This is a genomic window from Pseudonocardia sp. NPDC049154 (assembly GCF_040648315.1).
In the GTDB taxonomy this organism is placed as follows: Bacteria; Actinomycetota; Actinomycetes; order Mycobacteriales; family Pseudonocardiaceae; genus Pseudonocardia.
Genome location: NZ_JBEZDN010000039.1, coordinates 1 through 56,344, shown reverse-complemented (window position 1 = coordinate 56,344; position 56,344 = coordinate 1). Strand labels below are relative to the sequence as shown.

Genomic DNA, 56,344 nt, shown 5'->3' with positions numbered 1-56,344 from the left:
GACAGCACGGCCAGCCGGTAGGCGTCCGCCCCGGGGAAGACGAACCGGGCCAGCGCGTAGCCGGCGGGGGCGGCGAGGAGCAGGGTGACCACGCCGGTGAGCACCGCGACGATCACGCTGGACAGCAGCGCCTGCGGCACGCCCGCCGAGGTCACGAAGAACCGCATCGACTCCAGTGACCAGTCCGGCCAGGCGGCGAGCGGGTAGCCGTAGACGGCGTCGGCCGTGTTGAACGCCCCGACGACCACGAACCAGATCGGCACGAGGATCCAGCCCGCGAGCAGGACCGCCCCGCCGTAGCCGACGACGCGCCGCGCCGTCACTCGCCGCGCTCCTTCCGGGTGGGTAGCGCGACCAGGACGATCCCGACGGCCACCAGCGAGACGAGCAGGATGACCAGGCCGTACGCCGAGGCGAGGTGCGCGTCCTGGTACTCGGTGTAGGCGCGGTTGGCCTGGGTGGCGAGGACGTCCGTGCCCGTGCCGCCCAGCGCGATCACGGTGGCGAACACCTCGAACGCCAGCACCGTCCGCACGATGAGTGCCGTCCGGATGGTCGGGCGCATCATCGGCAGCACCACGTGCCGCATGCGCTGCCAGGGCCCGGCGTGGAAGACGTCGGCGGCCTCCAGGTAGTCCCGCGGGATGGCGCGCAGCCCGCCGACCAGGATGATCACGATCAGCGAGGTGGAGCGCCACGCCTCGGCGACCACGATCGTGCCGATCACCCGCCACGGCTCGCGGTAGTCCAGCCAGATCACGGGCCGGTCGATCAGCCCGACGGACTGCAGCACGGTGTTGAGCCAGCCCTGCTCGACGAAGATCGAGTACCAGAGGATGCCGGCCCCGAGCTCGCTGACGCCGAGCGGCAGCAGGAACACGTAGAGCCAGAAGCCCGAGGCCCGCAGCCGCGAGGTGATCACCATCGACATCGCCATGGCCAGCGCGAACTGCAGCGGCAGCAGCACCACGAGCAGGATCACGGTGGTCCACACGGCGGGCCAGAAGCGGTCGTCGCCGAGCATCGCCCGGATCGACCCGAGCCCCCCTCCCCCGTCGTGCTGGTGAACGCGAGCCCGAACGCCTGGATCATCGGGGACGCGAAGAAGATCAGCAGGTAGGCGACGCTCGGGGCGAGCAGCAGGTACGGCAGCCGGCGCTGCAGCCCGCCGCGGCGGTCCGCCGCCAGGACCGGTGCCTCGGTCACCGCCTCAGCCAACGCGACACACCCCCTCGCCGACCGGGTCGGGCGCCCAGCACGCGGCCTTCGCGGTGTCGAGCACGCCCTGCAGCGCGGCGGCCTGGGTGGCGAGCGCGCCCCGGACGTCGCCGCCGTCGAGCCCGATCGAGCGGAACGCGTCCGTGAACACCTTGTCGTAGGTCCCGCTCTGCCCGCCGAGCCCGACCGCGAGCGAGGACGCCACCGCCCCGGGGGTGCCGACCATCCGCTGCAGGGTCTCCGCCTCCTGTCCGACGCCCGGCGGCAGCCCGCCCGGGATCGTCGCCAGGTCCTGCGGCGGGAACCACGCCACGGTCCGCAGCGTGGTGGAGACCCGCGCGGGATCGGTGAGGTGCCGGAGAGCAGCGGTTCCTGCATGAAGCCGTAGGTCACGGACTGCGGGTTCGCGGTGCCCCAGACCGCGCGAGCCACTCCCACATGGCGACGGCCTCGGCGCTCGCGAAGGTGGTGTTCACCCCGCCGGTGAAGCTCGGGTAGGCGTAGCCCTGCAGGAACCGCTTGAGCAGACCGTTCTCGCCGGCGGGCAGCCCGAACCGCGGCGAACCGGTGGCCTGCTGGATCGCGCGCGTCCAGTCCAGCAGCTGGCTGTAGGTGAGCACCTGCAGGTCGGCGCCGGCGGGCAGGAACTCCAGCGCCTCGCGGCGAGCGGCCATGATGTAGCTCGCCGAGATCCACGGCACGAACGCGTACCGGCCGTCGATGCGGGCGAGGTCGAGGTACTGGCGGGTGAAGCCGCGGTCGCCGAACTGCTCGACCACGTCCGTCATGTCCCGGAGCAGGCCCTCCTTCGCCAGCGTGGCGAACTCGCCGTGCAGGGCTCCGAGCAGGCCGATGCTCGAGGAGCCGGCGCGGGCGTCGGCCCGGACCCGGTCGAACATCGTGGTGGCCGAGCTGTCGCTGACGAACTGCACCTCCCGCGGGAACCCGGCGAGGATCTGCCGCCGGACGGCCTCGGCCTCCTCGGTGGTCGCCAGCTGTGTCGAGTAGAAGACCAGCCCGTCCGAACCCTGCGAGCCGGGGGCGCCGGTGGTGTCCAGGGCGCACCCACCGAGCAGGCCGGCCGCCGCGGCACCGAGCCCGAATCGCAGCACCTCGCGCCGCGACACCCGCATGCCGGCCTCCCCCTCGTCAGCGGGGGAACACTATCCAGACAGGACCGATCACGCAGAGCGAGCCGCACTACGGAGCCATGACGCGTCGACACGGCCGCCGAGAACGCGTGAGGGAACCATAATGCGTACGAAAGCGGGTCGAGAGCGCTTCATGGTTCCCTGACGCGATCAGACGGCCGTGGCCAGCGACAGCGCGAAGCGGCGGTCGGCGTCGGCCCACCACCGCCCGAGATCGAAACCGGCCTCGGCCAGCATCTCCCGCACGCCGGCGGGCCGGAACTTGGCCGAGATCTCGGTGCGCATCTCCTCGCCCTCGGCGAAGTCGACGTCGAGGTCCAGCTCCTCCACCCGCACCCGCATGTCCTTCTCCGCGCGCAGCCGCATCTCGATCCACTCGTTCCCGGCGTCCCAGGCCGCGACGTGCGCGAACGCCTCGGGGACGAAGTCCGCGCGCAGCTCGCGGTTGAGCACGTGCAGGACGTTGCGGTTGAACTCCGCCGTGACGCCCGCGGAGTCGTCGTAGGCGGCGAGCAGGGTGGGCTCGTCGATCACGAGGCCGGTGCCGAGCAGCAGCTGCTCGCCCGGGTCGAGCACCGAGCGGACGTGCGCGAGGAAGGCCGTGCGCTCCGCGGGCCGCAGGTTGCCGATCGTGCCGCCGAGGAAGGCGATCATGCGACGCCCGCCGGTCGGCAGCGCGGTGAGGTCCTTCGTGAAGTCGCCGACCACGCCGTGCAGCACCAGGTCGGGGTACTCGACGGCCAGCGCGTCGAGCGCCCCGCGCAGCGCGGCCTCGCTGACGTCCTGCGGGACGTACCGGCGCAGGGTGCCGGCCGCGCGGAACGCGTCGAGCAGCAGCCGGGTCTTGGCCGACGAGCCCGACCCGAGCTCGACGACCGTGTCCGCCCCGGAGGCCTCGGCGATCGCCGCGACCGACTCCTCGAGCAGGGCACGCTCGGTGCGCGTCGGGTAGTACTCGGGGAGCTCGGTGATCTCCTCGAAGAGCGCGCTGCCGCGGGCGTCGTAGAAGTACTTGGGCGGGAGCTCCTTGGGGTCGGCGGTGAGCCCGGCGCGGGCGTCGGCCCGGAGCGCGGCCTCGGCGTCGGCCGCGGTGAGATGGACGTCCAGCTCGGTCAGGCGGTTCGGCCGGGTCATGATCGTGCTCCTCGCGGTGCGTCCGGGCGGGCCCGGTCGAGCAGGGGCCTGCTCAGGGGTGGGGGGCGCGGGTCCCGCGGTCCGGGATCCCGGTGTCGGTGGGGAGGTCGGTGCTCGAGGGCCCGATCGGCCGCCGGTCCAGCCGGCCCGGCGCCGCGACGACGAGGTGCCGGTCCGGCACCGGCTCCCAGCCCGGATCGGTGTCGATCGGCTCCGACGCCACGGTGGCGGCCCGGTCCGTGACCCGCACCGACAGCGCGTGGTCCCAGGCGGTGCCCCAGATCGTGGCGCCGTCGGTGAGCAGGAGGTTGAGCCGGGAGGCCGGCGCGGCGGCCTCGACGGCGAGGACGGTGCCGGACAGCACGCGCGCCGGATCCTCCCCGGCCCGCAGCCGGTGCCGGACCAGCGCCCACAGCAGCGCCGCGTCCGTGGGTGCGTCGAGGGTCAGCAGGTCGACGACGGGCAGCCCGGCGGCCAGGTCCGCGACCGCGCCGGGCCAGCCGCGCACCACGCCGTTGTGGCTGAACAGCCAGCGGCCGTCGGCGAACGGGGCGGCCGCGGTGCTGGTGACCGGCATCCCGGTGGTCGCCGAGCGGACCGCCGCGAGCACCGCGGAGCTGCGGGTGGCCGCGGCCAGCGAGGCGAACGCGCCGTCCGACCAGATCGGCTGGTCGGAGCGGTACCGGGCCGGCTCGGGCAGGTGGCCGTTGCCGGCCGGGTCGGCCGGCGGGTACCAACCCGCGCCGAAGCCGTCCGCGTTGACCGTGCCCCCGCCGCGCATGTCGGCGGGGGCATAGGACTGGTGCAGCAGCCCGTGCGGCGGCTCCAGCAGCAGCGCGGACAGCGTCGTCGGCGGGCCCAGGTGGGCCAGGTGGCGGCACACCGGTCAGGGCAGACCGGCGGTGTCGGCCCTGTCGGCCGTGTCGGCCGTGTCGGCCGTGTCGGCCGTGTCGGCCGTGTCGGCCGTGTCGGCGGGGGTGGCGTCCCGCGCGCAGCGGAAGCCGGAGAAGATCTGCCGGCGGATCGGGTGGTCCCAGTTCCGGAAGGTCGCCCGGAGCGCCGACGGGTCCGTGCCGAACGAGCCGCCGCGCAGGACCTTGTAGTCGCCGCCGAAGAAGACCTCGGAGTACTCGCGGTACGGGAACGCCTCGAACCCCGGGTACGGGTGCCACCCCGAGTCGCACCACTCCCAGACGTCGCCGATCAGCTGCTCGACGCCCAGCGGCGACGCGCCCTCCGGCCAGGCGCCGACCGGGGCGGGCCGCAGGTGTCGCTGCCCGAGGTTGGCGTGCCGCTCGGTAGGGGCCTCGTCGCCCCACGGGTAGCGCCGGCTGCGCCCCGTCGCGGGGTCGAAACGGGCGGCCTTCTCCCATTCCGCCTCGGTGGGCAGCCGCTTACCTGCCCACCGGGCGTACGCCGCGGCCTCGTGGAAGCAGACGTGCACCACCGGCTCGTCCGCCGGCACGCGCTCGACCACGCCGAAGCGCCGCCGCCACCACTCCCCCGCGGAGTCCCGCTCCCAGAACTGCGGCGCGACCAGGCCCTCGGCGGTGCGGTGCCGCCAGCCCTCCACGCTCCACCACCGCGGGTCGGTGTACCCGCCGGCCTCGACGAACTCGAGGTACTCGCCGTTGGTCACCGGGTGGGTGTCGATCCAGAAGGCCGGCAGCGACACGGCGTGCGCCGGGCGCTCGTTGTCCAGCGCCCACGGCTCGGTGGACGTGCCCTGGGTGAAGGCGCCCGCGGGCACCAGCACCTCGCGCGCGGTGAGCCGGCGCCCCGCCGGGGGCTCGGTCGCCTGCAGCACCGGCGCCCCGGCCCGCAGCTGGTGGGTGGCCAGCATGGTCTCGTCGTGCTGCTGCTCGTGCTGCACGATCATGCCGAAGGCGAAGCCCTCGTGCTCCAGCCGGCGGCCGCGCAGCGGGCTGCGCTCCAGCGCGTCGAGCGCCTTCTCCCGCACCTCGGCGACGTACTGCCGGGCCTCGGCGGGCGTGAGCAGGGGCAGCTCGATGCGGCTGGCCCGGCTGTGCTGGAACGCGTCGTACAGCCCGTCGATCTCGGGGCGCAGCGGATCCCGGCCCCCGACGTCCCGCACGAGCCAGAGCTCCTCCTGGCTGCCGATGTGCGCGAGGTCCCAGACCAGCGGGGACATCAGCGGCGAGTGCTGCGCGACGAGGTCGCCCTCGTCGACGGCGTCGGTGAGGCCGGTGCTGCGGGTGCGGGACCGCTCGAGCAGCGCCGCGACGTGGCTGCGGAGCTGCTCCGGGGTACAGAAGGGGTCGGTCTCGGGCGTGATCGTCACGGGAGTGCTCCCTCGGTCGGGGACGGGATGATCTCGAGGGTCTCGAGGGGGGCGCCGGCGGGCGGCTCCCCGGGCAGCGGGTCGTCCGCGGGGCAGCGACCGGCGGCGACGCGGCGTTCGGTGACCTCCACCAGCCGGGCCAGCAGGCCCGGCGGCGGGTCGAGCGCGGGCAGCTCCTCGCAGGCCAGCGCGAACACCTCGACGGCGGCCGCGGCGAGGACGCGGTCCTCGAGGCCGTGCCGCGCCGCGGAGGTCCACCGCAGGCGGGCGGGGGCGCAGATCTCACGGACCCGGTCGACGACGGCGGGCCGGGCGGTGAGCGCGGCGAGCACGGCCACCGGGAGCGCCCAGTCCGCGCCCTGCTGCCCGTCGACGTACCGGACCTCGAGGAACCCGCGCGGGCGGACCGGCGGGAACAGCGTGGAGATGTGGTACTCGAGGTCGGCGACGGTCGGCCGCCGGCCGTTCAGCCGGCCCTCGACCCAGTCGGCGAAGGTCACGCCCTCCGGCGTGGTCCACTCGCCCGCGCCGCGCACGCACAGCAGCGGCGTGTCCACGACGCGTTCGGCCCAGGCGCGGGCCGGGTCGCCGTCGACGGACGGGGGCGGCGCGGTGCGGGCGGGGTCGAGCGCCAGCCAGGCGGCCAGCCGGCTGGACTTCCAGCCGGTGCGCCGCCCGTGCAGCAGCGGCGAGTTCGCGAACGCGGCCACCAGGACCGGCCCGAGGTCGTGCAGTGCCGCCCAGCGGGCGGGGAGCTCGGTGCGCTCCCCGGCGTCGAGCGCGACCTGCACCGCGGACGTGGAGCACATGCCGCTGCGACCGTGCGGCCCGAACCGGTCGAAGGCGCGCTCCATGGCGCGGTAGCGCGGGAGCTGCAGGAGCCGCCGCGCGGGCCGCACGGGGTCGCCGGCGCGGGGTTCGGGCGTGAGGCCGCGGGCGGCGAGCCGGCCGTGGAGGGCTGCGGTGTCGCCGTCGACGGCGGCGACGAGGGCGCCGAGCCCGGCAATCGGGGGGCTGGCGAGCTCGACCTGGCCGCCGGGTTCGATCGTGACGACCGAGCCGTGCGGCAGCGGGGCGGCGGGGGAACCGGGGACGAGCGGGGCGGGGGCGTGCGGGCCGAGCGCGCCGAGCAGGTCGGCGAGATCGACGGGGTGGGCGGGCCGGGCGGGGCGCAGGAGCCACTCGAGCTCCACGCCCAGGTAGTGCGGGGGGCCGTGCTTGAAGCAGACCGAGGCGACGTAGGCCTCCGCCTCCACCCGGCTGCGCAGCTCGGCGCCGGCGGCGGGCAGTTCCGACACCTGGCCCACCACGCCCGAGGCCCCGGAGGGCGGTCCGCCCTCCGGCCCCGGGACGGCGGGCACGATCCCCGCGTCTGGAAGCACGGATCGAACGCTACCCGCGGGGTCCGACACTTTCAGGTTTTGCGCGCAACGTTTACCGGGCCCGCGCGGGTCCTGCGCCACAAGACGTACGTACGGGATACTGGGCCGGTGCCCCGTGTGAGTACCGACCAGCTCGCCGCCCGGCGCCAGCACATCCTCGACGGCGCCCGGCGGTGCTTCGCCGCGCACGGGTACGAGGGGGCGACGGTCCGGCGGCTCGAGCAGAGCACCGGGCTCTCCCGCGGCGCGATCTTCCACTACTTCCGCGACAAGGACGCCCTCTTCCTCGCCCTCGCGGAGCAGGACGCCCGCCGGATGGCCGACGTCGTCGCCGAGCAGGGCCTGGTCCAGGTCATGCGGGACCTGCTGGAGACCGCCCGCGACGAGGGGACGGACGGGGTCGTCGAGACGGACGGCGCGAGCGACCGCAGCTGGCTCGGCACCCGGCTTGAGGTGTCCCGCCGGCTGCGCACCGACCCGGACTTCCGGGAGCGGTGGCAGGCGCACTCCGCCGAGCTCACCGCCGCCACCCGGGAGCGGCTCGAGCGGCAGGCCGCGGCTGGGGCCCTGCGCGACGACGTCCCGGTCCCCGTGCTGGCCCAGTACCTGGAGCTGGTCCTGGAGGGGCTGGTCTCGCACCTGGCCATGGGCCTGCCGGCCGACGCGCTCGACGGCGTCCTCGACCTCGTCGAGCAGAGCGTGCGCACCCTCCGCCGCTGAGCCTGCGGACTCGACGACGGCAGGCCCGCCGGCCCCGGAGGGGGTGTGGGGCCGGCGGGCAGGTCGGGAGCGGACGGGTCGGACGGGTCCCCCTCAGGCGGGCTCGACCTCGACGCGGGTGTCGGAGAAGGTCGGGGCGTTGCCGAGGTCGGCGAACTCCGTCGGGTTGACGGCGTTGACGGTGGCCAGCCCCTTGGCCTGCGACCGCCACTGCCCCATGGACGCCAGGACGACGCCGCGGGCCACCTCGTCGGACACCTTGACCTTGACGAGGAACTCGCCGCGCTCGTTGAAGACGCGGATCAGCGAGCCTTCGACGATCCCGCGGGTCTCCGCGTCGGCGGGGTGCACGATCGCCGACGGCTCACCCTGCACCCGCTGCTGGGCGCCGAGGTTCCCGTAGGACGAGTTGAGGAACGCGTGCGCCTTGGGCGAGACCAGGTGCAGCGGGTAGTCGCTGTGGGCGGGCGGGATGTAGTGCGGCAACGGGTCCACCTCGCCGCCGGGCTGGGCCTCGTTGCTGCCCTGCCGGAACAGCGGGAGCACGAAGTTCCCGCCCGCCGCCGCGGCGGACGCGAACTCCTGCTTGCCCGACGGCGTCGGGAAGCCGCCGATGTCGTGCGGGGCGTAGTGGTCGGCGTCGGGCAGGGTCAGCCGCGCCCACCCCGTCTTCGCCAGCGACGTCGGGGTGATCCCCTGCAGCGCGGGCGCGCCCCAGTCGTACGCCTGCTCGATCAGCTCCTCGTCGGTCATCCCGAAGCACTCGTCGTCGAACCCCATCGCGGCGGCCAGCCGCCGGAACAGCTCCGTGTTGGGGACTGCCTCACCCACGGGCGCGATGGAGGGCCGGTTGAGCCCGATGTAGAAGTGCCCCCACGAGAACATGACGTCGAGCTGCTCGAGCTGCGTGGTGGCCGGCAGCACGATGTCCGCGTACTGGGCGGTGTCGGTGAGGAACTGCTCGCTGACCACGGTGAACAGGTCCTCGCGGGACAGCCCGGCGACCATCTTCCCCTGGTCCGGGCACACGATCATCGGGTTGGCGTTGTAGACCATCAGCGCATGGATCCCGGGGTCGAGCCCCAGCTCCCCGGTCAGCGCCTTGCCGAGCAGGTACTGGTTGACCACGCGGGTGCCCTCGGGCCGCAGCTGCGGCTGCGAGAGCGCGTCCCAGTTGACCGGGAACGCCCACAGCGGCAGGGCCAGCAGGCCGCCGCCGGGCTTGCGCCAGGCACCCACCAGGCCGGGCAGGCAGGAGATCGCCCGCACGGTCTGCCCGCCGCCGGAGTGCCGCTCGATCGCGACGCCGATCCGGATCATCGACGGCTGGCCCGCCGCGTACTCGCGGGCGAGCGTCCGGATGTCCTCGGCCGGGATTCCGGTCTCCGCGGAGGCCCACTCCGGCGTGCAGTCGCGGACCCGTTCCTCGAGCTCCTCGACCCCGACGGTGTGCTCGGCGACGTACTCGGCGTCCGTCAGGCCCTCGGCGAGGATGACGTGGATCAGGGCGAGGGCCAGCGCGCCGTCCGTGCCCGGGCGGATCGGGATGTGCCAGTCGGCGCGCTTGGCCGTGCGGTGCTTCACCGGGTCGATGACCACGACCTTGGCGCCCCGCTTCTGCGCCTCGGCCACGAACGGCCACAGGTGCAGGTTGGTCGAGACCATGTTGCAGGCCCAGATCACGATGTACCGCGAGTGGACCAGGCTCTCGGGGTCGACGCCGGCCGTCGGGCCGAGGCTCATGACGTACGCCGTCGACGCACCGGAGTCGCAGAAGGTACGCTCGGCGACGGTCGCGCCCAGCTTGTTGAAGAAGGGGTCGCCGACGTTGAGCCCGTTGAGCGTGCCCTGGGTGCCCAGGTAGCTCACGGGCATGATCGCCTCGGCGCCGTGCTCGGCGATCACCGACCGGAACCGGGAGGTGATCTCCGAGATCGCCTCGTCCCACGAGATCGGCTCGAACCGGCCGGAGCCCTTCGGGCCGCTGCGCCGAAGCGGCGTGGTGACCCGGTCGGGGCTGTAGACCCGGTCGACGTAGTTGTTGACCTTCACGCACAGCCCGCCCCGGGTGAACGGGTGGTCGGGGTCGCCCCGCACCCCGGTCGCCCGCCCGTCCTCGACCGAGACGAGCATCGAGCAGCCGTCGGGGCAGTCGTGCGGGCAGATGGCACGGTGGGTGCCCGTCTCCCCGACGGCGAGGAGGGGCAGGTCGGCGAGAGTCATCGCGGTCGCTCCGGATCGTGGTGGGGTGATCCATCCTGGGTCGCCGCGGCCCGGCCCGGCTTGGCACCGAGCGACCGGAGGTGGGCAGCGAGTGACCGCCGCGCCCGGGCGCCCGGGCGCGACCGCGTTTGACGTGCCCGCAACACACTGCGAACCTGCGTCTGGTTCCCTCCGGAACGGGCCGGCGGGAAGGCCGCCGTCCGCAGGAGGTGACCGTGGTCCTCGCACCAGGATCCGCGCCCGGCGGCACGGACAGACGCGCCACCCGCCGGTTCGACGAGTGGCGGGACACCATCCGGCACGACTTCGTCGCCCTCGACATCGCCGCCGACCGCCGGGTCGGCACGTTCGCCGGCACGGTGCGCAGCGCCACCGTCGCGCACCTGCAGGTCTCGGAGGTCTGCTCGGTCGACCAGGTCTGCCGCCGCACGCCCTCGCTGGCCGCGGCCGACGATCGGGAGTTCCTGCAGATCGGGATGGTCACCCGGGGCACGGGCGTGCTGGAGCAGGACGACCGCCGGGCCGCGCTCGCCGCCGGTGACTTCGCGATCTACGAGACCGGCCGGCCGTTCCGCTGGCGGCTGGGCGGGGACTGGTGCCTCGAGGTCTTCACCTGGCCCCGGGCGTCCGTCGGGCTCGACGCCGGGGAGTCGGCCGGGGCCACCGCGCTGCGGATGGACGGCCGCGAGGGCCTGTCCGGGATCGTCGGCGGGATGTTGCGCGGGCTGCTCGCCGCCCCGCCGCGGCTCACCGCCGCGGGCGCCGCCCGGGTGGCCGACGAGACCGGCGACCTGGTCACCACGCTGGCCGTGGAGCACCTGGCCGGGCCGCTCGCCGTCGACCGGCCGCAGCAGGCGCTGCTGCGGGAGATGCTCACCTACGTCGACGCCCACCTCGCCGACCCGGGGCTGGGCCCGGCCGCCGTGGCGCGGGCGCACTTCGTGTCGGTGCGCCAGCTGCACCGGCTCTTCGCCACCACCGGCGAGACGGTGAACCGGCGGATCCGGCGGCTGCGGCTCGAGCACTGCCGCCGCGAGCTGGCCGACCGGCGGCGGGCGGGCGACCCGGTCACGGACGTCGCGCGGCGCTGGGGCTTCCCCGACCTGGCCACCTTCAGCCGCGCCTTTCGGGGCGCCTACGGCGTCTCCCCCACCACCTACCGGGCGCGCCACCTCGGCGGCTGAGTCCCCGAGGTCAGAGCGCCGCCAGGATCCGGTCGAGCTGCGCGAGGTCCTCGGCCGGCAGGGCGCGCAGGGCCTGGGGCGGGTCCCCCAGGATCGCCCGGGCGGTGGCGGCGGTCCGCAGCCCGTCCGGCGTCACGCTGACGATCTTGCACCGCCGGTCGTCCGGGTGGTGCTCGCGGCGGACCAGGCCGCGTCTCTGCAGCTCGTCGACCACCACCGTGGCGTAGGGCCGGTCGACCGAGAGCCGGTCGGCGAGATCGGAGAGCGTCCCGGGCTCGCGCGCCACCTCGAGCAGCGCCTTGACCCGGACGAAGCTCAACCCGACGGCCTCGCAGGCCTCGCGCCGCCGGTCGTGCTGGTCCACGACCAGCGCCCGCATCCGGCCCCAGGCACGCACGGCCGGATCGGCCGGGTCGAGCTCCCGCGGCGCCCTCACGCCACACCCGCCCTGGTCGGTGCGTCCGCGGTGGCGAACAGCTCGGCCGTGCGCGTCGCGCTCCGCCGCGCCCACGCCGTCGTCGTGACGAGGCCCAGCACGAGGACGACGACGCCGCACGCGATCTGCACCGCCCAGCCGACGTGCGTGGCCTCGGCGAGCCCGGTCGGCAGCGGCCCGACGACGGACGCAGTGACCGCCGACCCGATCACCGCGACGCCGAGCGCGGTGCCGACCTGCCGGCTCGTCGACGCCACCGCGGAGGCGACCCCGGCCTGCGCGGCCGGCATGCCGGACACGGCGGTGTTGGTGATCGGCGGGTTGACCATGCCGAACGCGATCCCGAACAGCACGTACGCCGTGATCGGCACCCACAGCGGCGAGTCCGTGCGCAGCCACAGCAGCACCACGCCGGAGAGCACGATCCCGACCCCGCCGACGACGAGCGGGATCCGCGCGCCGCGCGTGGCGACGAGCCGTCCCGCGACGGTCGGCAGGGCCGCGGCCATCGCGGCCATGGGCAGGGTGAGCAGCCCGGCGTGCAGCGGCGAGTACCCGCGGGCGGTCTGCAGGTACAGCGCGTTGACGAAGAGGAAGCCGGCGAGGCTGGCGAAGACGCACACCGCGATCACCGTGGCACCGGCGAACGGGACGCTGCGGAAGAAGCGCGGGTCGAGCAGCGGCTCACGCCGGCTCCGCTCCCACGGCAGCAGCGCGACCAGCGCGGCGAGGGCCACGGCCGCGCAGGCGAGGACCCCCGGCGAGGTCCAGCCCTGCGCCGGGCCCTCGATGATGGCGAACGTGGCGCCGCCGAGCAGCAGCGCCATCACCAGCTGCCCCACCGGGTCGAGCCGCCGCGGGCGCGCCGCGCGGGACTCCGGCACGAACCGCGTGGCCAGGACGACGGCCGCGGCGACCACCGGCACGTTGACCCAGAACACCGAGCGCCAGCCGACGGCGTCGACCAGCGCGCCGCCGATCACCGGACCGAGCGCCATGCTGAGCCCGACGACACTGCCCCACACCCCGATCGCGCGGGCGCGCTCGCGCGGGTCGGTGAAGACGTTGACGATGATCGACATGGCGACCGGGTTGAGCATCGCGCCGCCCAGCGCCTGCACCACCCGGAAGCCGACGAGCGCGCCGGCCGACGGCGCCAGGCTGCACAGCAGCGAGCCGAGGCCGAACAGCACCAGACCGATCCGGAAGACCCGCTTGCGCCCCACCCGGTCCGCCGTCGACCCGGCCAGCATGAGCAGGCTCGCGAGGGTGAGTGTGTAGGCGTCGATCGTCCACTGCAGGGAGGTGACCGACGCCGACAGGTCGGCCTGGATCGCCGGCAGCGCCAGGTTGACGATGGTCGCGTCCATGCTGACCACGAACAAGCTGGAACAGCAGATCACCAGCACCAGCAGGCGGTGTCTGCGGTCGAGCTCGGGCACGGCCCCTCCGGGGCGGTTGCGACGACACAATCGTTAGCACGGTACAACCGATCGGGCCGCGGCGTCAGCGCATGAGAGGCAGATCGCCCTGGTCGTGGGTGTGGTCGCAGCCCGGGACCAGGCAGCGCGTGTCCGTGGGACTGTCGGGGTCGGCGAACTGGGTGCGGTGCAGCGTGGCGTAGCGCCCCTCGGCCGCCAGCAGCTCGGCGTGCGTGCCCTGCTCGGTCACCCGGCCCGCCTCCACGACCGCGATCCGGTCCGCGGCCCGGACGGTGGACAGCCGGTGTGCGATGACGATCGCGGTGCGCCCCACCAGCGCCTCGGCCAGCGCCTCCTGCACCGCGGCCTCGGACTCCGAGTCGAGGTGGGCCGTGGCCTCGTCGAGCACCACGACCGGAGGGCGGGCGAGCAGCAGGCGCGCGATCGTGAGCCGCTGCCGCTCGCCGCCGGAGAGCCGGTAGCCGCGCTCCCCCACGACCGTCTCCAGCCCGTCCGGCAGCTGGTCGAGCAGCTCGCCGAGCCGGGCGCGGCGCAGGGCCTCGCCGAGCTCGTGGTCGGTGGCCTCGGGGCGGGCGTAGCGCAGGTTGGCCGCGATGGTGTCGTGGAAGAGGTGGCCGTCCTGCGTCACGACGCCGACGGCGCCGCGCAGGGCCTCGAACGTCAGGTCCCGCACGTCGACCCCACCGAGTTCGACGGCCCCGGAGTCCACGTCGTAGAGCCGCGGGAGGAGCGAGGCGATGGTCGACTTCCCGGCCCCGGACGGCCCGACCAGCGCCAGCAGCGAGCCCGCCGGCACCTCCAGGTCGACGCCGTGCAGCACCTCCCCCGGCGCCCGCCGGTCCAGCACGGCGACGTCCTCGAGCGAGGCCAGCGACACCTGCTCGGCCGTCGGGTAGGAGAAGTGCACGTCGCGGAACCGCACCGACACCGGGCCGGGCGGCAACCCGCGGGCACCGGGCCGTTCGGTGATCATCGGCTGCAGGTCGAGGACCTCGAAGACCCGCTCGAAGGCGACGAGCGCGGTCATGACGTCCACCCGGGCGTTGGCCAGCGCGGTCATCGGCGTGTAGAGGCGCGTGAGCAGCAGGGCCAGGGTGACGACGGTGCCCGGCTCGATCTGCCCGGTGACGGCCAGCCATCCGCCGAGGCCGTAGACCAGCGCCTGGGCCAGCGCGGAGACCAGCGACAGGGACGCGACGAAGACCCGGGAGACCATCGCCGTCCGGACCCCGATGTCGCGGACCCGCTCGGCGCGCTCGCCGAACTCCCGCGCCTCCTCCCGCGGCCGCCCGAACAGCTTGACGAGCGTGGCGCCGGCCGCCGAGAACCGCTCGGTCATCTGCGTGCTCATCGAGGCGTTGAGGTCCGCCGAGTCCCGCCGCAGGTCGGCGATCCGCCGGCCCATCCGCCGCGCGGGCAGCACGAAGATCGGCAGCAGGAGCAGCGCGAGCACCGTGACCTGCCACGCCAGCCCGATCATCACGGCGAGCGCGAGGGTCAGCTGGATGACGTTGGACAGGACGCTCGCCAGCGTGGTCGTGATCGCCGACTGCGCGCCGATGACGTCGTTGTTGAGCCGGCTGACCAGGGCGCCGGTGCGGGTGCGCATGAAGAACGCGATCGGCATGCGCTGGACGTGCGTGAACACGGCCGTGCGCAGGTCGACGATCAGGCCCTCGCCGATGCGGGCGGAGAACCACCGGGCACCGAGGCCGATCAGCGCCTCGCCCACCGCCAGTGCGGCGATGGACAGGGCGAGCGTGACCACCTGACGGCCGGCGCCCGCGCCACCCGCCACGATGGCGTTGACCACCCGGCCGGCGAGGATCGGCGTGACGACGCCGATCACCGCCGTGCACGTCGTGAGCAGCAGGAACGACAGCAGCCACCGCTGGTACGGCCGGGCGAAGCGCCAGATCCGTGGGACGGTCCCCGCGGCGACGGAGCGCGGGGCGTCGGCCGCCCGCGTCATTCCGCGCATGATCGTGATCGGCCTGTCCACACACCTCACCCGAACCGCATCATGGGGCCACGACGCGCCGCCGGAGGCCGACCCGAGAGCTTCGGGTCGACCCTAGTGCGAGGGTCGGGGCGGCGCGCGTCACGCGCGGGGTCAGGAGGGTGTGGACACGTCGACCCGCCGCCGTGCGCAGGCGACGGAGGCGGGTGCGTGCCGACGTGGACGGGCCCGGGACGACTCCCGGCGCCCCTACTTCTTCTTGGTGCGGGTCGCGCCGCCGCGGCCGCGGAGCGTCACCCCGGTCTCGCTGAGCACGCGGTGTACGAAGCCGTAGGACCGTCCGGTCTGCTCGGCCAGAGCGCGGATGCTGGCGCCCTTCTCGTACTTCTTCTTCAGATCGGTGGCGAGTTTGTCCCGCTGGGTGCCCGTGATCCGGGCGCCCTTCTTCAGGTCGGCCACGACACTTGACCTCCTCTGCCCCACCGCGGAACCACGTCCCGCGGACCGGAGCCGCCGATCGGCTCGTCGGTGCGAGCCATGATGATCCTTCTGTGGGGATGTGGCCAGCGCAACATCCCGCATGATCGGTGAACGGTTCGCCCGTTCGGATCACGCGGACGGGTGATCGCCGTGGGCCTTCCCGCAACCGGGACGTCATCTCCGCGTCACGGCCGGATGGCCTACGCCAGCTGGACGAGTTCCAGGTAGTCCGCCGACCAGTGGTCCTCGGTACCGTCCGGAAGCACGATCACCTTGTCGGGTTCGAGTGCCTCGACGGCACCCTGGTCGTGGGTGACCAGGACGACGGCCCCCTCGAAGCGGCGCAGTGCGTCGAGCACCTGCTCCCGGCTGGCCGGGTCGAGGTTGTTCGTGGGCTCGTCGAGCAGCAGGACGTTCGCCGCGCTGGAGACCAGCCCGGCCATCGCGAGCCGCGTGCGCTCCCCGCCGGAGAGCGTGCCCGCCGGCTGCTCCAGCTGCTCGCCGGAGAACATGAACGTGCCGAGCACCGTGCGGAGCTGTTGCTCCGGCGCGTCGGGCGAGGCGTGCCGGATGTTGTCCCAGACGCTGGCGTCCATGTCGAGCGTGTCGTGCTCCTGCGCGAAGTAGCCGGTGCGCAGCCCGTGGCCCGGCACGACCCCGCCGGAGTCCGACTTCTCGGTCCCGGCCAGCAGGCGCAGCAGGGTGGTCTTGCCGGCGCCGTTGAGCCCCAGCACCACGACCTTCGTGCCGCGGTCGACGGCCAGGTCGACGCCGGTGAACACCTCCAGCGACCCGTAGGCCTTGGACAGGTTCTCGGCGGTGAGCGGGGTGCGCCCGCACGGGGCCGGCGTGGGGAACCGGATCTTGGCCACCCGGTCCGCCTGCCGCTCGGGCTCGAGCCCGGCCAGCAGCTCGTCCGCCCGGCGCGCCATGTTCTTGGCCGCGACGGCCTTGGTGGCCTTCGCGCCCATCTTCGCGGCCTGGGCGTGCAGCGCCGAGGCCTTCTTCTCGGCGTTGGCCCGCTCGCGGCGGCGGCGCTTCTCGTCCGTGGCGCGCGCCTCGAGGTAGCGCTTCCAGTTCATGTTGTACTGGTCGACCTCGCCGCGGGTGGCGTCGAGGAACCACACCTTGTTCACCACGGCGGCCAGCAGGTCGGTGTCGTGGCTGATCACCACGAGCCCGCCCTCGTGCTGCTGCAGGAACCCGCGCAGCCAGGTGATCGAGTCGGCGTCGAGGTGGTTGGTCGGCTCGTCGAGCAGCAGCGTGGTGGCGCTCTGCGAGCCGCCGTCCGAGGCGGCGAACAGGATCCGGGCCAGCTCGACGCGCCGGCGCTGCCCGCCGGACAGCGTGGCGATCTGCTGGTTCAGCACCCGCTCGGGCAGGCCGAGGTTGGTGCAGATCCGGGCGGCTTCGCTCTCGGCCGCGTACCCGCCGAGCGAGGCGAACCGCTCCTCCAGCCGCCCGTACTCGCGGACCGCATTCTCGTTCTCCGGGCCGTCGACCAGCTCGGCCATCGCGGTCTGGACCTTCTCGAGCTTGCGCAGCAGCTCGTCGAGGCCGCGCGCGGAGAGCACCCGGTCCTTCGCGGTGACGGAGAGGTCGCCCTCGCGCGGGTCCTGCGGGAGGTAGCCGACGGGCGAGTTGCTGGAGACGACGCCGCCGTAGGGCTCGCCCTCCCCCGCCAGCACGCGCATGGAGGTGGTCTTGCCGGCGCCGTTGCGGCCGACGAGGCCGATCCGGTCGCCGGGCTGGACGCGCAGGGTCGCGCCGGACAGCAGGATGCGGGAGCCGGCGCGCAGCTCGAGGTCGGTGGCGGTGATCATGAGGAGGACTCCGGGGACGGGGTCGGACGAGGAGGGCGGCCTGCGGGCAGAGCTGTCCCGCGGCGCGGCGCCTACTCGATCAGGATCACGGCTCCAGGCTACCGGCCCGCGCACCCCGATTTCCCCCGTAGGGTCACCGCCATGACCGAAGTCACCGCCGACGGCACGGGGGACCTCGCCGGTCGCGCCGCGCTCGTCACGGGCGCCAGCCGCGGGATCGGGCTCGCCGTCGCCGCCGAGCTGCTGTCCCGCGGCGCGTCCGTCGCGATCACCGGCCGCAAGCCCCCCGACCTCGAGGCCGCGGCCACCGAGCTCGGCGCGCCGGGGCGCGTGCTGACGATCGCCGGCAACGCGGGCGACGCCGCCCACCGCGCGGAGGCGGTCACCCGGACCGTCGCGGAGTTCGGCAACCTCGCGATCCTGGTGAACAACGCGGGCATCAACCCGCAGTACGGGCCGCTGGTCGACGCCGATCTCGGCGCCGTCTCGAAGATCTTCGACGTCAACGTCGTCGCCCCGCTCGGGTTCGTGCAGCTCGCGTACCGGGCGTGGATGCGGGAGCACGGCGGCGCGATCGTCAACGTCGCGTCGATGGCGGGGATCCGGGCGACCGGCGTCATCGGCGCCTACGGGGCGTCGAAGGGCGCGTTGATCCGGCTCACCGAGGAGCTGGCGGGCCAGCTCGGCCCGGGCATCCGCGTCAACGCCGTGGCCCCCGCCGTCGTCAAGACGCGGTTCGCGGCCGCGCTGTACGAGCGGGACGAGGAGGGTGTGGCCAACCGCTACCCGATGAAGCGGCTCGGCACCCCGGAGGACGTCGCCGCGGCCGTCGGGTTCCTGGTGTCCGACGCGTCGGGCTGGATCACCGGCGAGACCGTCCGGCTCGACGGCGGCGCCCTGGCCGCCGGGGGGAACGGCTGAACGTGCGGGAGCCCGCGGCAGGGGCCGCCCGGCCGGCACACGCCCCGGCCCCACCCCCGGGCGCGGTCGACGTGCTGGTCGCCGGCGGCGGACCGGCGGGGCGTGCCCTCGCCGCCGCCTGCGCGCGGCTCGGTCTCCGCACCGCCCTGGCCGACCCCGCCCCGGACCGCCCGTGGCGCGCGACCTACGCGGCGTGGGCGGGCGAGCTGCCGCCGGACCTGCCGGCGGAGGTGGTCGCCACCCGGGCGAGGGGCCGTGCCGTGGCGGTCACCGAGCACCGGCTCGGCTGGGAGTACACGGTGCTCGACACCGCGGCCCTGCGCGCGCACCTCGACGCCGGGCTGACCGGCGTGATCGTCCACCGGGCGAAGGTGGTGGGCAGCGAGCCGGGGTACGCGCGGCTGGCCGACGGGCGCATCCCGGCGCGGCTGGTCGTCGACGCGACGGGGCACCGCCGCGACCGCCGGCCCGCCGCGGAGCAGACGGCCTACGGGCTGGTCGTCGACGACGCCGTCGCCGCCCCGCTGGTGGCGCCCGGCGAGGCGCTGTTCATGGACTGGCGACAGGACCACGGCCGGCCCGGCGGTGCCTGGCCGACCTTCCTCTACGCCGTCCCGCTCGGCGGCGGCCGCGTGCTGGTCGAGGAGACCTCACTGGCCCGCCGACCCGGCCTGCCCCTGCCCGAGCTGCGCGAGCGGCTGCACGCCCGCCTCGCGCACCGCGGGGTGCACCCGCCCGCCGACGCCGAGGAAGAGCGCGTCCGGTTCCCCGTCGAGGGGCCGATCGGCGCGACCCTGGCCCCCGGGCCCGCGTTCGGCGCCGCGGGCGCGCTGGTCCACCCCGCCACCGGCTTCTCGGTGGCCACTGCACTGCGGCTGGCCCCGCTGCTCGCGGAGGCTCTCGCGGGGTCCGCGCCCCACCGTGCGGCGCGATCGGTCGTGTGGCCGGCGCAGGCGCGCGCGGTGCACGTGCTGCGGCACCGCGGCCTGGAGGCGCTCCTGCGGATGCCGCCGGACCGGGTACCGGCGTTCTTCGAGGTGTTCCTGGGCCTGCCCGCGCACCATCGCTGGGCCTACCTCACCGGCCGCGCCGACCTGCCCGGCACCGCGGCGGCGATGCGGGCGCTCTGGGCGCGGGCGGACTGGCCGTTGCGCGCCCGGCTCGTGGGTCCCGCGCTGCTGCCCCGGGCCCGGCCCACCACCACCGGGTGACGCTCGCGAGTCGGTGCAGGTCAGGGAACTACCCGCCGGTAATCTGCCGTGGTCATCGTGTGACCGATCCCCCGGAGGGCACATGTCCGCCTACACCACCGTCGTCGTCGGCACGGACGGATCCCCGACCTCGTACGTCGCCGTCGAGCGCGCGGCGGCCGTCGCGCGCGACTCCGACGCCGAGCTCGTGCTCGTCTCGGCCTACACGCCGGCCTCCCGCGAGGAGACCCTCGAGGCCGAGGACGCGCTCGGCGCGGAGGCCTACCAGGTGCGCGGCTGGACGCCCGCCGAGGAGGTCCTGCGCACCGCCGAGGACAAGGCCGCCGCGGTCGGCGCCACCAAGATCAGCAAGGTGGCCGAGGACGGCGCCCCCGCCGACGTGCTGCGCAAGGCGGTCCAGGAGCGCAACGCCGACCTGCTCGTGGTGGGCAACAAGGGCCTCAACACCCTCAGCGGGCGCATCCTCGGCTCGGTCCCGTCCGACGTCGCCCGCCGGTCCGGCGTCGACGTCCTGATCGTGCACACCACCTGAGCGGCCCGTGAGCGAGGGCTGGGTCCGGGACCTCGAGGCGTTCCTCGCGGCCGCGGACCGCGGCGAGCGGCGGCGGCTCGACGAGTCCACCGCGCTCGTCACGGCGCTCGAGGAGATCGTCCTGGGCGGCCCGCGGCGGCACACCCGCGCCGAGGTCGTCGAGCTGGCCGGCATCTCCGACGAGGAGGGGAAGCGGCTCTGGCGGGCCCTCGGCTTCCCCGAGGTGCCGGACGAGGCGGTGTTCTTCACCGACCGGGACGTCCAGGCGGCGTCGATGCTGGGCCGCGACCCCGCGGCGGCGGCCATCCCCGCCGACGTCCGCGAGGCGATGCTGCGGGCCGTCGCGCAGTCGGTCTCGCGGCTGGCCGAGTGGCAGATCGGGATGCTGGCCCGGATGCTGGCCGACCGCGCCGGGGAGGTCTCCGCCGAGCAGGCCGTCGAGTTCACCGCCGGGCTGTTGCCGAAGCTCGAGCTGTTGCAGGTCTACATCTGGCGGCGGCACCTCGCCGCCACCATGTCCCGGTTCGTGGTCGGCGGGATCCAGGACGGCCCCGCCGCCGACACCGCCGCCGAGACCCGCACCCTCAGCGTCGGGTTCGCGGACATGGTCGGCTTCACCCGCACCACGCGGCGGCGCTCCCCCGCCGAGCTGTCCGAGATGATCGAGCACTTCGAGGCCAGCACCACGGACGTGATCACCGAGTGCGGCGGGCGGCTGGTCAAGACCGTCGGCGACGAGGTGCTGTTCGTGACCGACGAGCCCGCCGAGGCCGCCTGGCTGGCCCTGCGGCTGCGCGAGCGGGTGCGCCGCGAGCCCTCGCTGCCCCAGCTGCGGATCGGGCTCGCCGCCGGGGACGTGCTGCTGCGCTTCGGCGACGTCTACGGCGAGCCGGTCAACATCGCCGCCCGGCTCACCACCCACGCCCGCCCGGACACGGTGCTGGTCGACCGCGAGGTCGCGCACGGGATCGAGGGCGACGACCGGTTCAGCGTGCGCCGGCTCAAGCCCCTGCAGGTCCGGGGCTACCGGCACCTGCAGCCCTACCTGCTCCGCGAGCGCGGCGACGGCGGCTGAGAACGCAGTGGGGAACCATGATGCGCAATTGACGGCCGCCTGAGCGCAGTATGGAACCATGATGCGCAATTGACGGCTGTCTCAACGCATTATGGTTCCATACTGCGGTCGGTCAGACGCGGAAGCCGAGGGCGCGCAGCTGCTCGCGGCCGTCCTCGGTGATCTTCTCCGGGCCCCACGGCGGCATCCAGACCCAGTTGATCGTGATGTCCTCGACCAGGCCGCCGGTGCTGCCGCCGGTGAGGGCGGAGCGGGCCTGCTCCTCGATCACGTCCGTCAGCGGGCAGGCCGCCGACGTCAGGGTCATGTCGATGATCGCCTTGTTGTCCTCGACCTTCAGGCCGTAGACCAGGCCCAGGTCGACGACGTTGATCCCGAGCTCGGGGTCGACGACGTCCCGCATGGCCTCCTCGATGTCGTCGAGCGAGGGGCCCTCGCCGGCGGCCTGCGCGGCCGGCGGCTCCGGCATGCCGGCCGCCCCCCGGACGACCTCCGGCTCGGTCGTCCCGGCGGTGTTGTCGCTCATGCCTCCTCCTTCACCCGCGCGACCGCGTCCTTGAACGCCATCCAGCCCAGCAGAGCACACTTCACCCGCGCCGGGTACTTGGAGACACCGGCGAACGCGATCCCGTCGCCGATGACCTCCTCGTCGCCCGCGATCTTGCCGCGGCTCTGCGCCATCTCCTGGAAGGACTCGAGGATCCGGAACGCCTCCTCGACGCTCTTGCCGACGACGAGGTCGGTCAGCACCGACGTCGACGCCTGGCTGATCGAGCAGCCGAGGGACTCGTAGGACACGTCCTGCACGGTGCGGTTCGCGCCGTCCCCGTCGAGCTTGACCCGCAGGGTCACCTCGTCCCCGCAGGTCGGGTTGACGTGGTGGGTCTCCGCGTCGAACGGGTCCCGCAGGCCGACCCCGTGGGGCTGGCGGTAGTGGTCCAGGATGATCTCCTGGTACATCTGTTCGAGCTGCATCACGCGACCCCGAAGAACTCCCGGGCGGCCCGCACGCCGTCGGCGAGCTGGGCCACCTCCTCCACCGTGGTGTACACGTGGAAGGACGCTCGGACGGTCGCCGCGATTCCGAAGCGCCGGTGCAGCGGCCAGGCGCAGTGGTGCCCGACCCGCACGGCGATGCCCCGGTCGTCGAGCACCTGCCCGACGTCGTGCGCGTGCACCCCGTCGACCACGAACGACACCGCGCCGCCCCGCTGCTCGAGCGAGTCCGGCCCGATGATCCGCACGCCCTCGACCTCGCGCAGCGTGTCCAGCGCGACCCCGGTCAGCTCCCGCTCGTGCGCGAAGACCGCGTCCATGCCGATCGCGGACAGGTAGTCCACGGCGGCGCCCAGGCCCACGGCCTGCGACGTCATCGGCACGCCGGCCTCGAACCGCTGCGGCGGCGGCGCGTAGGTCGAGCCCTCCATCCGCACCATCTCGATCATCGAGCCGCCGGTGATGAAGGGCGGCATCGCGTCGAGCAGCTCGGTGCGGCCGTGGAGCACGCCGACCCCGGACGGGCCGAGCATCTTGTGCCCGGAGAAGGCCGCGAAGTCGACGCCGAGCTCCGTCAGGTTGACCGGCATGTGCGGCACGGACTGGCACGCGTCGAGCACCGTGAGCGCGCCGACGGCCTGCGCCCGCCGCACCAGCTCCTCGACCGGGGCGATGGAGCCCAGGACGTTCGACTGGTGGGCGAAGGCGACGACCTTGGTGCGCTCGGTGAGCTCCAGCGAGTCGAGGTCGATCCGGCCGTCCTCGGTGACCGAGTACCAGCGCAGGGTCGCGCCGGTGCGCCGGCACAGCTCCTGCCAGGGCACCAGGTTGGCGTGGTGCTCCAGCTCGGTGACGACGATCTCGTCCCCGGGCCCGACCGCGAACCGCTCCGACTCCGGGCCGAGGCCCGTGCGGATCGACGAGTTGCTCATCGCGTACGCGACGAGGTTGATCGCCTCGGTGGCGTTCTTGGTGAACACCAGCTCCTCGGGCTCGGCGCCCGTGAAGACGGCGATCTTCGACCGCGCGGCCTCGTAGTCGTCCGTGGCCTCCTCGGCGAGCTGGTGCGCGCCGCGGTGCACGGCCGCGTTGTGCGTCTCGAGGAAGAGCCGCTCGGCGTCGAGCACCTGGCGCGGGCGCTGCGAGGTGGCGCCCGAGTCCAGGTAGACCAGCGGGCGCCCCTCGCGGACGGTGCGCGACAGGATCGGGAAGTCGTCGCGGATCGTGGCGACGTCCAGACCCGCCGTGGGGGTCTGGAGGGTGGTCACGACGCGACCTTCACGAACCGCTCGTAGCCGTTCTTCTCCAGGTCGTCCGCCAGCTCCGGGCCACCGGACTCGACGACGCGGCCGCCGGCGAAGACGTGCACGAAGTCCGGCGTGATGTGCTGCAGGATCCGCGTGTAGTGCGTGATCAGCAGGACGCCGTTCTCCGGCGAGCGGAAGCGGTTGACGCCCTCGGAGACGACCCGCAGCGCGTCGACGTCGAGGCCGGAGTCGGTCTCGTCGAGGATCGCGATCTTCGGGTTGAGCAGCGCGAGCTGCAGCACCTCGTGGCGCTTCTTCTCGCCGCCGGAGAAGCCCTCGTTGACCGAGCGCTCGGCGAACTCCTCCTTGATGTCGAGGTCGGCCATCGCGCCCTTGACCTCCTTGACCCACGTGCGCAGCTTCGGCGCCTCGCCGCGGATCGCGGTGGCCGCGGACCGCAGGAAGTTCGCCATCGACACGCCGGGCACCTCGACCGGGTACTGCATCGCGAGGAACAGGCCGGCGCGGGCCCGCTCGTCGACGGTCATGTCCAGCACGGACTCGCCGTCGAGCAGCACCTCACCGGAGGTGATCTCGTACTTCGGGTGGCCCGCGATCGCGTAGGCGAGCGTGGACTTGCCGGAGCCGTTCGGCCCCATGATCGCGTGGGTCTCCCCGGCCTTCACGGTCAGGTCGACCCCGCGCAGGATCGGCTTCGGACCGTCGTCGGTGTTGACCGACGCGTGCAGGTCCTTGATCTCCAGGGTGGACATCGCTGTTCGGAACTCCTGTGGTGGGAAGGGCTAGACGCCGGTGACGGCGAGCTCGGCCTCGATGGCCGCGTCGAGCCGCTCACGCAGCGCCGGGAGGGCGCCTGCGCCGTGGGTCGGGATGCGCTGCAGGATCTCGCCGAAGAACGCGCGGACCACCAGGCGCCGGGCCTGGTCGTCGGGGATGCCGCGGCTCTGCAGGTAGAACAGCTGCTCGTCGTCGAACCGGCCGGTCGCGCTGGCGTGACCCGCCGACACGATCTCACCGGTCTCGATCTCCAGGTTCGGCACCGAGTCCGCCCGGGCGTGCTCGGTGAGCACCAGGTTGCGGTTGAACTCGAAGGTCTCGGTGTTCTCCGCGGCCGCCCGGATCAGCACGTCGCCGATCCACACGGTGTGTGCGTCCGGCGTGCCCGCGGTGCCCTGCAGGGCGTTCTTGTAGAGCACGTTCGACTTGCAGTGCGGCACCGCGTGATCGACCAGCAGGCGCTGCTCGAGGTGCTGCCCGGCGTCGGCGTACCCCAGCCCGACCAGCTCGACGTCGCCGCCCGGGGCGCGGTAGGTCACCGTCGGGCTGACGCGGACGAGGTCCCCGCCGAGCGAGACCGAGACGACCTTGAGGGTCGCGTCGCGCCCGATCGACAGGTGCTGCGCCGACACGTGCACCGCGTCGTCCGCCCACTCCTCGGTGACCACCAGGGTCAGCCGCGAGGAGTCCGCGAGCACGACCTCCAGGTTGTCCGCCAGCACGCCGGAGCCGCGGTGCTCGAGCACCACGGTGGCCTCGGCGAACGGCGTGGTGCGCAGCTGCACGTGACCCGCCGCCGTCGACCCGGCGCCGGGACCCTCCACGGTGATCGTGAGGGGCTCCGGGGTGCCGTCGAGCGTGACGACGGTGGCCTCGGCGAACGCGGACCAGGCCTGGGCGGCCACGCGGTCGGCGGGGATGCCGCCCTCGCCGAGCCGGGCGTCGTCGCGGCCGACCGTCTCCACGCTCACGCCCTCGGCGGCGGGCACCGTGACCGGCGCCCGGCCGTCGAGCGGCGCGCTGCCGTCGTGCAGGCCCTTGAGCCGCTTGAGCGGGGTGAACCGCCAGTTCTCCTCGCGCCCGCCGGGGACCTCGAAGGCCTCGACGTCGCGAGAGGTGAAGCGCTCGCCGGCGGAGAGGACGGGCTTCTCGCCCTGCCCCTCCTTCGCACCGGCCAGCTCGGGTGCCAGCCCCGCAACTTCAGGGGTCGTCATCCGACGGAACCCTCCATCTGCAGCTCGATCAGGCGGTTCAGCTCGAGGGCGTACTCCATGGGGAGCTCGCGCGCGATGGGCTCGACGAACCCGCGCACGACCATCGCCATGGCCTCGTCCTCGGTGAGACCGCGGCTCATCAGGTAGAAGAGCTGGTCGTCCGACACCTTGGAGACGGTGGCCTCGTGGCCCATCTGCACGTCGTCCGTGCGGATGTCGACGTACGGGTAGGTGTCGGAGCGGCTGATCGTGTCGACCAGCAGCGCGTCGCACTTCACCGTGCTCTTCGAGTTCTTCGCCCGCGGGTTGACCCGGATCAGGCCGCGGTACGACGTGCGCCCGCCGCCGCGCGCCACCGACTTCGAGATGATCGTCGACGACGTGTTCGGCGCCAGGTGCGTCATCTTCGCGCCCGCGTCCTGGTGCTGGCCCTCGCCGGCGAACGCGATGGACAGGACCTCGCCCTTGGCGTACTCGCCCATCAGCATCACGGCCGGGTACTTCATGGTCACCTTGGAGCCGAGGTTGCCGTCGACCCACTCCATGGTGGCGCCCTCTTCGGCCTTGGCCCGCTTGGTGACCAGGTTGTACACGTTGTTCGACCAGTTCTGGATGGTCGTGTACCGGACCCGGGCGTTCTTCTTGACGACGATCTCGACGACCGCGGAGTGCAGCGAGTCCGACTTGTAGATCGGCGCGGTGCAGCCCTCGACGTAGTGCACGTACGAGCCCTCGTCCGCGATGATCAGCGTCCGCTCGAACTGACCCATGTTCTCCGTGTTGATCCGGAAGTAGGCCTGCAGCGGGATGTCCACGTGCACGCCCGGCGGCACGTAGATGAACGAGCCGCCCGACCACACGGCCGAGTTCAGCGCGGAGAACTTGTTGTCGCCGCTCGGGATGACCGAGCCGAAGTACTCCCGGAACAGCTCCGGGTGCTCGCGCAGCCCCGTGTCGGTGTCCAGGAAGATGACGCCCTGCTGCTCCAGGTCCTCGCGGATCTGGTGGTAGACGACCTCGGACTCGTACTGCGCGGCGACACCGGCGACCAGGCGGGCCTTCTCGGCCTCCGGGATGCCCAGCTTGTCGTAGGTGTTCTTGATGTCCTCGGGCAGGTCCTCCCAGCTGGAGGCCTGCTTCTCCGTGGACCGCACGAAGTACTTGATGTTGTCGAAGTCGATGCCCGACAGGTCGGAACCCCAGCGCGGCATCGGCTTGCGCTCGAAGAGGTCCAGCGCCTTGAGCCGGAAGTCGAGCATCCACTGCGGCTCGTTCTTCAGCTGGGAGATGTCGGCCACCACGTCGGCGGACAAACCGCGACGGGCGGACGCGCCGGCGACGTCCGAGTCGGCCCAACCGAAGTCGTACCGGCCGAGCGTCGCGAGCGTCTCCTCCTGCGTGAGCCCTGGCTTCACCTCAGGAGTGGTCGTCATGAAGTCTGCCTCCCTCTCGGGGACGTGGTGGTCGCTTGCTGCCCCGCCGGTCCCGGGCGCTGCCCGAGCCGGAGGCGTTCGGGAGCCTCCGGCAACACGGTGGGGACGTGGGTGGTGCACGCGGAGTCCCCGCGCGCGATGGTGGCCAAGCGTTGCACGTGCGTGCCCAGGACCTCCGCGAAGGCCGCGGTCTCGGCCTCGCACAACTCCGGGAACTCCGCCGCGACGTGGGCCACCGGGCAGTGGTGCTGGCACAGCTGCACGCCGTGCCCGGCCTCACGGGCCGCCGCGGCGTAACCCCGCGAGGTGAGCACCTTCGCGAGCGCCTCGGCCCGCTCCTCCGGCGTGCCGGCCGCGTGGATCTCGTCCTCGGCGCCGCCGAGGAGCTCGTGCACGCGGGAGCGGGCGAAGTCGCCGACGGCCTGCTCCCCCGCGTGGGCCGCGAGGAACCGCAGCGCCGAGGTGGCCAGGTCGTCGTAGCCGTGCCCGAAGCGGACCCGGCCCGCGTCGGTGAGCAGGAAGTGCTTGGCCGGACGGCCGCGCGAGCGCCGGGTGCGCCGCGGCGCGTCCCGGGTCTCCGCCTCGCCGTCGGCGATCAGGGCATCCAGGTGCCGGCGCACGGCGGCGGCCGAGAGCTCCAGCTCCGCGGCGACCTCCGCGGCCGTGACCGGACCCTGCTCCAGCAGGAGCCGGGCCACGGCGAGCCGCGTGCGGCCCTCGGGGTGGGCGGGGACGGATGCCGCGTGCCCGGCCGGTGCGGGCACGGCGACGGCGGACGCCTGCGGCGCCCGGGTCGTGATGCTCGGTCCGGCTGTTTTCACAACACCAGTGTTGCGTATATGTCCCGGCACGGCAAAGGCGGCCCCCCGCGCAGGTGAGCGGACTCACGATCAGGACGCGTCCGGCACCGTTCGTCGCCCCGTGGCGGGCCGTCCACGGCCCCGGAGCTCGGCTCCGGGCGGTCGTCGCGGGCCGGTCGATACGCTCCGGGCATGGCCGCCCCCGCGCTGGACCCCACCGGGTCACCCCCGGTGGACCGGCCCGTCGTGGCCGATCCGGCCCGGCTCGCGCGGCGGCTCGGGCTCACCGGGGCCCTGCTCATGGCCGTCGGCGCGCTGGGCGCGGGGGCGCTGCCCGTGCCCAACCCGCTCAACGGGCTGCGGCTGATCGGCCTTCCCTCCCGCAACGCCACGCTCGCGATCGCCCTCACCTACGCCGGGATGGGCATGCTCGTGCTCGCCTGGCTGTGGATCGGGCGGATGCTCTCGGCGCGCGGCGCGGTGCCGCCCGCGCCGGACCGGCTCTCCCTCGGCCGGGCGGGGATCCTGTGGGCGCTGCCGCTGGCCGTCGCGCCGCCGATGTTCTCCAAGGACGTCTACAGCTACCTCGCGCAGTCGGCGATCGTGGCCCGCGGGTTCGACCCGTACGTCCTCGGGCCGGCGCAGGCCCTCGGCGTCGACGACCCGCTGACCCGCACGATCCCCACGATCTGGCGGGACACGCCGGCGCCGTACGGGCCGCTGTTCCTCGTCGTCGGGCGCGGGATCACAGCCCTGACCGGCAACGACGTCGTGTTCGGCGTCCTGGCCCACCGCGCGCTGGCGCTGGGCGGCGTGGCCCTGATCCTGTGGGCGCTGCCCAAGCTGGCGCGCCGCTGCGGCGTGGAGCCCGGGCTCGCGCTGTGGCTCGGCGCGGCCAACCCGCTGGTGCTGTTCCACCTGGTCAGCGGCATCCACAACGAGGCCCTGATGCTCGGCCTGCTGCTCGCCGGCCTGCACCTCGCGCTGGGCGAGCGGGACGTGCCGGTCCCCTGGCTCCGCTGGGTCGCGGGCGCGGTGCTCATCACGCTGGGCGCCTCGGTCAAGCTGCCCGCGCTGCTCGCCCTCGGGTTCCTCGGGATGGACCTGGCCCGGCGATGGGGCGGGCGGGTCCGGGACGTCGTGGCCGCGGCCGCGGCCCTCGTCGGGGTGGCCGTGGCGGTCTACGCCGTGATCGGCGTCGGCACCGGGCTGGGCTTCGGCTGGATCACGACGCAGGGCACCGCCAACACCATCCGCAGCTGGATGTCCCTGTCCACGGACCTCGGTCAGCTCTCCGGGCAGATCGGCATCCTCGCGGGGCTCGGCGACCACACCGACACCACGCTGACCATCACCCGCGGTCTCGGCGGGCTCGCGGCGGCTGCGGCGTGCGCCTGGCTGCTGTGGCTGTGCCTCAAGGGCCTGGTCGACCCGGTGACGGGCGTGGGCGTCGGGCTGGGGGCCGTGGTGCTGCTGGGGCCCGTGGTGCACCCCTGGTACCTGCTCTGGGCCGCGATCCCGCTCGCCGCGACCCGAGGAATGCCGCGCTACCGGCGCTTCGCCCTGGCCGCGTCGGCGGTGATCGCGCTGATGGTCCCGCCCACCGGCGCGGACTTCAACTTCCGGGCCTACCAGCTGCCGTTCGGGATCGTGGCGGGCGCCGCGATCCTGCTCGTCGGGTTGCTGCTGGTCCGGCGCGCCCTGCGCCGCGAGGCGGCCCGCGATCCGGGTGCCGCGCCCGCCGCCCGGACCCCTGCCTAGACTCGTCGGCTGTGCAGATCCCCCCGTCGGCCCGGTCGGGCGAGGCCGCTCCGGACCCTGCCGCGCCCTCGGCGGAGTCCGCGGCGGACACCGCCGTGTCCGTGCGCGGCCTGGTCAAGCGGTTCGGCGCGACCACGGCCGTCGCGGGGTTGGACCTCACGCTGCGCCGCGGCTCGGTGCTCGCGCTGCTCGGCCCCAACGGCGCCGGCAAGACGACCACGATCGAGGTCTGCACGGGTTTCCTGCGCGCCGACGTCGGTGAGGTCCGCGTCCTCGGGCTCGACCCGGCCGGCGCGCCCGACGCGCTGCGCGCCCGGATCGGGATCATGCCGCAGGGCGGCGGCGCCTACCCCGGCGTCAAGGCCGGCGAGATGCTGCGCGTGGTGGCGGCCTGCGCCGCGAACCCGCTCGACCCCGCCTGGCTGATCGACGTCCTGGGCCTCTCCGGCGCCACCCGCACCCCGTACAAGCGGCTCTCCGGCGGCCAGCAGCAGCGGCTCGCGCTGGCGTGCGCGGTCGTCGGGCGGCCCGAGCTCGTGGTGCTCGACGAGCCCACCGCGGGCATGGACCCGCAGGCCCGCCGGGTGGTGTGGGAGCTCGTCTCCGCGCTGCGCCGGGACGGGGTCGCGGTCCTGCTGACCACGCACCTCATGGAGGAGGCCGAGGCGCTGGCCGACGAGGTCGTGATCGTCGACCACGGCCGCGTCGTCGCCGCCGGCAGCCCGGCGGAGCTCACCTCGGGCGGGGACGAGCAGGAGCTGCGCTTCCGCGCCCGCACCGGCATGGACGTCGAGGCCCTCACCGCCGCGCTGCCCGCGGGGTACCGCGCGGCCGAGACCGTGGCGGGCCGGTACGTCGTCCGCGGGCGCATCGATCCGCACGTCCTCTCCGCGATCACCGGCTGGTGCGCGGGCCAGGGCGCCCTCGCCGACGACGTCCAGGTCGCCCGGCGCAGCCTCGAGGACGTCTTCCTGGACCTGACCGGACGGGAGCTGCGGTCGTGAGCGAGCTGTTCGCACGCGGGACCTTCACGCCCGCGCCCGGGCGGGGCCGGCTCGGCCGGATGCTGCTGGCCCAGGCGGGTACCGAGACCCGGCTGGCGCTGCGCAACGGCGAGCAGGTGCTGCTCACCCTCCTGATCCCGGTCGTGCTGCTCGTCGGGCTGTCGGTGCTGCGGGTCGTCCCGCTGCCCGAGCCGCGCGTGGACTCCGTGGTGCCGTCCGTCCTGGCGCTCGCGGTGATGTCCACGGCGTTCACCAGCCAGGCCATCGCGCTGGGCTTCGACCGCCGCTACGGCGTGATCCGGCGGCTCGCCGCCACCGCGCTGCCCCGGTGGCTGCTGGTGGCCGGGCGGCTCGCGGCGGTGCTGGCCGTCGTCGTGGTGCAGCTGGTGATCCTCGGGGTGGTCGCGGCCCTGCTCGGGTGGCGGCCCGATGCCGCCGGCCTGGGCTGGGCCCTGCTGATGGTGCTGCTGGGCTGCGCCGCCTTCGGTGCGCTCGGCATCCTGCTCGGCGGCACGCTCCGCGCCGAGATCGTGCTGGCCGTCGCCAACCTCGTGTGGTTCGTGCTGCTGCTCGGCGGCGGCATCGTGATCCCGCTCGACCAGCTGCCCGCCGGGATCGCCGGGGTGGCCGCGGCGCTGCCGTCGGGCGCGTTGGCCGAGGGGCTCCGCGCGCCGCTGGTGGCGGGGACGGCACCCGGGATCGGCCCGGTCGTGGTGCTGGTCGCGTGGGCCGTCGTGGCCGGCGGGGTGGCGGTGAAGGCCGTCCGTCTGCGCTGAGGCGCATCTTCTACCATCTGTAGTCGTGAACCTCCTGCGGCGCGTGCCGGCGACGTCCCCGCTGTGGATGCGGCGGCTGGCGATCCTGTCGCTGATCGGCCAGGCCGGGATCATGGTCACCGGCGCCGTCGTCCGGGTGACCGGCTCCGGCCTCGGCTGCCCGACGTGGCCGAACTGCTTCCCCGGCTCGCTCGTCCCGGAGCCGCACCCCGAGATCGCGCCGCTCACGCAGTGGGTCGAGTTCGGCAACCGCCTGCTGTCGGTGTTCCTCGTGATCGTGGCCGGGCTGACCTTCCTCGCCGCGCTCACCACGCGCCCGCGTCGCCGCCGGCTCACCTGGCTGGCGCTCGCGATGCCCCTCGGGGTGGTCGCGCAGGCCGTGATCGGCGGTTTCACCGTGCTCGCCGGGCTGGTGTGGTGGAGCGTCATGCCGCACTTCCTGGCCTCGACGATCCTGGTGTGGCTGGCCGTCGAGCTCGTCGACGAGGCCACCGGCGGCGGGCCGGTCACGCGCACGGTCCCGCGGCCGGTGCGGATGCTCACCGTGGTCAGCAGCGTGGTGCTCGGTGCCCTCCTGGTCGCCGGCACGCTCGTCACCGCCGCGGGCCCGCACGCCGGCGACGCCGCCACCCCGCGCCTGGACGTCGGCGTGCCCGCGCTGGCCCAGCTGCACGCCGACCTGCTCTTCGCCTACCTCGGGCTCCTCGTCGGCCTCGGCTTCGCGCTCTGGGCGGCGGGTGCCGACGCCCGGCTGAAGCGCCGCTACGGCGTGCTGGTGGTCGTGGTGCTGGCGCAGGGCGCGCTGGGCGGGGTGCAGTACGCGCTCGGGGTGCCGGAGGTGCTGGTCGCCCTGCACGTCCTCGGCGCCGCCCTCACCACCGCCGCCGCCGCGGGGGTCTGGGCGGCAACGAGCCACCGCGCCCCCGCCGCCCCGGTTGCCGAGTCCCCGACCTCGGAACCCACCCTCGCCGCCAGCCGCTGAGGGGCGGCGCGCGGGGATCCGGCCACGCCCCTGGCGGGGGAGCTCACCCGTCCCGGCGACTCGCCCTGACCGTGAGCCCCAACGCCACCAGCGCCAGCACCGCGATGATGGCGGAGAACACCACTCCCGCCGGCACCAGCCCGAAGGCCTGTGCGGCCGCGCCGACCCCGATCACGGGCAGCGAGATGGCGACGTAGAGGACCAGGAAGAAGGTCGCGACCACCGCGCCGCGGACCGCCTGCGGAGCGCGTGCGCCGACCGCGCCCAGCCCGGCCCGGAAGCTCATCCCCTGCCCCAGCCCGGCGATCGCGGCGCCGGTGCAGAACAGGGCGAGCGAGGCCGTCGCGATGCCCGTCCCGATCAGCGCCACGCCGACGGCCAGCCCGGCACAACCGGCCGGCAACGCCACCCGCTCGGGCACCGACGCCGACAGCACCTGCCCCAGCGCCGACGCCCCGAGCATCAGGAACACCACCAGCCCGACGACGACGTGGCTGCTCCGCCCCATCACCTGCACCAGCACGGACGGCGACACGGCCGTGAACAGGCCCAGCACGGCGAAGCCCGCGAACCCGCCGATCGCGGCGCGGACGAACACCCCGCGCACCTCCTCCGGCACCCCGCCGACCCGCAGCGGCTCGATGCGGAAGGGCCGGCGCTGCTCCACGGGCTCGGGCACGAACCACAGCGCCACCGTCGCGGCGATCACGAGCGCCGCGTGCACGAGGTAGGACAGGTCCAGCGGCAGCGGTGCGTACTGGGCGAGGATCCCGGCCAGCACCGGCCCGAGCCCCAGCCCCAGCATGTTGACGGCCGCGGCGACCAGCCCCGCGCGGGCCTTCCGGTCCTCGCGGGCGAGATCGATGATCGTGGCCGTGGCGGTGCCGGTGAAGATGCCGGCCGAGATCCCGGACAGGAAGCGCCCCACGAACAGCGCCGGCTCCACCGGGATCAGGAACACCAGCGAGCTGACCACCGCGGCCGCCAGCCCGGCGAGCAGCACGGGCCGCCGGCCGATCCGGTCGGAGAGGTTCCCGAGCACCACCAGCGCGGCGCCGACGCCCACGGCGTAGGTGGCGAAGACGACGGTGACGACGAGGCCGCCGAACCCGTACCGCTGTTCGTAGAGCGGATAGAGCGGCGTCGGGAGGGTGGTCCCGATCATCGTGACGACGAACGTCACGGCGACGACCGCCGTTCCCGCGCCCCTGCTCATCACCCGCCGTCCGGTCGCCCGCGCTGCGGTCGATGACGTCACCCCGGTCCCCTTCCGTCGTGCCGCGGCCATTCTGCCGTCGCGTCCGACCGCCCCAACGCCGCGTGCCGCCGGAACCGTCCCCTCCCGACGGACGTCACGGTGTAGGTATGGCACGTGTCCGATCCCGTGTCCCCGCCCCCGACCCCGTTCGCCGACCTGCAGTCGTTCGTCGCGCTCCCCCGCCTCGCCGGGCTCGCCCTCTCCCCCGACGGGTCCCGGCTGGTCACGACCGTCGCCGGCCTGGACCGCGACCGGACGGCGTGGCGGCCCGCGCTGTGGGAGGTCGACCCGGCCGGCGAGGCCCCGGCCCATCGGCTCACGCGCGGCCCCAAGGGCGAGTCGTCGCCCGTCTTCACCCCCGAGGGCGATCTCCTCTTCGTCTCCGCCCGCCCCGATCCGGACACGAGCGCCGACGCCCCGGAGACCGCCGCGCTCTGGTCGTTGCCCGCCGGCGGCGGCGAGGCGCACGTCGTCCGGGCCCGGCCGGGCGGGATCTCCGCCCCGCTCGTGGCCCGCGAGGCCGGCACGCTGCTCGTGACCTCGGCGACCCTGCCCGGAGCCGTGACCGGCGACGACGACGCCGCCCGACGCAGGGCCCGCACCGAGAAGAAGGTCTCGGCGATCCTGCACGACGGCTACCCGGTCCGGTTCTGGGACCACGACCTGGGCCCCGACGAGGCCCGGCTGCTGGCCGCGCACCCCGGCGAGCCGTGGACCGACCTCACCCCCGCCCCGGGACGCGCGCTCGTCGACACCAGCGCCGACATCGCGCCGGACGGCCGCACCGCGGTGACCGGCTGGGCCGTGTCGGACGGCCACGGCGTCTCCCGCGCCGTCGTGGTGGCGTTCGACACCACCACCGGGGAGCGCCGCACGGTGCTCGACGACGCGGACCACGACTACGGCACGCCGCGCGTCAGCCCGGACGGGACCACCGTGGCCGCGGTGCGGACGCGCCGCTCCGCTCCCGAGCGGGCGCCGCGGATGACGCTCGTCCTCGTCCCGCTCGCCGGGGGCGAGTCCCGCGAGCTCGCCGCCGACTGGGACCGCTGGCCGGGCGACCTGGCCTGGGCACCCGACTCGTCCGCGCTGGTCGTGACGGCCGACGAGCACGGCCGCGGCCCGCTGTTCCGGGTCGAGGTCGGTTCGGGCGCCGTCACGCGGCTGACGGGTGACCACGGGGCCTACACCGACCCGGTCGTCTCGCCCGACGGCGCGTACGTCTTCGCGCTCCGCTCGGCCGTCGACAGCCCGCCGGCCCCGGTCCGGCTCGACGCGCACACCCCGGACCAGCAGCCCACGCCGTTGCCCGGACCCGCGGAGGCACCGGCCCTGCCGGGCACGCTCACCGAGGTCACGGCCACGGCCGAGGACGGCTCACCGCTGCGCGCCTGGCTCGTGCTGCCGGACACCACCGAGCCCGCCCCGCTGCTGCTCTGGGTGCACGGCGGCCCGCTGAACAGCTGGAACGCCTGGCAGTGGCGCTGGAACCCGTGGCTGATGGCGTCCCGGGGCTACGCCGTGCTGCTCCCGGACCCCGCCCTGTCCACCGGCTACGGCCAGGAGTTCGTCCAACGCGGCTGGGGCGCGTGGGGCGGCCCGCCCTTCACCGACCTGATGGCGGTCACCGACGCGGCCGAGGCCCTCCCCGAGATCGACGCCTCGCGCACCGCGGCCATGGGCGGCTCCTTCGGCGGCTACATGGCCAACTGGATCGCCGGGCACACCGGCCGCTTCCGCGCGATCGTCACGCACGCCAGCCTCTGGGCGCTCGACCAGTTCGGCCCGACCACGGACTTCGCCGACTACTGGCTCACCGAGATGACGCCGGAGATGGCGGCGGCGAACAGCCCGCACCACCACCTCGACGCGATCACCACGCCGATGCTGGTGATCCACGGGGACAAGGACTACCGGGTCCCGATCGGCGAGGGCCTGCGGCTGTGGTGGGACCTGCAGTCGCGCGTGCCGGACCCGGCCGCCAACCCGCACCGGTTCCTGTACTTCCCGGACGAGAACCACTGGGTGCTCACGCCGCAGCACGCCGTGCTCTGGTACGAGACCGTGTACGCCTTCCTCGCCCACCACGTCCTCGGCGAGCCCTGGCAGACCCCGGATCTCCTGCGCTGACGCGCCTGTGCGCGGTAAGTGGTGCTGGAGCACCACTTACCGCGCACAGGCGGCGGAGCCGCAGGTCAGAGAACGGTCGGGAGCCCGATCGCGGCGTCGACGGCGATGGTGAGGAAGAGGCCGCAGAGGTAGAGGTTGGAGAGGTGGAACAGCCGCATCGGCGCCACCTCCCTGCCCGCCTTGACCCCGGCGTGCAGCCGGTGCGCGGAGACCACGAAGTACGCCCCGCCGGCCAGCGCGAACGCGGCGTAGATCCACGAGGTGACCGGCAGCAGCAGGAAGGTCCAGAGCGCCATCACCCAGGAGTAGGCGACGATCCGCACCGACACCTGCCGCGGCGTGGCCACGACCGGGAGCATCGGCACCTCGGCGGCGGCGTAGTCGTCCTTGTACTTCATGGCCAGCGCCCAGAAGTGCGGCGGCGTCCAGAAGAAGATGACGCCGAACATCACCAGGGCTGGCCAGCCCACCGTGCCGGTGACGGCCGACCAGCCGATGACCACCGGCATGCAGCCCGCGGCGCCGCCCCACACGATGTTCTGCGAGGTCCGCCGCTTGAGCACCAGCGTGTAGACGAGCACGTAGAACGCGATCGCGGCGACCGAGAGCAGCGCGGACAGCAGGTTGGTGGTGGCCCAGAGCCACACCGCCGACAGCGCCCCGAGCACCAGGCCGAAGATCAGCGCGTTGCGTCGGGGCACCTCGCCGCGAGCGGTGGGCCGCCGCGCCGTGCGCTTCATCTTGGCGTCGATGTCGGCGTCGGCCACGCAGTTGAGGGCGTGCGCGCTCGCGGCGGCCATGGCGCCGCCGACCAGCGTGGCCAGGATCAGCCACACCGACGGGATGGCGCGCTCGGCGAGGATCATCGCCGGCACCGTGACCACGAGCAGCTGCTCGATGATGCGCGTCTTGGTGAGGCCGAGATAGGCGCGCACCGTGTCCCGGAACCGTGCGAGCCGGCCGCGGGCGGGTGCCGGCGCCGCCTGCCCCGCGGTTCCCCTCCGGTCGGGCCTCTCGGCCGCTCCCCGGTGTGAGACGGGTGCGCTCACCAGTTGCTACCTCGCATGCCGACGGACTGTGGTGGATGCCGCGTCCACCGGCCCGTATCGAACCCTCAGCCCACGGACCGACTTCTACAACGCGTCGATGCTAACCGGTGGAATGCGCGCCGGGGCCCCCGGGTAGTCCGGTCGGTGAGAGCTGGACGGCCGATCGACTCCGGCAGGGGCGGCGGCCGCCCCACGAGGGCTATTGTCCGGGGCGAGCCGGACGCGCCGATCGGGCCACGTCGCGGATGCCGTGGCGGAGCGGGGGCATGGGACGACACCCCGCCGGGTAGATCGGCGTTCCCCACCCACGAGGACAGGAGCTTCAGGCGTGTCTGTGACGGAGCCCGACATCGCTGCGCTGACCACGGCGCACGTTCCGGACGACTGGACCGAGCTGGACAAGCGGGCCGTCGACACGATCCGCGTGCTCGCGGCCGACGCCGTGCAGAAGTGCGGGAGCGGTCACCCCGGTACCGCCATGAGCCTCGCGCCGCTGGCGTACCTGCTCTACCAGCGCGTCATGCGGCACGACCCGAGCGACCCGGGCTGGGTCGGGCGGGACCGGTTCGTGCTCTCCGCCGGCCACTCCAGCCTCACCCTCTACATCCAGCTCTTCCTCGCCGGCTACGGCATGGAGATGGAGGACCTGGAGGCGCTGCGGACCTGGGGCTCCAAGACCCCCGGCCACCCGGAGCTGGAGGCCACCCCCAACGGCGTCGAGATGACGACGGGGCCGCTCGGCCAGGGCCTGTCCTCCGCCGTCGGCATGGCCATCGCCTCGCGCCGCGAGCGCGGCCTGTTCGACCCGGACGCCCCCGAGGGCTCCTCGCCGTTCGACCACTTCATCTACGTCATCGCCTCCGACGGGGACATCGAGGAGGGCGTGACCAGCGAGGCGTCGTCCCTCGCGGGCCGCCAGGAGCTGGGCAACCTCGTCGTCTTCTACGACGACAACAAGATCTCCATCGAGGACGACACCACCATCGCGCTGTCCGAGGACACCGCGAAGCGCTACGAGGCCTACGGCTGGCACGTCCAGGTCGTCGAGGGCGGCGAGAACGTCTCGGGGATCCTCGAGGCGATCGAGAACGCGAAGGCCGAGACCACGCGGCCGTCGTTCATCCTGCTCCGGACGATCATCGGCTTCCCGGCGCCGACCAAGATGAACACCGGCAAGGCGCACGGCGCCGCGCTCGGTGCGGACGAGGTCGCCGAGGTCAAGCGCATCCTGGGCTTCGACCCGGACGAGAGCTTCCAGATCGCCCCCGAGGTGCTCGAGCACACCCGCTCGGTCGGCGAGCGCCAGGGCGGCGCCATCGACCACTGGCGCAACGCCTTCGACGACTGGGCCATGCGCGAGCCGGAGCGCAAGCAGTTGTTCGACCGGCTGCTGGCCAACGCCCTTCCGGACGGCTGGGCCGACGCCCTGCCCACCTGGGAGCCGGACGCGAAGGGCCTCGCCACGCGCAAGGCGTCGGGCGAGGTGCTGAAGGCGCTGGCCCCGGTGCTGCCGGAGCTGTGGGGCGGCTCGGCCGACCTGGCCGAGAGCAACAACACCACGATGGAGGGCGCCGACTCGTTCGGCCCCAAGAGCGCCGCCACCACGATGTGGAACGCGAACCCCTACGGCCGCACGCTGCACTTCGGCGTCCGCGAGCACGCGATGGGCGCGATCCTCAACGGCATCGCCCTGCACGGCCCGACCCGCCCCTACGGCGGCACGTTCCTGCAGTTCAGCGACTACATGCGGCCGGCGGTGCGGATCGGGTCGCTGATGAAGACCGCGGCCATCTTCGTGTGGACGCACGACTCCATCGGCCTCGGCGAGGACGGCCCCACCCACCAGCCGATCGAGCACCTCGCCGCGCTGCGCGCCATCCCGAACCTGTCGGTGCTGCGCCCGGCCGACGCGAACGAGACCGCCGCCGGCTGGCGGGCGACCGTCGAGTGGCAGGACGGCCCCGTCGGCATGGCGCTGACCCGGCAGAACGTGCCCACGCTCGAGGGCACCTCGTACGAGGGCGTCAAGAAGGGCGGCTACGTGCTGGCCGACGCCTCGAACGGCGACCCGCAGGTCGTGATCATCGCCACCGGTTCCGAGGTCCAGCTGGCGGTCGCCGCCCGGAAGACCCTCGAGGCGGACGGCGTTCCCACCCGCGTGGTGTCCATGCCCTGCGTGGAGTGGTTCGACGCGCAGGACGCCGCGTACCGCGACTCGGTGCTCCCGCCGTCGGTGAAGGCCCGCGTCGCGGTCGAGGCCGGCATCGCGATGCCGTGGTACCGGTTCGTCGGCGACGCCGGGCGGATCGTGAGCATCGAGCACTACGGCGCCAGCGCCGACGCGGCCACGCTGTTCGAGAAGTTCGGCTTCACGCCGGAGGCCGTCGTCGACGCCGCCCGCGCGAGCCTCGGCAAGTCCTGAACCCGCCACCTGAAGAAGGAGTACCGGCAATGAGCACCAACGCACGGCTCGCCGCGCTGTCCGAGGCGGGCGTCTCCATCTGGCTCGACGACCTGTCCCGCGAGCGGATCACCTCCGGCAACCTGGTCGAGCTGATCACCGAGCTCTCCGTCGTCGGCGTCACCACCAACCCGACCATCTTCGCCGCCGCGCTGAAGAACGGCGAGGCCTACAACGCGCAGGTCGACGAGCTGGCGAACCGCGGCGCGGACGTCGCGGCCGCGATCCGCGAGATCACCGTGGCCGACGTGCAGCAGGCCTGCGACGTCTTCAGCGGCACCTGGGAGGCCACCCAGGGGATCGACGGGCGCGTGTCGCTCGAGGTCGACCCGACCCTGGCCCGCGACACCGAGGCCACCGTCGCCCAGGCGCTGGACCTGTGGAAGGCCGTCGACCGGCCGAACCTGCTGGTCAAGATCCCGGCCACCGAGCCCGGCCTGCCGGCCATCACCCGCGCGCTGTCCGAGGGCGTGAGCGTGAACGTCACGCTGATCTTCTCGGTCGAGCGTTACGAGGCGGTCATGGAGGCGTTCCTCACCGGCCTCGAGCAGGCCGCCGAGAACGGCCAGGAGCTCTCCCGGATCGCGTCGGTCGCCTCGTTCTTCGTGTCCCGGGTGGACACCGAGATCGACGCGCGGCTGGACGAGATCGGCACGGACGAGGCGAAGGCGCTCAAGGGCAAGGCGGGCGTCGCCAACTCGCGGCTGGCCTTCGCCGCCTACGAGCAGGTCTTCGGCTCCGAGCGTTGGGCCGCGCTGGAGGCCAAGGGCGCCCGGCGGCAGCGGCCGTTGTGGGCCTCGACCGGTGTGAAGAACCCCGAGTACCCGGACACGCTGTACATCACCGAGCTCGTGGTCCCGAACGTCGTCAACACCATGCCGGAGAAGACCCTGCAGGCCTTCGCCGACCACGGCGAGGTGGAGGGTGACAAGGTCACCGGCACCGCCGCCGAGGCGCAGCAGGTCTTCGACGACCTCGAGCGCGTCGGCGTCGACCTCACGGACGTCTTCCTCACCCTCGAGAACGAGGGCGTGGACAAGTTCGAGAAGTCGTGGTCCGAGCTGCAGGAGTCGGTGAAGCAGCAGCTCGACGCCGCGAAGTAGGCCCGAGGCCGCGCCGCACGACCCCAGGAGGCTCACCCCCGTGACCTCGCGCCCCGCCGTCGGGCTCCCCGTCGTGGAGCTCGGCGGCGGTTCCCGTCCCGGCACCGGTCCGCTGGCCCGCGAGGCCCGGCGGGTCGCCGCCGAGCTCGCCACGGACGTCGTCGCGTCCCGGATCACCGACGCGGATCCCTCCGCGTGGGGCCCGGCCGCCGGCGACGGCCTGGGCTGGGCGGCGCTGCCCCGCACCTCGCGCCCGCTCGTCGGCCAGGTCGACGCCCTGCGCGAGGCCTTCCGCGTGGAGGGCGCCGCGCGCGTGCTGCTCGTCGGCGACGCGCGCTGGACCCTCGGCGCGCAGGTCCTCGCCGGCGAGTCCGGCCTGCTCCGGGTGCTCGACTCCCCCGATCCCGGTGCGGTCTCGCACGCGCTCGCCACCGACCTGAGCGGGACGGTGCTGGTCGTCGTCGATCCACCGGGCGACACCCCGTGGATCTCGGCGGTGCACGAGCTCCTCACCGCGGCCGTCGCCGAGGAGGTCGGCACGCGCGCGGCCGGGCGCACCGTGGTGCTCACCGAGGCCGGCTCGCCGCTCGACGAGAGCGCCCGGGCCGCCGGGTCCGTGGTGATCACCACCGAGCGGGACGTCCCCGGCGCGTGGTCCGTGCTCGGAGCACCCGGGCTGGTGCCCGCCGGCCTGGCCGGGGCGCCGGTCGGCGAGGTCCTCGACGACGCCCGCGCGGTGGCCGAGCTGCTCACCGCCGACGAGGCGGAGAACCCCGCGCTGGAGCTGGCCGGGGTGCTGGTCGCCGTCGGCGCCGGGGCCGTGCGCCTCGACCCCGCCGAGGGCCCGCCCGCGCTGGCGGAGTGGGTCGCCGCCCTGGTCGCCGCGGCCGGAGGCTCGCCGGTGCTCGTCGACGAGACCGATGCCGACGGGCTGCCGGGCGGGCCGACCCTCGCGCCCGCCTCCGCCCGGCACCCCGACGCCGTACCGGACGACCTGTCCGAGCTCCTCGACGGGAGGTCCGGCGGCAGCATCGGCAGCGCGGGCGTCGAACCGACCGTCGACGCACTGATCGCCGAGGTCACCGGGGCGGGCGCCGACGACCCGGACGACACCACTGGCGACGACGACGGCGACGATCTCGCCGGCGACCCCGCCGACGAGATCGTGCGCACCGGCGGCCCGCTGGGTGCCGAGCTGCTGCTGTGGGAGTACGCCGCCGCGGCGGCCTCCCGCCTGCTCGACGGCGAGGCGTTCGGTCCCGAGGCCCCCGCCACCGCCGGGGCGACCACGCCGGCGCCCCTGCCGCGGCTGGGGTCGGACGGCCTCGTCGACGTCCACGCGGCGGACTCGCCGACCGGCCCGGCCGACGATCCCGGCGCCGCGCTGCAGGCGCTGGTCGACGCCGTCCCGCCGGGCGGGCACCTGGCCCTGTCCGTGTGGCTGGACCCTGCCGACGACGCGTCCGTGGCCGTGCTGCGCGGCGAGCTGGCCCGGCGCGCGGGCGTGCCCGTGACGTTCGGCTGGGGCCCGCGGGACCGCGGGGCGCTGGCACCGTTCCGCCGCGACGACCCCCGACCGGGTGTCCTGTGCCTGGTCACGGGCGACCCGCCGGACGATCTCGTTCCCGATCCCGGGCCCGCCCTGACTAGTCTGGCGCTGACCGAGGCAGGCAGCGTCGCGGCCGACGTCGCGGCACGGGGCGTCCCCGTGCTGCGGCTGCACCTCGTGGACCGGGTGGCCGGGCTCGTCTCGCTCGCCCGCGCGGTCCAGGGGCTGCGCCCGGGTCCGGCGACCCGGACGAACTGATCGAGTCGACCGACCGAGCCGAGAGACGGAGCGTGTCATGACCAGCGGGACCAAGGGCATCCCCGCGACGACCGCGCACTGGGTGAATCCGCTGCGGGACCCCCGTGACAAGCGGCTCCCCCGCATCGCGGGCCCGTGCGGGCTCGTCATCTTCGGTGTGACCGGTGACCTGTCGCGCAAGAAGCTGATGCCGGCCATCTACGACCTCGCCAACCGCGGGCTGCTGCCGCCCGGCTTCGCGCTCACCGGCTTCGCCCGCCGGGACTGGGACGAGCAGGACTTCGGCCAGGTCGTGTACGAGGCCGTGAAGCAGCACGCGCGCACGCCGTTCCGCCAGGAGGTGTGGGACCGGCTCGCCGAGGGGTTCCGGTTCGTCCAGGGCTCCTTCGACGACGACGACGCCTTCGACCGGCTCGAGCAGACCGTCCGGGACCTGGACCGGGTCCGCGGCACCGGCGGCAACCACGCCTTCTACCTGTCGATCCCGCCGTCGGCCTTCCCCGTGGTGTGCAAGCAGCTCGCCCGCTCGGGCCTGTCCGCGCAGAACGACGACCAGTGGCGCCGCGTCGTCATCGAGAAGCCCTTCGGCCACGACCTCCAGTCGGCCAAGGAGCTCAACGCGATCGTCAACGACGTCTTCCCCGAGGACTCGGTCTTCCGGATCGACCACTACCTCGGCAAGGAGACGGTGCAGAACGTCCTGGCGCTGCGCTTCGCCAACCAGCTGTTCGAGCCGATCTGGAACAGCAACTACGTCGACCACGTGCAGATCACGATGGCCGAGGACATCGGCCTGGGCGGGCGCGCCGGGTACTACGACGGCATCGGCGCGGCCCGGGACGTCATCCAGAACCACCTCCTGCAGCTGCTCGCGTTCACGGCGATGGAGGAGCCGACGTCGTTCTCGTCGGACGAGCTGCGCAGCGAGAAGATCAAGGTGCTGCGGGCGACCAAGCTGGTGCTCCCGCTGAACGAGACCACCGCGCGCGGGCAGTACGAGGGCGGCTGGCAGGGCGGCGAGCTCGTCCGCGGACTCAAGGAGGAGGAGGGCTACGACCCGAACTCCACCACGGAGACCTTCGCCGCGATCACCTGCGAGATCGAGACCCGGCGCTGGGCCGGTGTCCCGTTCTACCTGCGCACCGGCAAGCGGCTGGGGCGCCGGGTCACCGAGATCGCCGTCGTGTTCAAGCGTGCGCCGCACCTGCCGTTCGACTCCACGATGACCGAGGAGCTCGGGCAGAACGCGCTGGTCATCCGGGTGCAGCCGGACGAGGGCGTGACCATGCGGTTCGGGTCGAAGGTGCCGGGCAGCCAGATGGAGGTCCGGGACGTCACCATGGACTTCGGCTACGGCACCGCCTTCACCGAGGCCTCCCCCGAGGCCTACGAGCGGCTGATCCTCGACGTGCTGCTCGGCGAGCCGTCGCTGTTCCCGGTGAACGACGAGGTCGAGCGGTCCTGGGAGATCCTCGACCCGGTGATCGAATACTGGCACGCGCTGCCCGAGGGCCCGCCGCCGTACCCCGCCGGCAGCTGGGGCCCGGAGCAGGCCAACGAGATGCTCGCCCGTACCGGCCGCAGCTGGCGCCGGCCGTAAGGAGCCCCGGATGATCGTCGACCTGCCGTCGAGCAACACCTCGGCGGTGAACAAGAAGCTGGTCGAGCTGCGCGAGCGCGGCGGCGTGCTCGCCCTCGGCCGCGTGCTCACCCTCGTCGTCGTCACGGACGACGGTTCCGCGATCGAGAGCGCCATCGAGTCCGCCAACACCGCGAGCCGCGAGCACCCCTGCCGGGTGATCGTCCTGGCCCGCGGCCAGCGCAAGGCCGCGGCTCGCCTGGACGCGCAGATCCGGGTCGGCGGCGACGCCGGTGCCAGCGAGGTGATCGTGCTGCGCGGCTACGGCGCGCTGGCCGGGGGTGAGGCCGGCGCCGGCATGGTGATGCCGCTGCTGCTGCCCGACGCCCCGGTCGTCGCCTGGTGGCCGGAGGAGGCCCCGGCCGTGCCGGCCGAGGACCCGATCGGCCAGCTCGCGCAGCGCCGGATCACCGACGCGCTGTCGTCGAAGAACCCGATCAAGGCGTTCGAGCAGCGCCGGGCGCACCACGTCGCCGGCGACACCGACCTCACCTGGACCCGGCTCACCCAGTGGCGCGCGCTGCTGGCCGCGGCGCTCGACTTCCCGCCGCACGACGAGGTCACGGGCGCGCTCGTGGCCGGCGAGCAGGTGTCGCCGTCGACCGACCTGCTCGCGGGCTGGCTGGTCACGCGGCTCGGGGTGAAGGTCAAGCGCTCCCCCGCCTCGCGCGGCCAGGGCATGTCGCTGGTCCGGCTCACCCGGGCGTCGGGCCCGATCGAGCTGGTCCGGCCGGACGGCAAGACGGCCACGCTGTCCCAGCCCGGCCAGCCGGACCGGATGATCGCCCTGGCCCGTCGCGGGGTGCCGGACTGCCTCGCCGAGGAGCTGCGCCGGCTCGACCCGGACGACACCTACGGCGAGGCCCTCGCCGGCGTCGACACCATCTCCCGCGGCCGGACGGCGGTGAAGGTGTGAGCGGCGGGGCCCCCGAGATCGCCCTCCACTCCGATGCGGACGTCCTGGCCGCCGCCACCGCCGCGCGCCTGGTCACCCGGCTCGTCGACCTGCAGGCCACCGGGAACATCCCGCGCCTGGTGCTGACCGGGGGCGGGGTGGGCATCAAGCTCCTCGCGCACATCCGGGACTCGCCGGCCCGAGCCGCGGTGGACTGGTCGCGCGTCGAGTTCTACTGGGGCGACGAGCGCTTCCTCCCCGCCGGCGACCCCGAGCGGAACGAGACCCAGGCCCGCGAGGCGCTGCTCGACCACGTCGACGTCGACCCGTCGCTGGTCTACCCGATGGGCGCGGACGTGGGCACCGGACCCTCGGGGGCCGACGAGGCGGCCGCGGAGTATGCCGACCTGCTGGCCCGCAAGGCGCGGCCCGAGGACCACGGGGACGTGCCCGCCTTCGAGATCACGCTGCTGGGCATGGGCGGCGAGGGGCACACGGCCTCGATCTTCCCCGAGTCGCCGGCGGTCTACGAGACCGAGCGGACCGTCGTGCCGGTCTACAACTGCCCCAAGCCCCCGCCGACCCGGGTCTCGCTGTCGCTCCCGGCCATCCGCACCTCCCAGGAGGTCTGGATCATCACGGCCGGCGAGGAGAAGGCCGCCGCCGTGAGCATGGCGCTCGGCGGGGCGGGCGAGGTCGCGATCCCGGTCGCGGGCGCCCGCGGCCGGTTGCGCACCCGCTGGCTCCTCGACCGCGCGGCCGCGTCGAAGCTGCCGTCGGACCTGCGCAACCCGTAGCGGCTGATCCGTGCGGCACCTGATCGTCGACGGCGCCAACGTGGTCGGCTCCCGGCCGGACGGCTGGTGGCGGGACCGGGCGGGCGCGGCGGGCCGGCTCGCCGCGCAGCTCGCCGAGGCCCGGCGGTCGGGGGCGCTGGCCGCGCTCGGCGACCGGGTCCTGCTGGTGCTGGAGGGTGCGGCCAAGCGCGCCGACGTCCCCGAGGACCTCGACGTGCTGCTCGCCCCGCGGGACGGCGACTCGGCGATGGTCGAGCTGGCCCACGACCTCGGCGAACGGGACGAGGACGTGTGCGTGGTGACCGCGGACCGCGAGCTCACGCGGCTCCTCCACGCGGTCGGCGCCAGCACGGTCACACCCCGCGCCCTCCTCGCCCTGTTGTAGGCGAACGGCGCTCTCGCTCATACCTGGTGAGCGAGAGTGCCGCTCGCTCATCTCGAGGCGGTGGTGCGGTCAGCGGCGGCGGGTGGAGCGGGCGGCCGCGGCGGCGCGGGCGTGCACCGCGCCGGCGACGACCGAGCGACGCGGCAGCGGGCTGGAGTAGACGACGCTGGTGGTCACCCCTCCGAGCCCGGCGACCCGGCCCGTGACCTCCTCCAGGTGCCGCATCGTGCGGGTCCGGACGGTGAGCACGAAGCAGTCCTCCCCGGTGACGTGGTGCGCCTCGATGATCTCCGGTGTGGTGGCGAGGAGGTCGCGGAAGGGCGTGTAGTTGCCGCTCGGGTAGCGCAGCCGGACCAGCGCCATGATCGGCAGCCCGAGCTTCTCGGGATCGACCTCGCAGCCGTAGCCGGTGATCACCCCGCTCTCCTCGAGCCGGCGCACCCGCTCGGTGACCGCGCTGGGCGAGAGCCCCACCAGCCGGCCCAGGTCGGCGTAGCTCGCCCGCCCGTCCCGCTGCAGTGCTTCCAACAAGCGCCAGTCGGTGTCGTCGAGGGAATCCGCGGCCATGGCGGCACCCTAGCCGTCGAATCCACGGCTCCGGTCCGGCGGCGATGAGTTCGTCCGGTTCGTGCCGTCTCCTCTGCAACGAGCAGGAACCCACGAGCCGAGCACGAGGAGTCCCCGATGAAGCAGATCGCCACCTGCCTGTGGTTCGACGGTCAGGCGCAGCAGGCCGCGGAGTTCTACACCTCCGTGTTTCCGAACTCGGAGATCACCGAGGTCCAGCGCTACCCCGAGGGCGCGCCCGGGCCCGCCGGTGAGGTCATGATCGTGTACTTCACCCTCGACGGGCGCGAGTTCGCCGGGCTCAACGGCGGCCCGCAGTTCCCGCACACCGAGGCGATCTCGTTCGTGGTGCCGTGCGAGGACACCGACGAGATCGACCGGTACTGGGACGCGCTGATCGAGGGCGGCCAGCCCCAGCCGTGCGGGTGGCTGAAGGACAAGTTCGGTGTCTCCTGGCAGGTCGTGTCGCTCGAGGCCGAGGAGTGGATGAAGGACCCGGACACCACGAAGGCCAACCGGACCATGCAGGCGATGCTGTCCCAGTTCGGCAAGCCCGACGTCGAGGCGATGCGCAAGGCGTACGAGGGCGAGACGGCCGACGCGTGAGCGTCCGGGGTGCCGATCCACACTGAATCTAAGCTGGTCGCATGACCGGCCACGTGCGCATCGGCACCCCGCTCGCCCCCTCCGCCACCCGCGTCATGCTGCTCGGCGCCGGCGAGCTCGGGAAGGAGGTCGTGATCGCCTTCCAGCGGCTCGGCGTCGAGGTCGTGGCGGTCGACCGGTACCCCGACGCGCCCGGGCACCAGGTCGCGCACCGCGCGCACGCGATCGACATGACCGACCCGGTCGCGCTCACGGCGCTGATCGAGCAGGAGCAGCCGCACTACGTCATCCCCGAGATCGAGGCGATCGCCACCACCGCGCTGCTGGCCGTCGAGGAGGCCGGCACGACCATCGTCGTCCCGACGGCCCGCGCCACCCGGCTGACGATGGACCGCGAGGGGATCCGCCGGCTCGCCGCCGAGGAGCTCGGCCTGCCCACCTCGCCGTACGCCTTCGCGGACTCGCTCGACGAGGTCCGTGACGCGATCGAGGGCGGCGCCGGGGGCGGGATCGGCTACCCGTGCGTGCTCAAGCCGGTGATGTCGTCGTCGGGCAAGGGGCAGTCCGTCCTGCGCTCGGCGGCGGACCTCGAACCGGCGTGGGCGTACGCGATGGCCGGCGGCCGGGTCGCCGGCACCCGGGTCATCGTCGAGGGCTTCGTCGAGTTCGACTATGAGATCACCCAGCTCACGGTGCGTGCGGCCGGCCCGGACCACACCACCGGCACCCACTTCTGCGCGCCGATCGGGCACGTGCAGGAGGACGGGGACTACGTCGAGTCGTGGCAGCCGCAGCCCATGTCCGAGGCCGCGGCCGCGGCGGCCCGGGCCGTCTCCGGCCGGATCACCGAAGCCCTCGGCGGCCGGGGCATCTTCGGTGTCGAGCTGTTCGTGCGCGGCGACGAGGTGCTGTTCTCCGAGGTCTCCCCGCGGCCGCACGACACCGGCCTGGTCACGCTGGCGACCCAGCGGCTCTCCGAGTTCGAGCTGCACGCCCGCGCCGTGCTGGGCCTGCCGGTCGACGTCACCCTCCGCTCCGCCGGCGCCTCGGCGGTGATCTACGGCGGGATCGACGCCAAGGCCGTCGGGTTCGAGGGGGTCGACGCGGCGCTGGCCGTGGCGGGCTCGGACCTCCGCCTCTTCGGCAAGCCCGAGAGCTTCGTGAAGCGTCGGATGGGGGTGGCGGTCGCCGCCGCCGACGACGTCGAGACGGCGCGCGAGCGGGCGAAGGAGGCCGCCGGACTCGTCCGCGTCGTCACGGAGTGACCGGGAAATCCACGGCGGACGAGGCCGTGCGCCGTGGATTCTGCCTTCCCGAGCACGCGACACCTGCCTAGCGTCGTGGGCATGACGATCTCCGCTCCGGTCTCGCCCGTGCTGGCCGTCCCGCCCGCCTCCCCCACCGAGGCGGCGGCCCACTTCGCGGCCCGGCTGACCTTCTTCACCGACGTCGCCGACGTGCACGCCGCCCTCGGCGGGCCGGACCCCGGCTTCGTGCTCGTGGACACCCGCAACCGCGCGGCATGGGACCAGGGGCACGTGCCCGGTGCCGTGCACGTCCCCCACGCCACACTCCCCGGCGATCTCGATCCGGCCGTCCCCGTGGTCACCTACTGCTGGGGCCCGGGCTGCGACGGCGCGACCCGCGGCGCGCTCGCACTGGCCCGCGCGGGCTTCCGGGTCAAGGAGATGCTGGGCGGGATCGAGTACTGGATCCGCGAGGGCTTCCCCGTCGAGACCGCCGACGGCGTCCGCAGAGGTGAGCCGGACCCCCTGACCACGCCCTGCGGCTGCTGAGCGCGGAGGTCAGGTGCTGGGCACGGTGCCCGGCGGCAGCTCCCGCTTCCCGTCCGGCGTGCCCTCCGCGGCGCGGTGGCGGTGCCAGTGCGGCGGCGTGAGGTGGATCTGCGCGGCGTAGACCACCCAGCCCGCCACCGACAGCCCCAGCCACGTGATCAGCCGGTAGACCAGCACGGTCGCGGCGGCGGGCGCGGCCGGCGCGCCCGAGGCGAGCAGCACGCCGAGCAGCCCCGTCTCGGCCAGCCCCGCACCCCCGGGCAGCACCTGCAGCGCGATGCTGAGCTGGACGACGAGGAAGCCGAGGGCGAGGGTCGTCCACCGGGCGTCGAGCCCGAGGGCGGTGGCGCAGGCGTGCAGGGCCAGGAAGTCCGCGGCCCAGCTGGCCAGGGCGGTGCCGGTGAGCAGCAGCCACTGCCAGGGCGTCGGGTGCAGGATGTCGATGCGCTCGGTCAGCCGGTTCGCGGTGGCCTCCGGGTCCGACGCCCAGCCGCCGCGGCAGTCGTGGCACACGCCGGGCACCCGGCGCCACAGGTGCACCAGGCCGAGGAGGATCCGGTGCAGCACCGAGGCGTGCGTGAGCACCGACCAGAACCCCATCGTCCCGAGGGCGATGGCGGCGGCGACCAGCACGGCCAGCCACATCGGCATCCAGCCGGCCGCGCCGACGATGAAGACCGCGCCGACCAGCAGGACGATCGTCGACAGGGCGCCGGGCAGGAACACCGACCAGGAGGCCAGCGCCGCGTCCACCCCGCGGCTGCGGAGCCGGGCGATGGAGTACGCGAGCGCCCCGGCCCCGCCCACGACGGGGACGGTGTTGGCGATCGCGTTCTCGGCGAAGGTGATGGCCTGGACCGTGCGGCCGGACACGCGCGCGCCGCCGATCACGAGCATCACGCGGTGCAGCTCGCCGTAGAGCACGAGCGCGGTCACCGCGAGCACCACCGCGAGACCGAACCACCCCGGCCGCAGGTGGGACAGCGGCTCGTCCGCCTCGCGGACGGCGCGCACCATCGCCGGCAGCTGCCACGCGATGTAGCCGAGAGCGGCCGCGACCAGGATCCAGTGCAGCACCGTCTTGATGTGCCGCAGCGGCCACGTCAGGGCCGAACGCAGGCGTAGTGCCGCCATCGAAACTCCCCGGTGCTCCGCCTCCGACCCAGGCTAGCCCCGGGCTGGGCGGGCGACCGCGATCCGGGTCTCAGCCCTGCTCCTCCGGCAGCCGGTTGTTGTTGTAGTCGTCGTAGGCCGACAGGTCGAGGAAGCCGTGCCCGCTGTAGTTGAAGAGGATCACCTTCTCCTCCCCGGTCTCCTTGGCGGCCAACGCCTCGTCGATCGCGGCCCGGACCGCGTGCGCGCACTCCGGCGCCGGGATCTTGCCCTCGACCCTGGCGAACTGCACCGCCGCCTCGAACACCTTGCCCTGCGGGTAGGCCACCGCCTCCATCCGACCCGCCTTGACCAGGGACGACACCAGCGGCGAGTCGCCGTGGTAGCGCAGTCCGCCCGCGTGGATGGACGGCGGCACGAAGTCGTGCCCGAGGGTGTACATCGGCATCAGCGGGGTCAGCCCGGCGACGTCACCGAAGTCGTAGTCGAACCGGCCCCGGGTCAGGGTCGGGCAGGACAGCGGTTCGACGGCGAGCAGCCGCACGCCCTCGTCCGGCACGAACGGGAACGCGATCCCACCGAGGTTGGACCCGCCCCCGCAGGAGGCGAGGACGACGTCCGGCAGCCGCTCCCCCGCCAGCTCCAGCTGCTCCCTGGCCTCGAGCCCGATCACGGTCTGGTGCAGCAGCACGTGGTTGAGCACCGAGCCCAGCGCGTAGTGCGTGTCCTCGCGGCCCACGCAGTCCCGCACGGCGTCGGAGATCGCGGCGCCGAGCGAGCCGGGGTGACCGGGCTCGTCCACCGGGGACGGGACCACGGAGCCGCCCCAGGTCTCCATCGCGATCCGGCGGTACGGCTTCTGCTCGTAGGAGGCGCGGACCATGTAGACCTGCAGCTCCAGGCCGTACTGCGCGGCAGCGTAGGACAACGCGGTGCCCCACTGCCCGGCGCCGGTCTCCGTGGTGAGGCGGGTGATGCCCTCCTTGGCGTTGTAGAACGCCTGGGGCACGGCGGTGTTGGTCTTGTGGCTGCCCGACGGCGAGCCGGACTCGTCCTTGAAGTAGATCCGGGCGGGCGTGCCGAGCGCCCGCTCGAGCCGTTCGGCCCTGACCAGCGGGGTGGGGCGCCACAGCTTCAGGATGTCCAGGACCTCGCCCGGGACGTCGATCCAGGGTGCGGTCGACACCTCCTGCCCGATGAGCTCCATCGGGAACAGCGGCGTCAGGTCGTCGGGACCGACGGGCTCGCGCGTGGCCGGGTGCAGCGGCGGGTCCACCGGCTCCGGCAGGTGCGGCGCCACGTTGAACCAGGCGCTCGGGATCCGGTCGGGCGGCAGCGTCCAGCGACTCATGGCGCGGAGGCTAGCGATCACCGGGCCGGCGAGGAAGGGCCCACCGACTGCTCCGCGGGCAGCTGCGGACGCACGTCCGGCCGGGCCCGCCCGTCGGCCCGCGCCCGGACGGAACGGGACCTGTGGTCCTTGACCGGCCCGCGGGGGCGTCACGAGCATCGCGGCACAGTACGGCCGTGCGGTCGGGGCGACCGGCCGGGCGGCCTGCCCGGCCGGGGTCACGGCGGCGCCGCCGCGGGAGGTCCCATGCCGGCACGGTCCGTCCCGACCCGCCCGCCGAGCCCGTGGCCCGGCCGGACCGTGCCGAGGCCACCGCCCTCGCCCGGGCCGCCGGCGGCTCGGGGATCGTGTTCGCCGCGCTGTTCGTCGTCGCGCTCGTGCTGGTGTCGCAGGGCCCCGGCCTCGACGCCCCGGACGACGCCTACACCGCCTTCTTCACCTCGGGCCGCTCCTCGCTCCTGGTCTCCGTCGGCCTCTACGTGGTGCCCTTCGCCGGGATCGCGTTCCTCTGGCACATGGTCGCGACCAGGACGTACCTGTAGGTCATCACGCCGCGCTCGTGGGCGCGGATCCCGCACTGGCTGCACCTGGCGTCGGGCGTGGTCTTCGTGTCGCTGCTCTTCGCCGGGACCGCGACCGCCGGCGGGGCCGCCCTGCTCACCCGCTTCTCGTCCGCCGCGCCCCCACCGCCCGACGTCGTCCGCACCCTGATGACGGTCGGCTTCACCATGGTGTTCGTCTACGGCGTCCGGGCCGCCGGCATGTTCATGATCACCACGACGACCGGGCTGGGTCGCGCGCTCCCCCGGCCGCTCGCCGTCGTCTCGTACCTGGCCGCGGCGTTCCTGCTGGTCAGTACCACGTTCCATCCCTCGGTCCTGCTGGTGTTCCCCGGCTGGGTGCTCGTGCTGGGCGTCCTGCTGCTGGTGCGCCGCCCGGGACGGGAGGACGGCCCCACGAAGGAGGACCAGGATGAGCAGTGAGACCGGCAGCCCCGGTACCGGCGGGATCATCGGGATCGACGACCTGCCCGGTCCGCACCCGCTGCCCGTGCTCGGCAACCTGCTCGACATCGACAGCGTGGCCCCGCTCGACGGGTTCGCGCGGATGGCGAAGGAGTACGGCCCGATCTACCGGATCAGCATGCCGGGCGGGACGAGGCTGATCCTCACCGGCGCCGCGCTCGCCCAGGAGGTGTTCGACGACGCCCGGTTCGACAAGGCGCTGGGCGGCGGGCTGGCCCAGCTCAGCGGGGGACCGATCGGGAACGGCCTGTTCACCTCGCAGACGGACGACCCGCTCTGGCACCGGGCGCACGAGATCCTCATGGCGCCCTTCTCGATGCGCGCGATGCGGGACTACGTGCCGCGGATGGTCGACATCGGCGAGCAGCTCATGGAGAAGTGGGCCCGGCTCAACCCCGGCGAGGAGGTCGACGTCCCGGCCGACATGACCCGGCTGACCCTCGACACGATCGCGCTCTGCGGGTTCGGCTACCGGTTCAACTCCTTCTACCGCGACACCCCACACCCCTTCGTGCAGGCCATGACCCGGGTGCTCACCGAGGCGCAGGGCCGGCAGCGGCAGCTGCCCATCCAGACCCGCCTGCGGGTCCGCGCGCAGCGGCAGCTCGAGGAGGACGCGACCTTCATGAGCGACCTCGTCGACGGCCTGGTGCGCGAGCGCCGGGCCCAGGGCGAGGCCGCCGACAACACCGACCTGCTCGGCCGCATGCTGGTCGGCCGGACCCGGGACGGCGAGTCGCTGCCGGACGAGAACATCCGCGCGCAGTGCATCACGTTCCTCATCGCCGGCCACGAGACCACCTCCGGCCTGCTGTCCTTCGCCATCTACGAGCTGCTCGAGAACCCGGAGGCGGCACAGCGCGCCCGCGACGAGGTCGACGAGATCCTCGGCGACGACGCCGCGCCGACCTTCGAGCAGATCGGCCGGCTCCGGTACGTCCGCCAGGTGCTCGACGAGACGCTGCGGCTGTGGCCGACCGCGCCCGGCTTCACCCGCCGGCCGCGCGAGGACACGGTCATCGGCGGCCGGTACGCGATCCCGGCGAACACGCCGATCACCGTGCTGGCGGGCGCGCTGCACCGGGACACCTCGGTCTGGGACGACCCGGAGCGCTTCGACCCCGACCGGATGGCCGCGGACAAGCTCGCGGCCCTCCCGCCGCACGTCTACAAGCCGTTCGGCACCGGGCAGCGCGCCTGCATCGGACGGCAGTTCGCGCTGCAGGAGGCCACGCTGGTGCTCGGCATGCTGCTGCAGCGGTTCGAGCTCGAGGACCAGCTCGACTACCAGCTCCACACCACGACCACGCTGACCGTCAAGCCGGAGGACTTCCGGATCGTCGTCCGTCCACGGGCCGGGCGCACCCTCCGCGCGGCCCCGGCCGCCGAGGGCGCGGGCACCGGCACGGTGGGCGAGGCAGTGCCCGCCGGGGCACCGGAGCCGCTGGTCGCGCGGCACGGCACCCCGCTCGCCGTGCTGTTCGGGTCCAACCTCGGCACCGCGGAGGCGCTGGCGACCACGCTCGCCGGCGAGGGCACCGCGCGCGGGTTCGACGTGACCCTCGGCCCGCTCGACGACCACGTCGGCGCGCTGCCGGAGAAGGGGGCGGCGATCGTCGTCAGCTCGTCGTACAACGGCACCCCGCCGGACAACGCGGCGAAGTTCTGCGAGTGGCTCGGTGGGCCCGACGCCCGCGTGCCCGGCACGGGGTTCGCGGTCTTCGGCTGCGGCGACCGCGAGTGGGCCGGCACCTACCAGGCCGTCCCGACGCGCCTCGACGACGGGCTGGCCGCGGCGGGCGGCCGGCGCGTCCACCCGCGGGCCGGCGGCGACGCGAGCGGCGACTTCGACGCGGCCTACCGCGACTGGCACGCGGGCCTGTGGGCCGACCTGGCCCGTGCGCTCGACCTGCCGGACGAGGTGGGCGCGCAGCTGCGGCAGGGTCCGCGGCTGACGGTCACGCTCACGAACCGCCAGGTCACCAACCCGGTCGTGCTCTCGTACCACGCCCGGCCGGGCCGGATCACCGCCAACCGCGAGATGATCGTCGGGTCGAACGGCAAGCCGGCCGAGCGCTCGACCCGGCACGTGGAGATCGCGCTGCCCGAGGGCGTGACCTACGGGGCGGGCGACCATCTCGGCGTGCTGCCGCGCAACGGCATCGACCTCATCCGCCGCGTGATCACGCACTTCGGTCTCGACGGCGCGCAGTACCTCACGATCATCCCGACCGGGACGGCGCCGACCCACCTGCCGGTCGACGAGCCCGCCCCGCTGCTCGGGGTGCTCGCCACCTGCGTGGAGCTGCAGGACGTGGCGACGCGCGGGGATGTCGAGACCCTGGCCCGGTACACCGACGACCCCGCGGCGAAGGCCGAGCTCGAGGCGCTCGCGGGCGACGGGTACCGGGCGGGCGTGGCCGAGCCGTACCGCTCGGTGCTCGACCTGCTCGAGGCGTTCCCGGCGTGCGCGCTGCCCTTCGCCGAGTTCCTCGGCCTGCTGCCGCCGCTGCGCCCGCGGTACTACTCGATCTCGTCCTCGCCGCGGACGGGGAACGCCGACTGCAGCATCACCGTCGGTGTGGTCCGCGGGCCCGCGCGCTCGGGGTCCGGGGTCTACCACGGCACCTGCTCCGGTCACTTGTCGGAGCTGCCGACGCAGGGCACCGCGTTCGTGTTCGTGCGCAAGCCGACGATCGCCTTCCGCCCGCCGGCCGACCCCAGCACCCCGATGATCATGATCGGGGCCGGGACCGGGCTCGCGCCCTTCCGGGGGTTCCTGCAGGACCGGGCCGCCGACGCGGCGGAGGGCCGGACCGTCGGCCGGTCGCTGCTGTTCTTCGGCTGCCGCAGCCCGGAGAGCGACGAGCTCTACGCCGACGAGCTGCGCGGGCTCGAGGAGCAGGGCCTCGTGCACGTCGTGCTGGCGTACTCGCGCTACGCCGGGGCACCCCGGCAGTACGTGCAGGAGTCGATGCTCGAGCACGCCGACGAGGTGTGGGAGCTGCTCCAGCAGGGGGCGGCGGTGTTCGTGTGCGGCAACGCCTCGACCATCGCCCCCGGGGTGCGGGCGGCGCTGCGGCAGGTGTTCCGGGACCGGACCGGCGCGTCCGAGGCCGACGCCGACGCGTGGCTGGCCGGGTTGCGCGCCGCCGACCGGTTCCTGGAGGACATCTGGGGCAGCGGCACCGGCTGAGCCCTCCCCGAGAACGCCGCCGGCCCCGCGGGAAGCGGGGCCGGCGACGGGTCTCTGCAGGTCAGAGCTCGCGCGAGGCGCGCAGCCGCGCGAGGGCCTCCTCGAGGATGGCGGCACCGTCCTCGTCCGAGCGGCGCTCCTTCACGTACGCGAGGTGCGTCTTGTACGGCTCGTTGCGCGGCGCGGCGGGCGGCGAGGCCTGCTCGCGACCGGCCGGGAGGCCGCAGCGCGGGCAGTCCCAGAACTCCGGGATCTCCGCCTCGGCCGCGAACGACGGCCGGGTCTCGTGGCCGTTGGCGCAGAAGTACGGGATCCGGGCGCGCGGGGCGGTCTCACCCCGCTCCGACTCCCCCATCGGGCCGGCCCCGACCCGGGTTCCTCGGATCGCGTTGCCGCCGGACATCGCCATGGTGCTCTCCTCCGCTCGACGCCGCTGTGGTGCAGGGCGTGACTGCAGGGCGTTCGGTCAGGCCCCGACCTTGACCAGCAGGCCGGTCCCGATGATGGCGACCAGCCAGATCGCCGCGGTGAACAGCGTCAGCCGGTCCAGGTTCTTCTCGACGACACTCGACCCCGAGAGGCTCGACTGCACACCGCCGCCGAAGAGGCTCGACAGGCCGCCTCCGCGTCCGCGGTGCAGCAGGATCAGCAGCACCAGCACGACGCTGGAGACGATCAGCACGATCTGGAGCGCCAGGATCATCCCGTTCTCATCCGCCCTCTCGAAGCCCGGCAGGGGTGTCCACTGTAACCGGCGCCGCTCGCCCGCTCGCCCCGGGCCGTGTTCCGTGGGTCGCCGGGAGCAGGCGCTCCGTTACCGGACCGTCGACCGCACCCCACCGACCGTCCAACGGCCGCCACCGTCCCCGGGTTCCCGCCCCGGGTCCCCGCTACCCCTGATTCCGGCGAGCCCCGCCCCGGAATGCACGAACGGCGCTCTCGCTCACCCCATGTGAGCGAG

The 56,344-nt window shown here is 74.0% G+C and carries 53 protein-coding genes (1 of these 53 cut by a window edge); 24 read left to right on the top strand and 29 right to left on the bottom strand.

Going from position 1 to position 56,344, the window contains the following annotated elements; translation table 11 throughout:
- The 9 genes from AB0B41_RS19925 to egtA all read right to left on the bottom strand — a co-directional run.
- Positions 1-323, bottom strand: the start of a protein-coding gene (locus tag AB0B41_RS19925) for a carbohydrate ABC transporter permease (RefSeq protein WP_358205251.1). The gene continues 481 nt to the left of window position 1, outside the view; 323 of the gene's 804 nt are visible here — the first part of the coding sequence; it begins with the start codon at positions 321-323; the stop codon falls past the left edge of the window.
- Positions 320-1,024: a sugar ABC transporter permease gene (locus AB0B41_RS19920; protein ID WP_358205249.1), complete on the bottom strand. Its 705-nt coding sequence runs from the start codon at positions 1,022-1,024 to the stop codon at positions 320-322. Before AB0B41_RS19920 ends, AB0B41_RS19925 begins: the two co-directional genes overlap by 4 nt.
- Positions 979-1,206, bottom strand: coding sequence for a hypothetical protein (locus AB0B41_RS19915; RefSeq protein ID WP_358205246.1), 228 nt, complete (start codon positions 1,204-1,206; stop codon positions 979-981). Before AB0B41_RS19915 ends, AB0B41_RS19920 begins: the two co-directional genes overlap by 46 nt.
- A 4-nt stretch (positions 1,207-1,210) precedes the next feature.
- Entirely contained in the window at positions 1,211-1,531 is a 321-nt protein-coding gene (locus tag AB0B41_RS19910) for a hypothetical protein (protein WP_358205244.1), read from the bottom strand.
- A 76-nt stretch (positions 1,532-1,607) separates the two neighbouring features.
- On the bottom strand, positions 1,608-2,351 hold the full coding sequence (locus tag AB0B41_RS19905; protein WP_358205241.1) for an extracellular solute-binding protein: 744 nt from the start codon (positions 2,349-2,351) through the stop codon (positions 1,608-1,610).
- A 168-nt stretch (positions 2,352-2,519) separates the two neighbouring features.
- The gene (gene egtD, locus AB0B41_RS19900; RefSeq protein ID WP_358205240.1) at positions 2,520-3,503 is read right to left on the bottom strand and encodes an L-histidine N(alpha)-methyltransferase; all 984 of its coding nucleotides are present in this window, start codon (positions 3,501-3,503) and stop codon (positions 2,520-2,522) included.
- A 52-nt stretch (positions 3,504-3,555) separates the two neighbouring features.
- Positions 3,556-4,386, bottom strand: coding sequence for an ergothioneine biosynthesis protein EgtC (egtC, locus tag AB0B41_RS19895; RefSeq protein WP_358205237.1), 831 nt, complete (start codon positions 4,384-4,386; stop codon positions 3,556-3,558).
- Positions 4,387-4,389: 3 nt separating this feature from the next.
- On the bottom strand, positions 4,390-5,805 hold the full coding sequence (gene egtB / locus AB0B41_RS19890; protein ID WP_358205235.1) for an ergothioneine biosynthesis protein EgtB: 1,416 nt from the start codon (positions 5,803-5,805) through the stop codon (positions 4,390-4,392).
- The gene (gene egtA / locus AB0B41_RS19885) at positions 5,802-7,187 is read right to left on the bottom strand and encodes an ergothioneine biosynthesis glutamate--cysteine ligase EgtA (RefSeq protein ID WP_358205233.1); all 1,386 of its coding nucleotides are present in this window, start codon (positions 7,185-7,187) and stop codon (positions 5,802-5,804) included. Before egtA ends, egtB begins: the two co-directional genes overlap by 4 nt.
- Positions 7,188-7,295: 108 nt before the next feature.
- On the opposite strand from egtA, the gene AB0B41_RS19880 reads away from it, so the two are divergent.
- Positions 7,296-7,907, top strand: a complete 612-nt coding sequence (locus tag AB0B41_RS19880) for a helix-turn-helix domain-containing protein (protein WP_358205231.1) — start codon at positions 7,296-7,298, stop codon at positions 7,905-7,907.
- A gap of 93 nt (positions 7,908-8,000) precedes the next feature.
- Here AB0B41_RS19880 and AB0B41_RS19875 read toward each other — a convergent pair whose 3' ends face one another.
- The gene (locus tag AB0B41_RS19875) at positions 8,001-10,130 is read right to left on the bottom strand and encodes a molybdopterin oxidoreductase family protein (protein WP_358205229.1); all 2,130 of its coding nucleotides are present in this window, start codon (positions 10,128-10,130) and stop codon (positions 8,001-8,003) included.
- 215 nt (positions 10,131-10,345) lie between these two features.
- Here AB0B41_RS19875 and AB0B41_RS19870 point away from each other — a divergent pair, with 215 nt between their 5' ends.
- Positions 10,346-11,314: a helix-turn-helix domain-containing protein gene (locus AB0B41_RS19870; RefSeq protein ID WP_358205227.1), complete on the top strand. Its 969-nt coding sequence runs from the start codon at positions 10,346-10,348 to the stop codon at positions 11,312-11,314.
- 10 nt (positions 11,315-11,324) lie between these two features.
- Here AB0B41_RS19870 and AB0B41_RS19865 read toward each other — a convergent pair whose 3' ends face one another.
- The 5 genes from AB0B41_RS19865 to AB0B41_RS19845 all read right to left on the bottom strand — a co-directional run bounded on the left by AB0B41_RS19865 (position 11,325) and on the right by AB0B41_RS19845 (position 17,455).
- Entirely contained in the window at positions 11,325-11,750 is a 426-nt protein-coding gene (locus AB0B41_RS19865) for a MarR family transcriptional regulator (RefSeq protein ID WP_358205225.1), read from the bottom strand.
- Positions 11,747-13,192 (bottom strand): MFS transporter, encoded by a 1,446-nt coding sequence (locus AB0B41_RS19860; RefSeq protein WP_358205223.1) that lies wholly within the window; start codon positions 13,190-13,192, stop codon positions 11,747-11,749. The genes AB0B41_RS19865 and AB0B41_RS19860 overlap by 4 nt, the downstream gene beginning before the upstream one ends.
- Before the next feature lie 64 nt (positions 13,193-13,256).
- Positions 13,257-15,173, bottom strand: coding sequence for an ABC transporter ATP-binding protein (locus tag AB0B41_RS19855; protein ID WP_358205261.1), 1,917 nt, complete (start codon positions 15,171-15,173; stop codon positions 13,257-13,259).
- 228 nt (positions 15,174-15,401) lie between these two features.
- On the bottom strand, positions 15,402-15,611 hold the full coding sequence (locus AB0B41_RS19850; protein ID WP_028932228.1) for a helix-turn-helix domain-containing protein: 210 nt from the start codon (positions 15,609-15,611) through the stop codon (positions 15,402-15,404).
- A 221-nt stretch (positions 15,612-15,832) separates the two neighbouring features.
- Positions 15,833-17,455 (bottom strand): ABC-F family ATP-binding cassette domain-containing protein, encoded by a 1,623-nt coding sequence (locus AB0B41_RS19845; protein ID WP_358205220.1) that lies wholly within the window; start codon positions 17,453-17,455, stop codon positions 15,833-15,835.
- 141 nt (positions 17,456-17,596) lie between these two features.
- Here AB0B41_RS19845 and AB0B41_RS19840 point away from each other — a divergent pair, with 141 nt between their 5' ends.
- The 4 genes from AB0B41_RS19840 (at position 17,597) to AB0B41_RS19825 (ending at position 21,194) form a co-directional block, all read left to right on the top strand.
- Positions 17,597-18,376, top strand: a complete 780-nt coding sequence (locus AB0B41_RS19840) for an SDR family oxidoreductase (protein WP_358205218.1) — start codon at positions 17,597-17,599, stop codon at positions 18,374-18,376.
- 2 nt (positions 18,377-18,378) lie between these two features.
- Positions 18,379-19,587: a lycopene cyclase family protein gene (locus tag AB0B41_RS19835; RefSeq protein WP_358205215.1), complete on the top strand. Its 1,209-nt coding sequence runs from the start codon at positions 18,379-18,381 to the stop codon at positions 19,585-19,587.
- Between the two features lie 82 nt (positions 19,588-19,669).
- Positions 19,670-20,119 (top strand): universal stress protein, encoded by a 450-nt coding sequence (locus AB0B41_RS19830; RefSeq protein WP_358205213.1) that lies wholly within the window; start codon positions 19,670-19,672, stop codon positions 20,117-20,119.
- 7 nt (positions 20,120-20,126) lie between these two features.
- Entirely contained in the window at positions 20,127-21,194 is a 1,068-nt protein-coding gene (locus tag AB0B41_RS19825; RefSeq protein WP_358205210.1) for an adenylate/guanylate cyclase domain-containing protein, read from the top strand.
- A gap of 112 nt (positions 21,195-21,306) precedes the next feature.
- Here the strand turns inward: AB0B41_RS19825 and AB0B41_RS19820 are convergent, their stop codons facing one another.
- Genes AB0B41_RS19820 through AB0B41_RS19790 form a run of 7 tightly spaced genes read right to left on the bottom strand, consistent with a single transcriptional unit; the run spans position 21,307 to position 27,646 of the window.
- Positions 21,307-21,720: a metal-sulfur cluster assembly factor gene (locus AB0B41_RS19820; RefSeq protein WP_358205208.1), complete on the bottom strand. Its 414-nt coding sequence runs from the start codon at positions 21,718-21,720 to the stop codon at positions 21,307-21,309.
- Positions 21,717-22,169, bottom strand: a complete 453-nt coding sequence (sufU, locus tag AB0B41_RS19815) for a Fe-S cluster assembly sulfur transfer protein SufU (protein ID WP_358205205.1) — start codon at positions 22,167-22,169, stop codon at positions 21,717-21,719. Before sufU ends, AB0B41_RS19820 begins: the two co-directional genes overlap by 4 nt.
- Positions 22,169-23,458: a cysteine desulfurase gene (locus AB0B41_RS19810; RefSeq protein ID WP_358205202.1), complete on the bottom strand. Its 1,290-nt coding sequence runs from the start codon at positions 23,456-23,458 to the stop codon at positions 22,169-22,171. The genes sufU and AB0B41_RS19810 overlap by 1 nt, the downstream gene beginning before the upstream one ends.
- A complete protein-coding gene (sufC, locus tag AB0B41_RS19805; protein WP_358205200.1) occupies positions 23,455-24,210 on the bottom strand; it encodes a Fe-S cluster assembly ATPase SufC in 756 nt (251 codons plus the stop codon). Before sufC ends, AB0B41_RS19810 begins: the two co-directional genes overlap by 4 nt.
- 30 nt (positions 24,211-24,240) lie before the next feature.
- Positions 24,241-25,449: a SufD family Fe-S cluster assembly protein gene (locus tag AB0B41_RS19800; protein WP_358205197.1), complete on the bottom strand. Its 1,209-nt coding sequence runs from the start codon at positions 25,447-25,449 to the stop codon at positions 24,241-24,243.
- Positions 25,446-26,882 carry a Fe-S cluster assembly protein SufB gene (gene sufB / locus AB0B41_RS19795; RefSeq protein ID WP_358205195.1) on the bottom strand — a complete coding sequence of 479 codons (1,437 nt, stop codon included), beginning with the start codon at positions 26,880-26,882 and terminating at the stop codon, positions 25,446-25,448. Before sufB ends, AB0B41_RS19800 begins: the two co-directional genes overlap by 4 nt.
- Positions 26,879-27,646, bottom strand: coding sequence for a helix-turn-helix domain-containing protein (locus AB0B41_RS19790; protein WP_358205259.1), 768 nt, complete (start codon positions 27,644-27,646; stop codon positions 26,879-26,881). The genes sufB and AB0B41_RS19790 overlap by 4 nt, the downstream gene beginning before the upstream one ends.
- Before the next feature lie 228 nt (positions 27,647-27,874).
- Here AB0B41_RS19790 and mptB point away from each other — a divergent pair, with 228 nt between their 5' ends.
- The 4 genes from mptB (at position 27,875) to AB0B41_RS19770 (ending at position 32,205) form a co-directional block, all read left to right on the top strand.
- A complete protein-coding gene (gene mptB, locus AB0B41_RS19785; RefSeq protein ID WP_358205193.1) occupies positions 27,875-29,443 on the top strand; it encodes a polyprenol phosphomannose-dependent alpha 1,6 mannosyltransferase MptB in 1,569 nt (522 codons plus the stop codon).
- Between the two features lie 95 nt (positions 29,444-29,538).
- Positions 29,539-30,447: an ABC transporter ATP-binding protein gene (locus tag AB0B41_RS19780; RefSeq protein WP_358205257.1), complete on the top strand. Its 909-nt coding sequence runs from the start codon at positions 29,539-29,541 to the stop codon at positions 30,445-30,447.
- Positions 30,444-31,223 carry an ABC transporter permease gene (locus AB0B41_RS19775; RefSeq protein WP_358205191.1) on the top strand — a complete coding sequence of 260 codons (780 nt, stop codon included), beginning with the start codon at positions 30,444-30,446 and terminating at the stop codon, positions 31,221-31,223. Before AB0B41_RS19780 ends, AB0B41_RS19775 begins: the two co-directional genes overlap by 4 nt.
- Positions 31,224-31,248: 25 nt before the next feature.
- Positions 31,249-32,205, top strand: coding sequence for a COX15/CtaA family protein (locus AB0B41_RS19770; RefSeq protein WP_358205188.1), 957 nt, complete (start codon positions 31,249-31,251; stop codon positions 32,203-32,205).
- Between the two features lie 43 nt (positions 32,206-32,248).
- Here AB0B41_RS19770 and AB0B41_RS19765 read toward each other — a convergent pair whose 3' ends face one another.
- A complete protein-coding gene (locus AB0B41_RS19765; RefSeq protein ID WP_358205186.1) occupies positions 32,249-33,421 on the bottom strand; it encodes an MFS transporter in 1,173 nt (390 codons plus the stop codon).
- Between the two features lie 156 nt (positions 33,422-33,577).
- Here AB0B41_RS19765 and AB0B41_RS19760 point away from each other — a divergent pair, with 156 nt between their 5' ends.
- On the top strand, positions 33,578-35,593 hold the full coding sequence (locus AB0B41_RS19760; RefSeq protein WP_358205185.1) for a S9 family peptidase: 2,016 nt from the start codon (positions 33,578-33,580) through the stop codon (positions 35,591-35,593).
- 65 nt (positions 35,594-35,658) lie between these two features.
- Here the strand turns inward: AB0B41_RS19760 and AB0B41_RS19755 are convergent, their stop codons facing one another.
- Positions 35,659-36,642, bottom strand: coding sequence for a heme o synthase (locus tag AB0B41_RS19755; protein ID WP_358205183.1), 984 nt, complete (start codon positions 36,640-36,642; stop codon positions 35,659-35,661).
- Between the two features lie 328 nt (positions 36,643-36,970).
- On the opposite strand from AB0B41_RS19755, the gene tkt reads away from it, so the two are divergent.
- From tkt to AB0B41_RS19720, 7 genes are read left to right on the top strand one after another with little or no spacing between them, the layout of a single operon-like run.
- Positions 36,971-39,064, top strand: coding sequence for a transketolase (gene tkt / locus AB0B41_RS19750; protein WP_358205181.1), 2,094 nt, complete (start codon positions 36,971-36,973; stop codon positions 39,062-39,064).
- A gap of 29 nt (positions 39,065-39,093) precedes the next feature.
- Positions 39,094-40,206, top strand: coding sequence for a transaldolase (gene tal, locus AB0B41_RS19745; protein WP_358205179.1), 1,113 nt, complete (start codon positions 39,094-39,096; stop codon positions 40,204-40,206).
- 40 nt (positions 40,207-40,246) lie between these two features.
- On the top strand, positions 40,247-42,013 hold the full coding sequence (locus AB0B41_RS19740; RefSeq protein WP_358205177.1) for a hypothetical protein: 1,767 nt from the start codon (positions 40,247-40,249) through the stop codon (positions 42,011-42,013).
- A gap of 37 nt (positions 42,014-42,050) precedes the next feature.
- Complete coding sequence (gene zwf, locus AB0B41_RS19735) at positions 42,051-43,613, top strand: glucose-6-phosphate dehydrogenase (RefSeq protein ID WP_358205175.1); 1,563 nt, start codon at positions 42,051-42,053, stop codon at positions 43,611-43,613.
- 10 nt (positions 43,614-43,623) lie between these two features.
- The gene (gene opcA / locus AB0B41_RS19730) at positions 43,624-44,568 is read left to right on the top strand and encodes a glucose-6-phosphate dehydrogenase assembly protein OpcA (protein ID WP_358205173.1); all 945 of its coding nucleotides are present in this window, start codon (positions 43,624-43,626) and stop codon (positions 44,566-44,568) included.
- Positions 44,565-45,344: a 6-phosphogluconolactonase gene (gene pgl, locus AB0B41_RS19725; protein ID WP_358205172.1), complete on the top strand. Its 780-nt coding sequence runs from the start codon at positions 44,565-44,567 to the stop codon at positions 45,342-45,344. The genes opcA and pgl overlap by 4 nt, the downstream gene beginning before the upstream one ends.
- 10 nt (positions 45,345-45,354) lie before the next feature.
- On the top strand, positions 45,355-45,729 hold the full coding sequence (locus AB0B41_RS19720; RefSeq protein ID WP_358205170.1) for a hypothetical protein: 375 nt from the start codon (positions 45,355-45,357) through the stop codon (positions 45,727-45,729).
- Between the two features lie 69 nt (positions 45,730-45,798).
- On the opposite strand, the gene AB0B41_RS19715 is transcribed toward AB0B41_RS19720, so the two are convergent.
- Positions 45,799-46,296, bottom strand: coding sequence for an Lrp/AsnC family transcriptional regulator (locus AB0B41_RS19715; RefSeq protein ID WP_358205168.1), 498 nt, complete (start codon positions 46,294-46,296; stop codon positions 45,799-45,801).
- A 117-nt stretch (positions 46,297-46,413) separates the two neighbouring features.
- On the opposite strand from AB0B41_RS19715, the gene AB0B41_RS19710 reads away from it, so the two are divergent.
- The 3 genes from AB0B41_RS19710 to AB0B41_RS19700 all read left to right on the top strand — a co-directional run bounded on the left by AB0B41_RS19710 (position 46,414) and on the right by AB0B41_RS19700 (position 48,698).
- Complete coding sequence (locus AB0B41_RS19710; RefSeq protein WP_358205166.1) at positions 46,414-46,902, top strand: VOC family protein; 489 nt, start codon at positions 46,414-46,416, stop codon at positions 46,900-46,902.
- Between the two features lie 41 nt (positions 46,903-46,943).
- Positions 46,944-48,167, top strand: a complete 1,224-nt coding sequence (gene purT / locus AB0B41_RS19705) for a formate-dependent phosphoribosylglycinamide formyltransferase (protein WP_358205163.1) — start codon at positions 46,944-46,946, stop codon at positions 48,165-48,167.
- Positions 48,168-48,248: 81 nt separating this feature from the next.
- Complete coding sequence (locus tag AB0B41_RS19700) at positions 48,249-48,698, top strand: rhodanese-like domain-containing protein (protein WP_358205160.1); 450 nt, start codon at positions 48,249-48,251, stop codon at positions 48,696-48,698.
- A gap of 9 nt (positions 48,699-48,707) precedes the next feature.
- Here AB0B41_RS19700 and AB0B41_RS19695 read toward each other — a convergent pair whose 3' ends face one another.
- Together AB0B41_RS19695 and AB0B41_RS19690 are read right to left on the bottom strand one after the other, a co-directional pair.
- On the bottom strand, positions 48,708-49,832 hold the full coding sequence (locus AB0B41_RS19695) for a lysylphosphatidylglycerol synthase transmembrane domain-containing protein (RefSeq protein WP_358205159.1): 1,125 nt from the start codon (positions 49,830-49,832) through the stop codon (positions 48,708-48,710).
- Between the two features lie 70 nt (positions 49,833-49,902).
- Entirely contained in the window at positions 49,903-51,162 is a 1,260-nt protein-coding gene (locus tag AB0B41_RS19690; protein ID WP_358205157.1) for a TrpB-like pyridoxal phosphate-dependent enzyme, read from the bottom strand.
- A gap of 284 nt (positions 51,163-51,446) precedes the next feature.
- Here AB0B41_RS19690 and AB0B41_RS19685 point away from each other — a divergent pair, with 284 nt between their 5' ends.
- From AB0B41_RS19685 to AB0B41_RS19675, 3 genes are read left to right on the top strand one after another with little or no spacing between them, the layout of a single operon-like run.
- The gene (locus tag AB0B41_RS19685; protein WP_358205154.1) at positions 51,447-51,704 is read left to right on the top strand and encodes a hypothetical protein; all 258 of its coding nucleotides are present in this window, start codon (positions 51,447-51,449) and stop codon (positions 51,702-51,704) included.
- Between the two features lie 57 nt (positions 51,705-51,761).
- Positions 51,762-52,145 (top strand): hypothetical protein, encoded by a 384-nt coding sequence (locus tag AB0B41_RS19680; protein ID WP_358205152.1) that lies wholly within the window; start codon positions 51,762-51,764, stop codon positions 52,143-52,145.
- On the top strand, positions 52,135-55,383 hold the full coding sequence (locus AB0B41_RS19675; RefSeq protein WP_358205150.1) for a cytochrome P450: 3,249 nt from the start codon (positions 52,135-52,137) through the stop codon (positions 55,381-55,383). The genes AB0B41_RS19680 and AB0B41_RS19675 overlap by 11 nt, the downstream gene beginning before the upstream one ends.
- 61 nt (positions 55,384-55,444) lie before the next feature.
- Here the strand turns inward: AB0B41_RS19675 and AB0B41_RS19670 are convergent, their stop codons facing one another.
- Both AB0B41_RS19670 and secG read right to left on the bottom strand, forming a co-directional pair.
- A complete protein-coding gene (locus tag AB0B41_RS19670) occupies positions 55,445-55,786 on the bottom strand; it encodes an RNA polymerase-binding protein RbpA (protein WP_233302257.1) in 342 nt (113 codons plus the stop codon).
- A 63-nt stretch (positions 55,787-55,849) separates the two neighbouring features.
- Positions 55,850-56,086: a preprotein translocase subunit SecG gene (gene secG, locus AB0B41_RS19665; RefSeq protein ID WP_037038713.1), complete on the bottom strand. Its 237-nt coding sequence runs from the start codon at positions 56,084-56,086 to the stop codon at positions 55,850-55,852.
- Positions 56,087-56,344: the final 258 nt, after the last annotated feature.

Excerpts from the sequence above, each read along its gene's own strand:
- AB0B41_RS19920 (WP_358205249.1), bottom strand. The coding sequence starts at position 1,024 with ATGCTCGGCGACGACCGCTTCTGGCCCGCCGTGTGGACCACCGTGATC.
- AB0B41_RS19905 (WP_358205241.1), bottom strand. The coding sequence starts at position 2,351 with ATGCGGGTGTCGCGGCGCGAGGTGCTGCGATTCGGGCTCGGTGCCGCG.
- egtD (WP_358205240.1), bottom strand. The coding sequence starts at position 3,503 with ATGACCCGGCCGAACCGCCTGACCGAGCTGGACGTCCATCTCACCGCG.
- AB0B41_RS19875 (WP_358205229.1), bottom strand. The coding sequence starts at position 10,130 with ATGACTCTCGCCGACCTGCCCCTCCTCGCCGTCGGGGAGACGGGCACC.
- AB0B41_RS19855 (WP_358205261.1), bottom strand. The coding sequence starts at position 15,173 with ATGCGCGGAATGACGCGGGCGGCCGACGCCCCGCGCTCCGTCGCCGCG.
- AB0B41_RS19845 (WP_358205220.1), bottom strand. The coding sequence starts at position 17,455 with ATGATCACCGCCACCGACCTCGAGCTGCGCGCCGGCTCCCGCATCCTG.
- AB0B41_RS19840 (WP_358205218.1), top strand. The coding sequence starts at position 17,597 with ATGACCGAAGTCACCGCCGACGGCACGGGGGACCTCGCCGGTCGCGCC.
- AB0B41_RS19830 (WP_358205213.1), top strand. The coding sequence starts at position 19,670 with ATGTCCGCCTACACCACCGTCGTCGTCGGCACGGACGGATCCCCGACC.
- AB0B41_RS19820 (WP_358205208.1), bottom strand. The coding sequence starts at position 21,720 with ATGAGCGACAACACCGCCGGGACGACCGAGCCGGAGGTCGTCCGGGGG.
- sufU (WP_358205205.1), bottom strand. The coding sequence starts at position 22,169 with ATGCAGCTCGAACAGATGTACCAGGAGATCATCCTGGACCACTACCGC.
- sufC (WP_358205200.1), bottom strand. The coding sequence starts at position 24,210 with ATGTCCACCCTGGAGATCAAGGACCTGCACGCGTCGGTCAACACCGAC.
- AB0B41_RS19800 (WP_358205197.1), bottom strand. The coding sequence starts at position 25,449 with ATGACGACCCCTGAAGTTGCGGGGCTGGCACCCGAGCTGGCCGGTGCG.
- sufB (WP_358205195.1), bottom strand. The coding sequence starts at position 26,882 with ATGACGACCACTCCTGAGGTGAAGCCAGGGCTCACGCAGGAGGAGACG.
- mptB (WP_358205193.1), top strand. The coding sequence starts at position 27,875 with ATGGCCGCCCCCGCGCTGGACCCCACCGGGTCACCCCCGGTGGACCGG.
- AB0B41_RS19765 (WP_358205186.1), bottom strand. The coding sequence starts at position 33,421 with ATGAGCAGGGGCGCGGGAACGGCGGTCGTCGCCGTGACGTTCGTCGTC.
- tal (WP_358205179.1), top strand. The coding sequence starts at position 39,094 with ATGAGCACCAACGCACGGCTCGCCGCGCTGTCCGAGGCGGGCGTCTCC.
- zwf (WP_358205175.1), top strand. The coding sequence starts at position 42,051 with ATGACCAGCGGGACCAAGGGCATCCCCGCGACGACCGCGCACTGGGTG.
- opcA (WP_358205173.1), top strand. The coding sequence starts at position 43,624 with ATGATCGTCGACCTGCCGTCGAGCAACACCTCGGCGGTGAACAAGAAG.
- AB0B41_RS19715 (WP_358205168.1), bottom strand. The coding sequence starts at position 46,296 with ATGGCCGCGGATTCCCTCGACGACACCGACTGGCGCTTGTTGGAAGCA.
- AB0B41_RS19710 (WP_358205166.1), top strand. The coding sequence starts at position 46,414 with ATGAAGCAGATCGCCACCTGCCTGTGGTTCGACGGTCAGGCGCAGCAG.
- purT (WP_358205163.1), top strand. The coding sequence starts at position 46,944 with ATGACCGGCCACGTGCGCATCGGCACCCCGCTCGCCCCCTCCGCCACC.
- AB0B41_RS19700 (WP_358205160.1), top strand. The coding sequence starts at position 48,249 with ATGACGATCTCCGCTCCGGTCTCGCCCGTGCTGGCCGTCCCGCCCGCC.
- AB0B41_RS19695 (WP_358205159.1), bottom strand. The coding sequence starts at position 49,832 with ATGGCGGCACTACGCCTGCGTTCGGCCCTGACGTGGCCGCTGCGGCAC.
- AB0B41_RS19690 (WP_358205157.1), bottom strand. The coding sequence starts at position 51,162 with ATGAGTCGCTGGACGCTGCCGCCCGACCGGATCCCGAGCGCCTGGTTC.
- AB0B41_RS19675 (WP_358205150.1), top strand. The coding sequence starts at position 52,135 with ATGAGCAGTGAGACCGGCAGCCCCGGTACCGGCGGGATCATCGGGATC.
- AB0B41_RS19670 (WP_233302257.1), bottom strand. The coding sequence starts at position 55,786 with ATGTCCGGCGGCAACGCGATCCGAGGAACCCGGGTCGGGGCCGGCCCG.
- secG (WP_037038713.1), bottom strand. The coding sequence starts at position 56,086 with ATGATCCTGGCGCTCCAGATCGTGCTGATCGTCTCCAGCGTCGTGCTG.